Consider the following 57671-nt stretch of genomic DNA (forward strand, 5'->3'; position numbering starts at 1 on the left):
TGGTGACGAACTTGCCGCCGTTCTTGGGCGTCTTGCTGGGATTGGTAATCCTCTGGTTCTATACGGATTTGATGTATAGTAAGCTACATATGCATGAGTCTCAGAAACTCCGTATCTCCCAGCTGTTGCCGAATATCGATTTGGCTACGATCTTCTTTTTCTTGGGGATCTTGATGGCTGTGGGAGCATTGGAGACTTCCGGGCAGTTAGGGATCATGTCCGCTTTCTTGGATAAGCATGTACATGAGCCGTATCTGATCAGCTTCGTGATCGGCGCCTTATCCTCCTGCGTGGACAACGTAGCCTTGGTAGCCGCTACGATGGGTATGTACCCGATCGTGGAGCAGGTGGCCGACTTATCGCCTTACGCCCAGTTCTTCGTATCGGACGGTGGTTTCTGGACCTTCTTGGCTTATTGTGCCGTGACGGGGGGTAGCATCTTGATCATTGGTTCTGCTACGGGCGTTACGGTAATGGGATTAGAGAAGATCGATTTCATGTATTATACGAAACGGTTCTCTATCTTGGCGTTGATCGGCTATTGCTGCGGCGCCGGTGTATATATGCTTTTATTTGCTTAAAACTTTATTTATATGAAGAAGAGTTGGATTTTATTGACTGCTTGCGCCGCCCTGTTATCCGGGGTGGAGGCTATCGCCTGTACCGGTTTGTTGGTAGGCAAGAAGGCTTCGACAGACGGTTCGGTAATGATTAGTTATGCGGCAGATTCGCATTCCTTGTATGGGGAGATGTATCATTGGCCCGCCGCTACATGGCCGAAGGGCGCTATGCTGGAAGTGAAGGAATGGGATACGGGGAAACCACTGGGCAAGATCGCCCAAGTGGAGAAGACCTATTCCGTAGTGGGTAACATGAACGAGTATCAGGTGGCTATCACGGAGAGTACATTCGGCGGACGCCATGAATTGGTGGATACGACGGGTATCATGGATTACGGTAGCTTGATCTACATCGCTTTGCAACGTTCCAAGTCGGCCCGTGAGGCAATCAAGGTCATGACGGACTTAGTAAAGGAATATGGCTATTACAGCAGTGGCGAGACGTTCTCTATCGCCGATAAGAACGAGGCTTGGGTGATGGAGATGATCGGTAAGGGACCGGGCAACAAAGGTGCCGTTTGGGTAGCGATCCGCATCCCGGACGATTGTATCTCGGCGCATGCCAACCAGTCCCGTATCCAGCAGATCCCCTTCGACGACAAAGAGAATTGCATGTATTCGCCGGATGTGGTTTCCTTCGCTCGTGGGAAAGGATATTTCAAGGGAAAGGACGCTGACTTCAGTTTCGCCAAGGCTTATTGCCCGTATGATTTCAGCGCTTTGCGCGGATGCGAGGCTCGTGTATGGTCTTTCTTCCGCAAATATGATACCACGATGGATCAGTATACGGATTTCATCAAAGGTGATCCATCCAAGGAACCGATGCCTCTGTATGTGAAGCCGAATCGTAAGCTTTCCGTTCAAGATGTGCAGAATGGCATGCGCGACCATTACGAGGGAACGGATTTGGATATGACGAAAGATGCCGGTGCCGGTTCGTACAAGGTTCCTTACCGTTGGCGGCCGATGACATTCGAGGTAGATGGGCAGGAATATACGAACGAACGTGCCATAGCGACGCAACAAACGGGCTTCGTGATTGTTCCACAAATGCGTAACTGGTTGCCGGACGCTATCGGTGGTATCTTGTGGTTTGCCGTGGACGACGCTGATATGGCGGTCTTTACTCCGGTATATGGTTCGGTAACGGATGTTCCAGAGTGTTATCGGGTAGGAAACGGTGATTTACTGAACTTTTCTTGGACTTCCGCTTTCTGGATTCATAACTGGGTGGCTAATATGGCTTACCACAAATATAGCTTCATGATTCAGGATATCCGTAAGGTACAGCAGGAGTTGGAGAATGCTTATCAAGAGACTGTACCGGCTATCGATAAGGCGGCTCAGGAGTTGTATGCCAAGGATCCGGCGGAGGCTGTCAAGTTTTTAACGTGGTATAGTACGACTAATTCAGACTCCGCTACCGCCCGCTGGAAGCAATTGGGTGAGTATTTGCTGGTAAAATACATCGATGGAAACGTGAAGAAAGAGGTGAACGGACAGTTCAAGCGCAATCCGTACGGCCAGCCTGCCTCTCCCGATTTTCCCGGATATGACGAGGACTATTACCGCAGCATCGTGAAGAGTGCCGGCGATCGACTGAAAGTAAAATAAATACCAATAAAAATTTAATGTTGAACTAAACGAAAGAAAGCGTATGAAAAAGTTTGTAATGATGCTGATGTTAGCAGTCTTTAGTCTGGGAGCTTATGCGCAGACGCAGCAAGGACAATCTGCCGTGGGATTTAACATCGGTTATGGATTTGATTTGAAGAATGCCACGTTAGGAGTTGATTACCGCTATTGTATCACGGATGCGGTACGTTTGAGCCCGTCTCTTACTTATTTCGTAAAGAATGACAATCACAGCACTTGGGCGATCGACTTGAATGCTCATTATGTAGTGAAGTTAAGTGAGATGTTCGGTTTTTATCCATTAGCGGGGCTTAGTCTGTCCTTTTGGAATTGGGATGCGGGCCATGGCCTTTCTCATAACGAGACTCGTTTGGGAGCCAATATCGGTTTAGGCGGTGAGGTGTATGCTACCGACAATCTTTCGATAGGATTGGAGGTGAAGTATAATATCATCAAGAATTTCGATCAAGCCATGCTGGGTGTTCGTGCAGGATATAGTTTTTGATCCCAATATTGTCACAGCCCCACGGCAGTACTGCCGTGGGGCTACACCAGTACTGCTTCCGGCTCTCGCCGATACTGGTGTAGCCCATTGCCGGTACGGGCGTTTCCTTTATTCCTTCATTCCTTCACCGGCTCCTACACACACCCACACACACGCGTATTACTAATGTACGCATACATGTGTGTGGGTGTGTGTAAAAGGGAGGTGAAGGAATGAAGGAATGAAGGAAATAATCATTTCTTTTTTCTCGATTGCTTACCATCCCAAGTAATCTTCGAATGTGACTTTCTCGAAATTGGGGATTACCTCATATACTTTATCTTTTAAAGATTCCGCTGGATTGGTTGTACTTAATCCGATGACACGCATCCCTGCGTCGTTGCCGGACTGTATGCCGTTGAAAGAATCCTCGAATACGATACAATCCTCGGGAGATACGTCCAGGTCTTTTGCTGCCAATAGATAACACATCGGATCGGGCTTACCTCGCGTGATGCGGTCGGCGGTCACTAGGGTATCGAATAGATTGTCCAGATGCAGAAGCCCGAAAGCCCGTTTCACCTTTGCGTTGTCCGAGCTGGTAACCAAGCCTGTCCGTACGCCCTGCTCCTTCAGCATATGGATGAACTCAATGGAACCGGGCATGGGAGGCAAGGGCATCGTCTTCTCATACTCCGTAGATTCTTTGGTCACCATTTGGCGGAACTCCTCCGTATATCCGGAAAAATACTTCTCTAGAATATATGGTAGGGTCGTACCCTTTATAATATCAGCGAAATTATCAATACCTAAGCCATAACGTTTAGCTGCATCGTTCCAGAATAAATCGTAAATAGGTTCCGTATCTACTACTACGCCGTCAAAATCGAACAAGGCGGTCTTTAGTTGTTTCATATAAATAATCATTTAATATTTATATCGCGAAGATACGTCTATTTTTTATGAAATCAATTATCTTTGTGGACGCACACATTGCTTGATTATATACATTAAAAATAAATAAGACATGAAGACACTAGTAACTTGTACCGCCATGAGCGCCATGCTCTTTTGCGCTTGCGGTGGAAAAAACACAAAAAACTTGGAAGAAACAGCTAAGGTAGAGACAATGGCCGTAGCCACGTCGGCGATCAATCAATTAACCGACCAAGAGAAAGCCGAGGGCTGGGTGCTCCTTTTTGATGGTAAGACAACGAAAGGTTGGCGTGGAGCGCACAAAGACGCTTTCCCTGATCACGGATGGATGGTGAAAGACGGTGAATTAATCGTGCAGAAATCCGATGGTAGCGAGTCTACGAACGGAGGCGATATCGTTACGGAGGGTGAGTATTCCGCCTTTGAGTTCAGCGTGGATTTTAAAATCACCGAAGGGGCTAACAGCGGTATTAAATACTTCGTGACCGAACAAGAGAAGCAAAAAGGCTCCGCTTACGGCTTGGAATTCCAGCTATTGGACGACGCTAAGCATCCGGATGCCAAGCTTTACACGACTTTCCCCGGTAGCCGTACCCTTGGAAGCTTGTATGATCTGAAGAAAAGCGAGAACATCCATTTCAATGGCGTAGGAGAGTGGAATACGGCCGTGGTGAAGGTATTCCCGAACAACCATGTGGAGCATTGGCTGAATGGTGTGAAGGTATTGGAGTACGAGCGTGGCAGCAAGGAGTTCCGCGATTTGGTGAAGGGCAGTAAATACGCAGATCCGTCTTATAGCGCGGGTGGTGCTTTCGGCGAGGCTCTGAAAGGACACATCCTTTTGCAGGATCATGGGGATGAGGTAGCGTTCCGCAATATCAAGGTAAAGGAGTTGAAATGATCGCCTCGTGACTAATTTTTCGTAACAAAAGGGCACCGATTTAAAAAAAGTTGTTACTTTGCGGCGGATTTAGACTACTAACTTTAAAAGATAACAGACAAATACCATGATTTGGAACGAAACTATTGAATGTATGGATCGTGAGGAAATGCGGAAGCTACAGAGCCTACGGTTGAAAAGAGTTGTTGAACATGCTTACCATAACTCCCCGTTTTATCGCAAGAAAATGCAGGAGATGGGCATTACTCCCGACGATATACAGACAATAGATGATATAACGAAATTACCGTTCACGGTAAAACAAGACTTGCGTGATAACTATCCTTTCGGCTTGATGGCCGTGCCGATGTCTGAGATCGTCCGTCTGCATGCCTCTTCCGGTACGACGGGTAAGCCTATCGTAGTGGGATATACCCGTAAGGACTTGGGCATTTGGGCCGAGGTGGTGGCTCGTTGCCTGACCGCCTATGGCTTGACAAAGAACGATTCCGTGCAAGTATCCTACGGTTACGGAATGTTTACCGGAGGCTTGGGTGCCCATGCTGGAGTGGAGAATATCGGTGGTACGGTGATCCCGATGAGTAGCGGTAATACCCAGAAGCAAATCCAGTTGATGCATGACTTCGGGGCGAAGGGTTTGGCTTGTACGCCTTCTTACGCCTTGTATCTGGCGGAAACCATCCACCAGTCCGGTATTCCCTTGGAGGAATTCCAGCTACGTGTCGGAGCGTTCGGTGCCGAGCCTTGGACGGAGAATATGCGTAAGGAATTAGAGACAAAACTAAATATCAAGGCTTACGATATTTATGGCTTGACGGAGATCTGCGGGCCGGGCGTCGGTGGCGAGTGTGAGTGCCAGAACGGTACCCACCTGTGGGAAGACCATTTCTTCCCGGAGATCGTAGACCCGAATACCTTACAACCACTGGAACCGGGACAAGTAGGAGAGTTGGTCTTCACCACGCTTACGAAAGAGGGTATGCCGATGCTTCGTTACCGTACACGTGACTTGACTTCGCTGACTTACGAGAAGTGCGCTTGTGGACGTACGGCGGTTCGTATGGGACGTATTTTAGGTAGAAGTGACGATATGTTGATTATTCGTGGCGTAAATGTTTTCCCGTCTCAGGTAGAATCCGTAATTTTGGAGCTGCCGGAGTTCGAGGCGCATTACTTGATCGTGGTGGATCGTATGAACAATACCGATACCTTCCAGATACAGGTGGAGGTTCGCCAAGAATACTACTCGGACGAGATGAACAAGATGATCGCCTTGAAAAAGAAGATCGCTGCCCGCATGCAGAGCGTGATCGGTTTGCAACCGGATATCAAGATCGTGGAGCCGCGTAGTATCGAACGTAGTATGGGCAAGGCAAAACACGTGATCGATAAACGTAAGTTAGTATAACCTCTAAAAGATTAAGTACTATGTTAATAAAACAATTATCAATCTTTCTGGAAAACAAGAAAGGCCGTTTTACGGAAGTCGCCAAGATATTAGGGGAGGCAGGGGTCAATATGTCCGCTTTCACGGTGGCCGAGAATTCCGATTTCGGTATCCTTCGCCTGATTGTATCCGATACGGAGAAAGCGATCTCCGTGCTTCGTGAAAAGTTATACGCTGTGAGTGTGGCCGACGTGGTATGCTTGCATTGCCCCAACCAGCCGGGGGCTTTGGCAAAGGCGATGGATATCATCACCTCGGCCGGGATCTTCATTGAATATATGTACGCCTTTTCTCAAGGCGACGCCGCTAACGTGATCATTCGTCCTGACGATACCAATAAGTGTGCGGAGGTTTTGAAAGCGAATAAATTGGAATTGATCGCTGCCAGCGATTTATATAAGTTGTAAATATTAACGTTTTGGGTTTCATTTATTCGCCTAAAAGCACTAATTTTGCACGCTAAAAGTATGTGAATGAAAAAGGTTGTATTTTTACTGATGATGATGGCAGTACTATTATCCTCTTGTGGAGAGTATAATAAGATACTGAAGAGCACGGATTACGAATTGAAATATTCGTATGCGAAGAAATACTTCAATGCGAAGCAATACTCGAAATCCGCTACTCTGCTGGATGAACTGGTTACAATCTTTAAAGGAACAGCTTATGCCGAGGAGTCTTTGTACTTGTTGGCGCAAAGCTATTACGGTCAGAAAGATTATCAGACGGCTTCGCAATACTTCGAGACTTATTATACGACCTATCCGAAAGGGGAGTTTACGGAACTATCCCGTTTCTATTCCGGTTATGGCTTGTATCTGGACTCTCCGGATCCCCGGTTAGACCAGTCGCAGACGTATAAGGCGATCGAGCAGTTGCAACTTTATTTGGAGTATTATCCGCAAAGCGAACGGGCCGAGGAAGCGCAGAACATCATGTTCGAGCTTCAAGAGAAGTTGGCTTACAAGGAATTGATGGCCACCCGTTTGTATTTCAATCTGGGTACCTATATGGGTAATAACTTCCAGTCTTGCGTGATTACGGCGCAGAACGCCTTGAAAAATTACCCGTATTCCAAGTATCGTGAGGAATTCATGTTCCTTATCATCCGTGCGAAGTACGAGTTGGCGTTAGTATCCGTAGAGGAGAAGTTGCAGGGCCGTTACCGGGATGTGGTTGACGAGTATTACAACTACATGAACGAGTATCCGGAAGGTAACTACGTAAAGCAGGTAACGAAGTTCTACGACTATGCCAGCAAGCGAATTACAGATGCATATTAAGCGAATTTAATCAATAAAACGAAAATGGATTACAGAAAATCAAACGCTCCTACCAATACGGTGACCCGTGACATGATGAAGTTAAGTGAAGAAACGGGCAACGTATATGAGACAGTCGCTATCATTTCAAAACGGGCGAATCAGATTAGTGTTGAGATGAAACAAGATCTGGAAAAGAAACTTCAAGAGTTCGCTTCTTACAATGACAACTTGGAGGAAGTCTTTGAAAACCGTGAGCAGATCGAGATTTCACGCTACTATGAGAAACTTCCGAAATCGACGTTAATCGCCGCCCAAGAGTATGAGGATGGCAAGGTTTATTACAAGAATCCTGCTAAAGAGAAGAATAACTTCTAAGAAGAAATATTTTTGAACATCGGAAAGGCTGACCCTCAAATGAGTCGGCCTTTCCATTTAAAACGAACTAATTACCATGTTACAAAGAATACAAACTGTTTATCTGCTAATTATCGTGGCGCTTACGGTCGCTACCTTATTCTTGCCGTTGGCCGTATTGCAACAAGGAGACGCCCTCTTCTCGTTCGATGCTAGCGGATTGAGCACGATGATCGGTGAGCCGGAATTATTATATCCGGCGTGGGGCTTATTTGCCTTGACCGCTATCATCGCTATCATTGCTTTGGTGACGATTTTCTTATATAAGAAAAGAATCCTGCAAATCCGTCTTTGCGTGTTCAACGCATTGCTGATATTGGGTTTTTATGGTTTCTTCGCCTTCTTGATCTATTCCTTGAAGGGGGATATGGAAGGTGCCAGCGTAAGTGTTAAGATCGCTCTTTCTTTCCCGCTGGTCAATCTGATCTTGGATTATTTGGCGATCCGTAATATCGGGGCCGATGAGGCGCTGGTACGTTCTTTGGATCGTTTGCGTTAAGGCTTTTCAGATAAATCATTTGGTATATCCGTTGCTTATCATGAAGAAGACTCAGCTTATCCCCATCGCTTTATTGTCGGTATCGGCGGTAGCGAACGCCCAGAATGCCAGTCGTCCCCCGAATATCATCCTGTTCTTGGTGGATGATATGGGATGGGAGGATACCTCCTTGCCTTTCTGGACTCAAAAGACGCATTATAATGAAGTATATGAGACCCCGAATATGGAACGATTGGCGAATGGGGGCATGATGTTTACCCAAGCCTACGCTAGCAGTATCAGTTCGCCTACCCGTTGCAGTTTGATCACGGGGACGAACGCCGCCCGTCACCGGGTTACGAACTGGACACTTTTTAAGGATAAGACGACTGACCGGGAGAGTGGTGCGCTTACCTTGCCGGATTGGAATTATAACGGCGTGGCTCAAGTGGGCGGGACGAATAATACGTTTGTGGGTACTTCATTCGTGCAGATATTGAAGAATAACGGATATCATACGATTCATTGTGGCAAGGCGCACTTCGGGGCGATCGATACCCCAGGGGAGGACCCGCATCATTGGGGATTCGAGGTCAATATAGCCGGGCATGCCGCCGGAGGTCTTGCCAGTTACCTCGGTGAGAATAATTACGGGCATACCAAGGATGGTAAACCTTACGCCCCGAACGCTATCCCCGGATTGGAAAAGTATTGGGGAAGCGATACCTTCGCGACGGAGGCTCTGACGCAGGAGGCGATCAAGGCGTTGGACAAGGCTAAGAAATATAACCAGCCGTTTTACCTATATATGTCACATTATGCGATCCATATCCCGATTGATAAGGACATGCGTTTCTACCAGAAATATATCGATAAGGGGTTAACGGCTAAAGAGGCGGCTTACGCTACCTTGATTGAGGGTATGGATAAGAGCTTGGGCGATTTGATGGACTGGCTGGAGGAGAATGGCGAGGTGGATAACACGATCGTGATCTTCATGAGCGATAACGGTGGTCTTTCTAGTGATCCCGGATGGCGTGATGGCGAGATCCATACGCAAAACTATCCCTTGAATAGCGGTAAAGGCTCCGCCTATGAGGGAGGAATCCGTGAGCCGATGATCGTGCGTTGGCCGGGTGTGGTGAAGCCGGGAAGCAAATGTGATAAATACTTGATTATCGAGGATTTTTATCCAACTATCTTGGAGATGGCAGGCATAAAGGAGTATAAGACCGTACAGCCGATAGATGGCGTCAGTTTCATGCCTTTATTAAAAGGTACGGGAGATCCTTCCATGGGACGTAGCTTATTCTGGAACTGCCCGAATATATGGGGTAATGACGGGCCGGGAATCGGTCCGACTTGCTCGGTTCGTAATGGAGACTGGAAACTGATCTATTATTACGAGACGGGGAAGAAGGAATTGTTTGATATCCCGGAGGATATAGGGGAACGTAATAACGTGGCAAGGCAGCATCCCGATATCGTAAAGCGTCTATCCGGGGAGTTGGGTACGTATTTACGGAAAGTAGACGGGCAACGTCCGTCGTTTAAGGTGACAGGTAAACCGGTTCCTTGGCCGGATGAGATATAATAATTAAAAAAGAAAGAGCGTATGGAGTTTTACAAAGCGGAAGAGAATCGCTATGCGGATATGATATATCGGCGGTGCGGACGGAGCGGTATCTTATTGCCGGCTGTTTCCTTGGGATTGTGGCACAACTTTGGTAGTGTGGACGTGTTCAGTAATTTTATCCAGATCGCTCACGCCGCATTCGATCATGGCGTGACTCATTTCGACTTGGCGAATAATTATGGCCCGGCCTACGGATCGGCGGAGGAGAATTTCGGCCGGATATTGAAGAAGGGCTTGGGCGCTTATCGGGATGAGATGATTATCTCTACGAAGGCGGGCTACGATATGTGGCCGGGACCGTATGGGAACTGGGGAAGCCGTAAATATTTAATGGCTAGCTTGGATCAGAGCTTGAAACGGATGGGACTGGAATACGTGGATATCTTTTACTCCCATCGTCCGGACCCGGAGACTCCGGTCGAGGAGACGATGGGGGCTTTAGCTGATATCGTCCGACAAGGAAAGGCCTTGTATGTAGGTATCTCCAACTATGACGCGGACCAGACCCGTAAGGCCTTGGCCGTACTGAAAGAACATAAGGTGCCTTGCTTGATTCACCAAGCCCGCTATTCGATGTTCGATCGTTGGACGGAGCCGGATTTATTGCCTGTATTGAAGGAAGAGGGTGTGGGTATGATAGCGTTCTCGCCGTTGGCGCAAGGCTTGCTTACGGATAAGTATTTGCGTGGAATTCCGGAGAATTCCCGTGCGGCGAAATCGACCGGTCATTTGCAGACCTCTCAAGTTACCCCGGAGGTCGTGGAAAAGGCCCGTAAGCTAAACGAGGTAGCTGCCCGCCGCGGACAGACCTTGGCGGAGATGGCGCTCGCTTGGTTATTGAAGGACGAACGGGTAACTAGCGTATTAATTGGTGCTAGCTCAGTCGCTCAATTAATGGATAACCTGAAGGCGTTAGATAATGTCTCTTTCTCCGGGGAAGAATTGCAGGAGATAGAGAACATCTTAATATAACGTGAATCGTATCCGATTATAGATACGGGGCGTGCTCCGTCTCCGCAGCCTGTATAAATTTCAGAATAAATGAAACCGTTCTTATATCAAGTAGCGTCTCTTTTTTACGAGAAATGGGGGGCGGAGGTCAGTCGTCTGGCCTTTGTTTTTCCAAACCGGCGTACGGGGCTTTTCTTCCAGAAATATCTCTCGGAGGTAGCCGATACCCCCCTTTTCTCTCCGACAATCCTTACGATCAACGATCTCTTTATCCAGTTGAGCGGAAAACAATCCGCCGACCGGATCAGTATGCTTTTTACCCTGTACGACATCTACATCCGCCAAAGTGGTTCCACTGAGACTTTCGATGAATTCCTGTATTGGGGCGAGATGTTGCTCAACGACTTCGACGATATCGATAAGTACATGGCAAATGCCCGCATGCTATTCAGTAACGTGACGGACCTACGGGAGATAGAGAGTGATTTCGATTTCTTAAGTGATGAGCAGATCGCCGCTATCCGTAGTTTCTGGTCCAGTTTTTATCCCCGGGGCGATACGCCGAACCAGCAACAGTTCTTGGCGGTCTGGCAAGTGCTATACGATCTGTATGAGGAATTCCGTGCGACCTTGGCCGCCGAGGGAAAAGGTTACGAGGGCATGATCTTCCGGGAGGTCGTGGAAAGCATGGAACGGGGTGAGTCTCCGGATTTACCTTACGAGCGAATTGTCTTCGTCGGTTTGAACGCCTTGTCCGTATCGGAAGAACGTTTCTTAGCCCAGTTGCAGAAGCGGGAGATAGCGGATTTCTATTGGGATTATGTATCTGATAAGGTAACCGATCCGGATAATAAGGCTTCTTACTTCGTCTCCCGTAACCTGAAGAGCTTCCCTTCCTCGATGAAATTGCCCTCTGAGGAGAAGATAAAGACCGAGATCGAGGTGATCGGCATCCCTTCCGGTATCGGGCAGGCCAAGCACGTCTACACCCTGTTGAGCGATTGGTGCAAGGAAGTGGAGATGAGCTCGGAAGAAGCCCTGCGTACGGCGGTGATCTTGCCCGATGAACATCTGCTGATCCCGGTGCTGAACGCCATACCGGAGCAAATCCGGCGTATCAACGTCACGATGGGTTATCCCTTGGCGGGAACCCCGGTCGCCTCGTTGATCGAGTATATCTTGGCGTTGCAGAAGAACGTACGCTACATAGACCGGAATCCGCTGTTCTATTTCCGTGACGTGCTGCCGGTATTGAACCATCGTTACATCCTCTCCACCTCACCGGAGATTATTTCTTCCTTGGTGAAAGAGATCACGGAGAACAACAAGATCTATATCTCGCATACGGAGTTAGGGAAAACGCCTTTGCTAGAAATCCTGTTCACGCCGGTGACCGGGGTGGATGCCTTCTCTGATTATCTGATCAAGGTGTTGGAAGAGCTGAACAAGGTTATGTCCGCCCTTTCCGATGAGGAAGAGGAGGACGCACCCCAGCGGACGAACGATTTGGAGCAAGAGTTCATCTTCCATTATTTCACCACGGTAAACCGCATGAAAGAGGTAATGAAAGACGCTCGTATAGAGATGAAAATAGATACCTTCTTCCGCCTATTGAAGCGAGTAACCGATACGATCACGATCCCTTTCCACGGCGAGCCGCTTTCCGGCCTCCAGATTATGGGTGTGCTCGAGACCCGCGCCTTGGATTTCGACCGTCTGATTATCTTATCCATGAACGAGGGTATTTTCCCGCAACGGAAAGCGGCGAACTCCTTTATCCCTTATAACCTGCGCAGGGGTTTCGGGTTGCCTACCTACGAGCACCAAGATAGCGTATGGGCCTACCATTTCTATCGTTTGATAGAGCGTGCCAGCCACGTGAGCCTTTTATACGATACCCGCAGCAACGGATTGCAGACGGGAGAGGTAAGTCGCTTTGTCCACCAGCTGCATTATCATTATGAGGTGCCGATGCGAGATAAATTGGTGGTCTATAACGTATCTTCCTCCAAGACCCCGCCATTGGCCGTGCCGAAAAGGGAGGATGTCATGCGCCGTTTAGACGCTTACCGGAAAGGGGGGAGCAAGGCGATCTCGGCGAGCGCTATCAATACGTATCTGGATTGCCCGTTGAAATTCTATTTTTCCGTCGTGGAAGGCATTCGAGAGGAAGAGGAGGTGAGCGAGACGATCGAGAGCGATGTATTCGGAAGCATCTTACATAAAGTGATGGAGGAGCTTTACAAGCCGTTCCAAGGGAAGATGGTTACCGTGGATTTGCTGAAGGCGATCCGTAAGGATACGGCCTTGCTTACCGGAGCTATCGCCCGGGCTTTCGCCAGCGAGTTTTTCAAGACAGAGGTGGTTCGCTCCCTTACCGGACAAAATTACCTGATCGGCGAGATGATCCGCAAATACGTGGAGAAAATCTTGGAGCGTGACGGCAAGCTGACTCCTTTCGTTTACATCGAGTCCGAGCGTAAGATAAACGGCTTGATCAGCCTTTCCGACCATTCCGAGATCCGGTTGAAAGGCTTTATCGACCGTGTGGACGAGGTTTGCGACGCTATCCGTATCATCGATTACAAGAGCGGTAGCGGCACTACGACTTTCAGTAGTATCGAGAGCCTATTCAACAAGGAGGAGAAAGATCGTGCGAAAGCCGTGATGCAGGTATTCATGTATTGCTGGATGTACGCCCATCTCACCGAGAACAAGGGAAAGACGATACAACCGGGCATTTATTACGTCCGTTCCCTCTTCGCCGATCCGTTCGATCCATCTGTCTACCACCGTATCGAACGGGGGAAGTCGAAGAAGGTAGAGGATTTCTCCGGTTATGTCCAAGCGTTCGAGGAGGGGTTGCGGGGCTGCTTGGACGAGATCTTCAATCCGGAAATTCCCTTTACGCAAACCCCTACGGGGAAAGCTTGTCCTTATTGTCCATTTAAGGGTATTTGCGGTAAGTAGCATTTGTCTTGGTACTTCAGGGAGAGTACCGGAGTACTCCTTGCGAAGTACTGCGGTACCTCTTAGGCAGTACTACAGTACTTCTTGGGAAGTACTGAGGCGAGGCTTACTGATGAGGAAGCAATTCCACTATCTTTTCCAAAAAGATCTGATCGGTCTCATCGAAACTATCCGGTTGATCACTGTCTATATCAAGGACAGCGATTACCTTATCCTCCCATATCACGGGAACCACGATCTCAGAGCGTGACGCCGAGCTACAGGCGATATGTCCCGGGAAAGCGTCTACGTCCGGTACGATGATCGTACGGGTCTCCTTCCAGGCCGTGCCGCATACCCCTTTTCCGTATTTGATTCGTGTGCAGGCGATAGGGCCTTGAAAAGGCGCTAATACCAACTGATTGTCTATGACCCGGTAGAAACCTACCCAAAAGAAACCGAAAGTCTGCTTGAGTGCCGCGGCGACGTTCGCCATGTTAGCGATTAGGTCGGTCTCGTTACCTACCAATGAGGCGATTTGCGGGAGCAATGTCTCATACATCTCCTGTTTATCACCGTTTTTAATCCGTAGTTCCTCTGCCATATTTAAATTATTATAAGGTCACAAATATAAAGAATAAATCGAAATATCCGTATCTTCGCGGCATGGCAAAACAAAATTCTCCATTGGTATTAGGGACCGAGCCTATCGGTAAATTACTTACGCAATATGCGATTCCTGCGATTATCGCTATGACAGCTTCTTCTTTATATAATATGGCCGATAGTATTTTTATCGGTCATGGAGTGGGGGCGTTGGCGATTTCCGGCCTGGCCTTGACCTTTCCGTTGATGAACTTGGCGGCCGCCTTTGGTTCGTTGGTGGGAGTCGGCGCCTCTACGTTGGTTGCCGTGAAGCTGGGGCAGAAAGATTATGAGGGAGCGAATAAGGTGTTGGGGAATGTGTTGATCTTGAATGTGGTTCTGGGCGTCGCTTTCACGATCGCTTTCTTGTTCTTGCTTGATCCCGTGCTGTACTTTTTCGGCGCCAGTGAGAACACGATCTCATATGCCCGTGATTATATGCGGATTATTCTGTATGGCAATGTGGTTACGCATATGTATCTGGGATTAAATGCGGTCTTGCGCTCCTCGGGCTTTCCGAGGATGGCGATGTATGCTACGTTGGCGTCGGTCGTTATCAATTGCGCCTTGAATCCGTTGTTTATCTTTGGGTTTGGATGGGGTATAAAAGGGTCGGCTTGGGCGACGGTGATCTCGCAGGTGATCTCGCTTACCGGACAGTTGATCCATTTCTCGAGACCGAAACAACTCCTTCATTTCAAGAAAGGTATTTATAGGTTGCGCTTGGAGATCGTGAAAGGTATCTTGTCGATCGGTTTATCTCCGTTCTTGATGAACCTTTGTTCCTGCTTGATCGTGATCCTTATCAACCGGGGATTGAAAGAGCATGGGGGAGATATGGCGATTGGCGCTTATGGTATAGTGAACCGTATCGCTTTTCTTTTCGTGATGATTATCATGGGATTTAATCAGGGCATGCAACCGATAGCCGGTTATAATTATGGTGCCCGACTCTATTCCCGGGTGACGGACGTGACCCGGCTGACGATGCGCTGGGCGGTAGGAGTGGCTACGCTGGGGTTCTTGCTTTGCCAGTTGGTGCCGTCGTGGATCGTCCGTATGTTTACGAATGACGGGGAGTTGATCAGTGCCGCCTCTTATGGCCTGCATATCGTCTTCGCCGTATTCCCGATCGTGGGCTTCCAGATGGTGGCGACTAACTTCTTCCTTTCCATCGGCATGTCTAAGAAAGCGATCTTTCTCTCCTTGACCCGGCAGATGCTTTTCTTGATACCCTGTTTAATCCTTCTTCCCCCGTTATTGGGTACTCTCGGTGTCTGGATCAGTATGCCTATCGCCGATACGGTGGCGGCGATCGTGACAGCGATCGTGCTTGTGAAACAATTTAAACAATTCAAATATGGAACATAACGTGATATTACCTGCGGAATGGTACCCGCAAAGTGCCGTGCAGCTTACGTGGCCGCATGAGAATACGGATTGGGCCCCGATATTGGACGAGGTGATTCCTTGCTTCGCGGCTATCGCCAAGGAAGTGATCAAGCGAGAGAAGTTATTGATTGTCTGTCCGGACGAGACCGCCGTACGTGAACAATTGGGTGAGGTTGATTACGACCGTGTCATTTTCCGTGAGATGGATACGAACGATACGTGGGCACGGGATCACGGGGGAATTTCCGTCTTTGATGAGGGAACGCCCATGCTTTATGATTTCGTGTTCAATGGCTGGGGAATGAAGTTCGCCGCCCATCATGATAATTTGATTACCCGTAATCTTTGTCATATGAAAACTTTCTCCGATGAGGTGGTGCCCGCTAATATGCAACCTTTCGTGCTGGAAGGCGGTAGTATCGAATCGGATGGGAAAGGTACGTTGATGACTACCGTTGAGTGCCTGGCATCCGTAAACCGTAATGAGTATTTGCAACAGGAGGAATTGGAACGTTATTTGAAAGACGTATTTGGCTTGGATCGTATCCTTTGGATTGCCAGCGGTTATTTAGCCGGGGACGATACGGATAACCACGTGGATACGCTCGCCCGTTTCTGTAGCGAGGATACGCTCGCTTATGTCCGCTGCGAGGATGAGGAAGATGAGCATTATGAGGAATTGAAGGCGATGGAGGAGGAGATCAAGGAGTTTACTAGGGCGAATGGTGAGCCTTATCGTCTGATTCCACTTCCGATGGCCGATAAGGTGGAATGGGAAGGGGAGCGCTTGCCCGCTACCTACGCTAATTTCCTGATCATGAATGGGGCCGTATTGGTTCCGTTCTATGGCTCACCGAAGGATGAGATCGCTAAAGCGGCTTTGCGGGAGGCGTTCCCGGACCGTGAGATCGTGGGTATCAATTGCCTCCCGCTTATCAAGCAACACGGTTCTTTGCATTGCGTGACGATGCAATATCCGGAAGGCTTTATCGAATAACAGCTACAACCAATTAAATATGAAAGTAGGATTAATACAACAAAAGAATACCGCTGACAGAGCGGCGAATATAGAGAAGCTAAAGGTAAATATCCGTGAGGCTGCCCGGGAGGGAGCGGAATTGGTCGTCTTGCAAGAACTGCATAACGGCCTGTATTTCTGCCAGACGGAAGATACGAGCATGTTTGACTTGGCAGAGACGATCCCCGGCCCATCGACGGAAACCTTCGGTGCCTTGGCGAAAGAATTGGGTATCGTCTTGGTGCTTTCCCTTTTCGAGAAGCGTGCCCCGGGCCTGTACCATAACACGGCCGTCGTCTTGGAGAAAGACGGTACGATCGCCGGGAAATACCGCAAGATGCATATCCCGGATGACCCCGCTTACTACGAGAAGTTCTATTTTACCCCCGGTGATTTAGGCTTTGAGCCTATCAATACCTCTGTGGGGCGTCTTGGTGTGTTGGTTTGCTGGGATCAATGGTATCCGGAAGCAGCCCGTTTGATGGCTATGCGTGGCGCCGAGATGTTGATCTATCCGACCGCTATCGGCTGGGAAAGTAGCGATACGCAGGAAGAGAAGGACCGTCAGCTAGGGGCGTGGGTGACCGTACAGCGGGGACATGCCGTGGCGAACGGACTTCCGGTCATTTCCGTGAATCGTACCGGGCATGAGCCGGACCCTTCGGGACAAACGGGCGGTATCCGGTTTTGGGGAAACAGTTTCGCGGCCGGTCCCCAAGGTGAGCTATTAACCGTATTCCCGAATGACGAAGAGGAGGTACGTGTGATAGAGATCGACAAGACTCGCAGTGAGAACGTGCGTCGTTGGTGGCCTTTCTTCCGGGATCGCCGTATCGATGCGTTTGGTGGTTTGACAGAACGATTTTTAGTGTAATGACCGAATACACGCAAGAAGAGGCCGTCTTCCGCATGAACGAAATGGGGAAAGCGGGACGGCCTTTCCTTTTTATCATTGATTATAAACGAGAGCGGATCTACGTGGAGAGTCCGGAAGAGATCGTTCCCTCCGAGTTATTGTACGACTTGAACGGCTTTACGAATACAAATCACGAATGTAACTTGCGGGATTCCTCTCATCTTATATCCGGAGAACCTGTTGAATGGCAGCCCTCGTATGTTTCTTTCGAGGAGTATGCCCATTCATTCGAGACCGTTGCCCGGCATATCCATGCGGGTAATTCTTATTTGGTGAACTTGACATGCGCTACTCCGGTACATGCGAATCTCTCCTTAAAAGATATCTTCTACCAATCCAAGGCGATGTATAAGCTTTGGATGCGAGATCGTTTCGTGGTATTTTCGCCCGAGATATTCGTGCGGATGCGGGATGGTCTCATCTATTCGTATCCCATGAAAGGTACGATCGACGCTACGCTGCCCGATGCCCGGAGACGTATCCTCGATGATCCCAAGGAAGCGGCGGAGCATGCTACGATCGTAGATTTGATCCGGAATGACTTGAGTATCGTAGCCTCCGAGGTTTGTGTTCCCCGGTATCGTTATATCGATGAATTGCGTACGCATAACGGAAGTTTGTTGCAGGTTAGCTCTGAGATAAGAGGCCGGTTGCCGGAGGGATGGAACGGCCATGTCGGGGAGATTTTGTTCAGCCTCTTGCCTGCCGGCTCCATCACGGGCGCTCCCAAGAAAAAGACCTTGGAGATCATCGCCGAGGCGGAAACCTATGAGCGAGGCTTCTATACGGGAGTGATGGGGTATTTTGACGGCCAAGATTTAGACAGCGCCGTGATGATCCGTTTTATGGAACAAGTCTCTCCCCGTTCGTTTATTTTCAAGAGCGGTGGGGGAATCACCTCTAAAAGTGAGGTGAGATCGGAGTATAACGAGATGAAACAAAAAGTATATGTGCCCATCTATTGAGACCTTATCAGGGAGTCCGTTTGTGGAGACGATCCGTATCGAGAAGGGACAGGTATATAATCTTCCGTATCATAATGCCCGGATGAACCGTACCCGTAGGGAGCTATTCGGAGCGAGAGACGAAATTGATCTTGCGGGTTATATTCATTCGGGGGCTCATCAAGAACGTACCAAATGCCGGGTGGAATATACCCGCGAGGTCTTAAAGGTAGAATACGTTCCTTACCGTATGCGTCCGGTTCGTTCCTTGCGATTGGTTACATGCGATGAGATCGATTATTCCTATAAGAGTACGGATCGCCAATGCCTAAATGATTTATTCGCCCAACGAGCGGGACATGACGATATCCTGATCATCCGTGACGGTTTGCTGACCGATACTTCCATTTGCAATGTCGCCCTTTGGAATGGCACCTTTTGGATCACTCCCTCACGCCCTTTGTTATGCGGTACGATGCGTGCTTACTTATTGGATAAAGGCTTGGTACAGGCCGGGGATATCCCGGTAGAGGATCTGCCTAAGTACACCCGTATCCGTCTGTTTAACGCCTTGATCGGGTTCGGCGAAATCGATGAGATCACACGTATATACGTATGATCCTACGTATTAACATGTGTTCTTCTTATTTAGGTAGTTTCAGCACGAACCGGATCAAGGCCACGAACACCTTCCCATATCGGTCCAGCTTGATTTGCCCCACGCCCCGGATGTCGCTAAACTGATCCAAGGTGACAGGTTTCTTCTCCACCATGTCTTCCAAGGAATCGTCGGAGAAGATGATATAAGCCGGCGTATGTTCTCGCTCGGCGATTTGCTTGCGAAGTTGGCGGAGAGAGTCCAGCAAGGTCTCATCTATGGAGGCGGACCGGATCGGGCGGATCGGTTGGGCCTTGAAGGAGGATTTCCGCTCGTTCCTCCGGACGGGACGTGCCAACTCATCCGGTTCCCGGTAGACGACGAGCTGGGCCTTTTGCTCCCCGTACAGGACACGCCTGCCTAGCGGGGTCATCCGCAAGACACGCTCGGCTGCGTAGTCGATCTCCATGTATCCGAGTTGGATCATCTGGTAAATGTACTCCTTCCATTCTTTATAAGAGAGGTCTCGTCCGGCACCGTATGTTTTCAGCTTGTTGTATCCTTTCTCTAGGAGTTCCGCCCGACCGGAGGCACGTAATATGTCGATCAGCATTTGCATGCCTACATGCTCGCCGGTCCGTATAACGGCGCTCAGCGCTTTTTGTATCAAGACACTGCCGTCGAAGCGTTGTGGCGGGTTCTTGCACACGTCGCAGTTGCCGCAATCATGGTCCGCCTCCTCGCCGAAGTAACTGAGCAGGACACGGCGGCGGCACATATCGGACTCGCAATACCGTCTCATCCGGTTTAGCTTCTCCAAGTTCACCTCGCTTTGGCCACTCTCCTCGGCGAAACGACGAAGTACGATCAAGTCGCTCAAGGAATAGAACAGGAGGGTATCGCTTTTCATCCCGTCCCTTCCGGCACGGCCGATCTCTTGGTAGTAATTCTCGATACTCCCCGGCATGCTATAATGCACGACCCAGCGGACATTGCTCTTGTCGATACCCATCCCGAAAGCTACCGTGGCGCACACGACATCCACCCGGTCGTTGATGAAATCGTTCTGAGCCTGTTCCCGTTGGGCGGGCAGGAGGCCGGCGTGGTAGGCGATCGCCTTGATATTATACATTGCCAACTCATCGGCCAGCTCGGTCGTATCATTGCGGCGCATGCAATAGATGATACCGCTCTGCTCCCGGTGCCCCCGGATGAAATGGACGATGGCGGCGATCTTCTCTTTCTTGTTAAGCCCCCGGCGTACCGTGAGGGAGATGTTCGGGCGGTCGAATGACGATATGAACGTTTGGGGCGTGCGAAGCCGTAATTGCTCTATGATATCCTTCCGGGTGATTTTATCGGCGGTAGCGGTTAGGGCCACGACCGGGACTTTCGGGAAACGCTCCTTCAAGATCGCCAGTTGTGTGTATTCCGGACGGAAGTCATGTCCCCAATGCGATACGCAATGTGCCTCGTCGATAGCGATGAGCGAGATGTCCAGCCGAGGCAGGAACCAATCCGCTTCCACCTTGATCCGTTCCGGGGAGATATACAATAATTTGATCTTACCTTGCACGCAAAGTTGCTTCACCTGTTGTTGCTCCTCTTCCGGCATCATGCTGTTCAAGGCCGCCGCCGGGATGCCGTTGGCGATCAGTCCCTCTACTTGATCCTTCATCAAGGCGATTAAGGGAGATACTACCAAGGCCGTACCCGGCAGATAGATTGCCGGTAGCTGGAAACAGATCGACTTGCCTCCACCCGTGGGCATTAGTACCAACGAGTCCTCTTTCTGTAAAATACGCTGTATGATGTCCGCCTGTAAGGGACGGAAGGAGGTATATCCGAAGAACTTTTTCAGTAGTAGTAATAATTCTTTCATATTGTTTTTCCGAGCATAAAAAGCGCGAAGATAGTTTATATCATAAAGTTTTCCTATATTTGATACAGTCTGATGTTATTTATTTGACTGTAAGTAGATTAACAAGAATTCGCGTGAGGTGTTGGCAACGGATAAGAAATTAGTAAGCCTCTGTGGAACACCATGTTTCTCACGCTTTCAAATAACTCTCTTACTGGGTACAAAGGTAACATTTATTCCGGAAAAAGCAGTCTGTTTCAGTCGGAAATCCATCTAAAATCTTATCATTTCATGTTCTGTGGAGTAGAATGCAGCTACTCGTCATAGAGAGACCGTAGTTTCCATAGCCACAGGCAAAGGTAGTCCGTGTTCTTGTCGGACATTGCAAGGTCAAGCCCTTCGGGTTTCGGGGAAAATCATCCTCGCCCGGAGGGCTTGCGGTATTTTCCCTCGAAAACCTTGCATGTCCTGAACACGACCTTTTAAGCCTGCGACTATGGGAACTCCGGCCCCATAAGCCGGACTAACTAAAAAAAATAAGATTATGCAGACCGACAACATTGCAAAAAGAGGAAACATTCCCGACCTGCTATCCGGCATCTTAAGCGTACAAGTAAGAAACGAGGACAAGATTACGGAACATGACCGTATCTATTGTCAGAGCCAGCAGGATTTGCTCTACAAGACGCTCGACCAGATCGACCGATGGTATGCCCTCTTCAAAGAGGACGCAGAACAGTACAAAGAAAAATTCAAGTTCAAATACGAGGAGAACGGCAAAACCACGTACACTGACCTTGCGCTCTTCCCCGTGGCACGACCGGAAAGCCATGCCGATTCCGGAGCCGTCATCTTCATGCTGAAGGCCGCCTCGGAATACTTGCCTACATTCAACCTGCCCATAATCGGGCACTCTCCCTGCTCATCCGCTTCGCTCTTTTTCAGGTAGAACGAAACCCTTACATCTTCTTGATTCATAGCTCTATACTTTTAATTGCAAAATTAACTGGTATAGAGTTATCTGTCAGCATGAAAAATATGGCAGAACATAGAAACAGAACCCTGAAACAGAGAACAATAGACATATTTGGCCGATACACGGAAAATTATGCGTATCTTTGTTCTCGCAAACAAGTTTTTTTTGAGATGGCAGAGGCGAAATTAGGGTGGTTTCACGTTTCATTTTCGATGTCGTTCGACACTAAAAAAGGCAACGGATAGGTAGCAAAATTACCTCACAACTCCTCGACATCCCGCTTTTTTGGAGAAAGGAAGAATACAGTCATTCAACACCCAATTCCTTTAGTCTCCAACCACTTACTTTATTCCGCCAAAATCTGCCTGAATCTCACGAATTCTTACTATCTTTGCCCGCATTATTTACATAACGAGCCGTGATGGCTCACCCTATTTTAGAATGACATTTGAAAATTTAGATTTGATAGAGCCGATACGTAAGGCTCTCGTGCAAGAAGGTTACACGACTCCAACACCTATACAATCAGAAGCGATTCCCATCGTTTCACAAGGTTATGATTTATTGGGTTGCGCCCAGACAGGAACCGGTAAGACGGCGGCGTTCTCCATCCCGATTATCCAGCGGTTATATCTCCAGAAGAAGAAAGGTTACAAACGGGATATTAAGGCATTGATCCTTACGCCTACCCGTGAGCTTGCCATCCAGATCGGAGAGAGCTTTGCCGCTTACGGCCGTTTCGCCGGATTACGCCATACGGTGATATTCGGGGGAGTGGGGCAGAAACCCCAGACGGAAGCTTTGGAAAGAGGCATTGATATCCTGATCGCTACGCCAGGACGTCTGCTGGACTTGATCGGACAAGGCTTCATCCACTTGGATACCTTGGAGTATTTCGTTTTAGACGAGGCGGACCGTATGTTGGACATGGGCTTTATCCATGACATCAAACGTATTTTACCGCTCTTGCCCAAGAAACGCCAGTCCTTGTTCTTCTCCGCTACTATGCCTTCCGAGATCGAACGTCTGGCCGGTACGATCTTAAGCGAGCCTCGAAAGGTGGAAGTGACTCCGGCCTCATCGACCGTGGACGCGATTGACCAATCCGTTTATTTCGTCGAGAAAGCCGAGAAGATCAACTTGCTGAAAAGCCTGTTGGAGAACCCGGAACTGGAATCCGTATTGATCTTTACCCGTACGAAACACGGGGCGGATAAGGTGGCCCGTGTCTTGTCGAAAGCGGAGATAGGAGCGGAGGCGATACACGGCAACAAGAGCCAGACTGCTCGCCAACGTGCCTTGACGAATTTCAAGGATCATACGACCCGTGTGCTGATCGCTACGGATATCGCTGCCCGTGGAATCGACGTGAATCATCTGACGCACGTCATTAACTATGAGCTTCCCAACGTACCCGAGACCTATGTGCACCGGATCGGGCGTACGGGGCGTGCGGGCCGTGAAGGTGTGGCTTTCTCTTTCTGCGACGTCGAGGAAGTACCATTGTTGAAGGATATCCAGAAATTGATCGGCAAGGAAGTTCCCGTAGCGGGTGGTCATATGTATGAGACCAAGGAAGTGAAAGCCGCCGTTGCCGAGAGGAAGGAGGCGATCAAGCAAGAATCGAAACGCCGTAATATGTTCGGAAGCAAACGTGACGGCAACTACTGGCGTAACAAGAAACGTGCCGCCAATTCCTCTAAGTGATCTAAGTTGTTGTATTGTGCCGTCTGTTGCCATGCTTATGGCACGACTTTGCCACGCCGGTGGCATAACCGTGCCATAAGCGTGGCAAAGTTGTGCCACAAGAATGGCATCCCTTTAGAATATTTCATTATTTTTGCAATTGAATAGTGAGTGAAACTTAAGGGTTGACGTTTGTGCTGATTGTAAAAGAGGACATAATATCTCGAATCAATAATGGCGATGCCAAAGCATTTGAACAATTATATACGACATTCTACGTGTACTTGTGCGCCGTAGCGACTAAATATGTCTATAATCCGGAGGCGGCACGTGAGATCGTTAATGATGTTTTCATGAATGTATGGAATCATCATTCAGCGTTAATACATCCGGTAAACGCTTATTTAATTCGTTCGGTACGTAATTATTGCCTGAATTATTTAAGAGATAAATGCCAGCGAGAAGTCCCTTTATCAGATGTACAAGAAAGCTTATTGTCGATACAAGAGTTACAGATAGATGCGGACCCCCATCCGTTGGCTTATCTGGAGAATAAGGAATTCGAGGAGAAAATCTATCGTGCCGTGGATTCCTTGCCCGCTAAATGCCGGGATATCTTCGTGCAATATCTTTACCATAACAAGACATATGAGGAAATAGCGATAACAAATCATATCAGTTCCAGTACGGTACGAGTACAGATTAAGATCGGTTTGGCGAAGTTGCGTGAGCTTTTAGGTGACCTTTACCCTCTTTTCTTACTTATATTTAATTTTTTCGAAAAATAATTGGATTCTCCTTAAACGGAATCTCTAAAACATGTGTATATAATAGAAACCGGGTTAGAAACCGGCTCCTTTGTTAATATCATGGAAATAGAGAATAAGCACATAGAAGATTTAATTTATAGCTACCTCATGGGAGATATATCCGAGGAGGGGCGAAATGAATTACTACAATGGTTGGAAACGGATGACGCTCATAAACAGTGCCTTTCCGAGATGGCGGATTGTTGGGCGACGGCGCATGTACCTTTGTTTGCCTCTGATATGAAAGCCGATTTCCAAAAACATTTCGGGACACTTATCGATCCCGCTATTCCTTCTGAAAAGAATCATTGGCTAAATTTTCGGTTTCTAGGTAAAGTTGCCGCCTCGGTCTTGATCGTGGTATCGGTGGGGACTGCCTCTTATTATATAGGTACGAGACATAATCAGCCGAAACCTGCCGCCTTGGCTTATTTTGAGACGACAACTCCTATGGGAGCCCAAACGAAAGTCGTTTTGCCGGATCAATCCGTGGTTTGGGTCAACGCAGGTTCCACGTTGAGATATGGCAGTGATTTCAATACGAACGGACGTAGCGTGCAATTGGATGGTGAGGCTTACTTCGAGATTACCCGGGATTCCCTTAAGCCTTTTATCGTAAAATCAAAGAAGTTGGATATCAAGGTTCTAGGAACTAGCTTTAACGTAAAGGCTTACGGAATGGATGAAACGACCGATGTCACTCTGGTATCGGGAAAAGTAAACGTGAGCTTGCGGGATGAGGTTGTCCACGCAGGCGATGTAACCTTGACTCCAAACCGGAAACTAAGCTTTAATAAGGAGACCAATAAGGTAAAAGTCAGCGAGGTGGATGCCAAGGATGCGCTCTCTTGGATGGACGGTAGCCTGAAATTCTCCGAGCAACCTTTCATGAGTATCGCCAAGGATTTGGAACGTAAGTTCAACGTACGTATTCGCGTCGAGAGCGATCCTTTAAGAAAGGAAATCTTCTCCGGTAGCTTTACGAAAGATTATTCGTTGGATAAGATCCTCCGTGAGGTGGACGTGGATCACAAATATATGTGGACTCGTTCGGGAGATGAGATTATTATCAAAGATAAATAAAAATGCAAACCTTAATTCTAAGGTATAAGTGTGGAAATATAATATAAACGAGAAAATTATTTATTAAATCTAACTTTAATGGAAATGAACTATTTCAAGAAGACCGGTAAGATGATGGTAGCCGCATGTATGCTTGCGGGACTGCCGTTTATTCCCGGTACGGTTTCAGCGTCCGAACTTCAGACACAAATGATGTCTGTTCAAATGGAAAGTACGACATTAAAAGAACTTTTCGATTTGATTGAGGAAAAATTCAATTACACGTTCCTTATCCGTAACAATGACATCAATCTGAATGAGCGTATCTCAATCGACATGTCGAACCGCTCGGTCGAGGAGATTTTGATGACAGCACTGAAAAATCAGCATGCTGATTTTGTTGTAAACAACAATAGGATTGTCGTTTACAAGTCATCTTCTAATTCAAATGAATTGAGAAATGCGGAGAGAATGGTGGCGCAGCAGACAATTACGATTTCAGGTACCATTGTTGACGCTGTGACTGGTGAGCCGGTAATCGGTGCGAACGTGCTCGTGAAAGGCACTACGAACGGTACCAGTACCGATTTCGATGGAAAGTTCAGTTTGGAAGCTCCGGCAGGAGCTACTTTAGTCGTTTCTTACATCGGTTATGTGAACCATGAGGTTAAGGCGACTAGCGCTCCGATGACTATCCGTATCAAGGAAGACACTCAGAACCTTGAGGAGGTTGTTGTTGTTGGTTACGGTGTGCAAAAGAAGGAAAGCTTGACGGGTGCGATGCAAGTGGTGAGCAGTGATAAGTTGCTGGATGCCACAAGCCCTACGGTTGAGAATTTGTTGTCTGGTAAGGCTCCTGGCGTGCAGGTAACGTCCGGTGGTGGACAGCCGGGTGCGGCAGGTAAGGTCGTGATCCGTGGTAAGTCTACGGTAAATGGTAGCACGGACCCTCTTTGGATCGTGGATGGCGTAATTGTTGGTACGGATGCGGGTAGCTTGAACCCGGCTGATATCGAGTCCATGTCTATTTTGAAGGATGCCGCTTCGACCGCTATCTATGGTTCTCAAGGCGCTAATGGTGTTATCGTGGTGACTACAAAGAAAGGCAAGATCGGAAAAGCTACGATCAACGCTTCCGTGAAGATGGGTGTGAACCAGTTGCATCGCGGTAATATGGATATGATGAATGGAGCCGAGTTGTATGATTATTATAAATCATTCGCTAATCAAGATGCGATCCCAAGTTATTTCACGGAAGATTTGCGCAATCGTAACTTCGATTGGTGGAAAGAAGGTACGCATCTAGGCTTCGCCCAAGATTATAATGTATCCGTTTCCGGTGGTTCTGAGAAAATCAAGACTTATACATCTGTAGGATACTATAATGAGGATGGTGCCGTGAAGGGATATGATTATACCCGCTATAACTTACGTTTCAATGTGGAATATCAAGCGACAGATTGGTTGACCATCAAGCCGAAAGTATGGGCTACTCGTAGTGACGTGATGGATCAACAGCAAAGCTTGGGAGCTATTATGTTCTCCCATTTCCCTTGGGATTCCCCGTATGATGAGAATGGAGAGCTGATCCAGCAATACAGACCTACCAATTGGATCAATAGCGATGCTACCAACTATTTATATGATTTACAGTGGAACTATGATAAGAAGACTTCCTATGAGTTCATGGGTAACTTTGACTTTGATATCAAGTTCACGGATTGGTTGACTTTCTCATCTGTAAATAACTATAAATACAATAACTCTCTTTTCAAGAGCTATCAAGATCCTCGTTCTCAGTCGGGAATGGCTGACAATGGCTTGTTGCAGGACAAAACGACCTCTTCTTATCGAGTGTACAGCAACCAATTGCTTCGTTTTAACAAGGTATTTGATAAACATTCTATCAATGCGATCTTGGCGTATGAATGGAATACTTACACGCGTGAGATCAAGGATCAGACCGCAGCTAGCTTCGCTCCAGGCTTCTCTGTAGCAGATGTGGCGACTACTCCTAAGAAGGTGAAAGGATCACAGGTGGAATGGGCTGTACAATCTTATTTGTTTAACGCAAACTATGCGTACGACAACCGTTATTTGTTGTCTTTCTCTTTCCGCCGAGATGGTGCCTCTAATTTCGGAGAAGATGCCAAGTATGGTAATTTCTTCTCTATCAGTGGTGGTTGGAATATCCACCAAGAGGAATTCTTCAAGGCTAAGGATTGGGTACAACAGTTGAAATTACGTGCTAGCTATGGTTCTGTGGGAAACCGTCCTACTGAATTATATTCACAATATACTTTGTACTCTTTGTCTGCGGGATATGATGGAAATCCAGGTGCGGTAATCAGCCAGAAGGAAAACAGGAACTTGACTTGGGAGAAGACGTACACGGCCGGTGTGGGTATCGATGCCATCTTGTTCGACCGTTTGACAATCAATTTGGATTATTATAACAAGAAGACGACGGATTTGCTTTATAGGGTGCCGCTGCCAGGTGTGACGGGTATCACGGGTATCTATCGTAACGTGGGTTCTGTTAAGAATAATGGTTTTGAGGTAGCTATGAATGTGGATATCTTGAAAGGTGGTGATTGGAACTGGAGTGTTGCGGCCAACTTGGGCTTGAACCGTAATAAGGTTACGGAACTGTACGGAGGCAAGAGTGAGATCATCACTTCCAACGCAGGCTCAAGCTATTATATTTATATGGATAAGATCTTGACACCGGGTCAAGATGTGGATACTTGGTACGGAACGGAATGGGCCGGTGTAGATCCGGAGACAGGTTCTCCTTTATGGTATACCACGAACGAGAATGGCGAGCGTGTAAAAACCTCCAGCTATAGCGATGCTTCCAAGCATCAGACCATTTTAGGCAAGGCAAGCCCTGATTTTTATGGAGGTTTCTCTACGAACTTATCATGGAAGAACATCGATCTTTCTGCGGTATTTGGTTACTCTGTAGGTGGTAAGATTTATAACTACGACCGTTCAATGTATGATAGTGATGGAGCTTATGTGAATTATAATCAGATGAATCTGAAAGATGATTGGAACCGTTGGGAAAAACCGGGCGATATCGCTACGCACCCCAAGGCCGAATATGGAAATAAGAGCCAATCTAGTAAGGGATCTTCCCGTTATCTGGAGGACGCTAGCTACTTGCGTTTACGTACTTTGACGTTAGGTTATACGTTGCCTTGGAAGATTCAATACGTGGATAATGTACGTCTGTCTTTCTCGGGTGAGAACCTCTTTGTCCTCTCTGGTTTCTCAGGTGTGGACCCGGAACTTCCTGCGGAGGTTGGAAGTGCATATAAGGCTGGATCAGTTGGCGTTGCTATCTCCCCGTATCCACAAGCACGTAAGTTCATGTTTGGTTTAAATGTAACATTTTAATTAAAGAAATCATAATGAAAAAATTATCTATAGTGGCTTTGGCTGCGGCGGCCACGTTTATAACAAGCTGCGATATCGAGCGTATGCCTTATGATAAGTATACGGAAGACAAGATCATGGGTGATAAAGATGCGGCGGTTGATGTTTTATTGAATGGTTGTTATGCTAAACTGAAAACGGCATCTGAACATTTGCACTATTGCGGAGAATTTCCCAGTGACAACGTATGTAAGGATAAGCCGACTACCAATCCGTTCGGTACTTATTTCACTTATCAGCATACCGTTAACAACAGTGGTCTTTCCACGGTTTGGAACAGTGCTTATAATATTATCTCACAGACTAGTTCCTTGATGACAATGATCAAAGAGGGCGAGACTGCTGAACTGAACCAGAAATTGGGAGAGGCTTATTATATGCGCGGTATGATGTACTTCTATCTGTGTCGTGTATTTGGTCGTCCTTATTATCAAGAGCCGGAAAAGAATCTAGGTGTGCCTATTGTTAATGGTATGCCGGAAGATATGGAAAATTTGGAACTTCCGGATCGCTCTTCCGTGAAAGCCACGTATGAGCAGGCTGTGTCCGACTTGAAGAAGGCGGAGGAGTTGATGTCCGGTTTTAAATCTTCGGCTTATGCATCTAAATATGCGGCTCAAGCATTGTTGGCCAAGGTTTATATGTATATGAGTGGTACGTTCGAGAATCCGAGCAAAGAACATGCTCAGTTGTCGTATAATTATGCGAATGCGGTGATCGAGAGCGGACAGTTCTCTTTGCTGGATCGTAGTAATTTTATGCGTTACAATGAGTTGGCACCGGATGACCCATCCCAATCAGAGACTATTTTTGCCGTGAAGTTTGTCGCTTCGGATTGGAGCGATTGGGGTAGTCCTTTAGGAAGTATGTATGCGGAGATCGATGGCCAAGGCTGGGGCGAGGTGTATGCCAGCGCTAAATATATGGACTTGTTGCACGAGACAGGAAAAGGAACCGATGCACGTGAGGCATTTATTCATCCACAATATAAGGAAGATGCGAATGGGAATCAGATCCCCGCTTTCCGTTTTGTTGCTAATTTGTATACGGACGGTAAGGTATCCGGTTATGTGTATCGCCAGGGCGAGACGAAAGAAGTTGGCGGTAAGTTGATCGCTACGGTGGAAGATGAGGAATATACGTTGACACCGGTGGATGTAGATAATAAACGTTATTCAATTGTTTATAAGGGTCAGACTTATGTTGGAGATTATGATTATTATATGCTGGAAAGTCAGGGTAATCCCAAATTCTATAGTTATAAATGCTCTAAGCAAGAAGGTTATCCCCACCTTTATTCACCGGTTATCTCTCGCTTAGGTGAGCTCTACCTGATTCGTGCCGAGGCTAGCGCTAAATTAGGAAACTATCCGAAAGCATTAGCCGATTTGAATACCGTTCGTACCCGTTCCTTACCTAACGCCGAATATAAGTCTTTGGACGCTACCAATGCTCATGAGCTGATCATGAAAGAGCGTCAGCTGGAATTAGCTTATGAGGCAGACCGTGGTTTTGACGTGTATCGTGTTGGCGATACGATGAAACGCCATTATCCGGGATTCCATGACGGTGTACCTGAGTACCCTGCTACTAGCCCGTTGGCTATACAGTATATTCCGCAGTCCGAGATTAACGCTTATCCGGGTGCATTAACCCAGAATCCGTAATAAGTGGTGAAAATAGTATCGTATATCCAAACTTTCTTTATGGATATACGATACATTCTCTATTATTTTTTATTTTTGTATCCTTTAAAAACACAAGTTAATTATAAAATATATGGAAAACACTCGTCGTTCATTCCTTAAGAAAGTATCTGCCGCCGGTATTGGCGCCGCAGGTTTGGCAATGGCTGGAAACGCCGGAGCTACAACAACCGCCGCTGAACCCCAAAAGAAAAAAACAGCCGGTAAAGATGATGGTAAATTACGTTTCGGTTTCATCGGAACGGGTTCTAGATGTCATGAGCATATTAATAATGTATTGGCGATCCCCGGCAATAAAATCGTAGCGATTTGCGATATCCAACAGGGTCCGATCGATAGTACGTTGAAACATATCGCTAAATTTAATGTGCCTGCTCCGAAAGTTTATAAGGGAGGTGATCGTGAATTTGAGAAGATGTTGAACAACGAGGAGTTTGATTGCGTGATCATCGCGAGCCCTTGGGAATGGCACGTTCCGATGTCTGTCGCCGCTATGAAAGCTGGTGTTCCTTATGTTGGTGTGGAGGTTTCCGCCGCTAATACGATCGAGGAATGCTGGGATTTGGTAAACGTATCGGAGGCTACCGGTAGCCAGCTGAACATTATGGAGAACGTATGTTATCGTCGTGACTGTATGGCTGCGTTGAACATGGTTCGCCAAGGCTTGTTCGGTGAGATCTTGCATGGTACTTGTGGTTATGAGCATGACTTGCGTGACGTGAAGTTCAACGATGGACAACATTATACCTATCAACCCGGTAGTGGTGATTTGCGTATGGGGCCGACGGCTTTCGCTGAGGCTCAATGGCGTACGAATCACTCCGTACATCGTAACGGTGATATTTACCCGACTCATGGTATCGGACCGGTTGCGAATTGCTTGGATATAAACCGTGGTAACCGCTTCCTTTCTTTATCCGCTATGGCTACTCAATCTCGCGGATTGCATAAGTTTATCGTGGATAATGGTGGCGAGAACCATCCGTACGCTAAGATTCAATTTAATTTGGGTGATATTGTTACGTCTATGATTAAGTGCGCGAACGGGCAAACGATCATCGTGACACACGATACAAACTCTCCTCGTCCGTATTCGTTGGGATTCCGTATCCAAGGAACTGAGGGATTGTGGATGAACGATGGCAATGGTGTACATATCCAAGGTAAATCAAAGCCTCACCGTTGGGATCCGGCGGATGACTGGTTTAAGAAGTACGACCACAAGCTGTGGTCTTCACTGGAGGCCCAGGCCGCTGAGGCCGGACACGGTGGTATGGATTTTATCATGATGTATGACTTGATCGACGCTATCCGTAATAAGAAACCGGCTCCAATGGACTGCTATGACGCTGCCGCTTGGAGCGCAATCTCGGGTTTGTCAGAGATGTCAATCGCTCGTGGCGGTGCTTTGGTAGACTTCCCGGATTTCACCCGCGGACAATGGATTCACCGTAAGCCGCAGTTTGCTTTGTAATAGATTTTCATAAAATATTAGGGAAGGATGTCTTTATTAAAGGCATCCTTTTCTTTTTTATATACATTCTTCTTGTCTCTTCAAGTATTATGATTATTTTTGTCACTCAAGTTAATCTATTCTATCTAAATTTTAAATTCGTACTATGAAGACAAACAGAAGAGACTTCCTGAAGACTCTTGGAGGAATCGCGGCATTTACGATTGTACCGCGCCACGTGTTGGGTAATGGATTCATCGCTCCAAGTGATCAATTGACAAAAGGAATTATCGGTACAGGTGGTATGGGCCGTGGACATGTGGACTATGCCGGGACTCGTCTTGTCGCCGTGTGTGACGTTGATAAGAATCATCTGGAGTTAGGAAAACAGTTGGTAAAGGATAAGATTGCCGCATACCATGATTTCCGTGATTTGATTCTGGATCCCAATGTAGATATCGTTCATATAGCTACGCCTCCTCACTGGCATGGTATCATGTCTGTCGAGGCCGCTAAAGCTGGAAAAGATATTTGGTGCGAGAAGCCTATGACCCGTACGATCGGAGAGGGTAAACGGGTAATGGAAGCCGTGAAGCAATACGGGCGTATGTTTCGCTTGAACACTTGGTTCCGTTTCGCTGACCCGTTCTATGGATTGGGCACTCCCGTGAAACCTTTGAAGAAACTGGTTCAAAGTGGTATGTTGGGTTGGCCTCTAAAGGTAACGATCAGCAAACATACTGGTTTCGACTGGAAGTTCTATTGGGTTGGTAAAGAATATCTGGAACCACAATCGGTGCCTAGTGAGCTGGATTATGATTTCTGGTTGGGCCCGGCTCCTTACAAACCTTATAACCCGCATCGTGTGCATCAGACATTCCGTGGATACTGGGATTATGACGGCGGTGGTTTAGGGGATATGGGACAGCATTATATTGACCCTGTACAATATTTTCTAGGAAAAGATAATACCAGCCCGGTTAAGGTAGAGGTGGATGCTCCGCAACAGCATCCGGACGCTGTGGGTACTTGGCGTTCCATTACGTACACCTATGAGGATGGTTGCCAGATCGTACTTTGGGGAGGTGATTACGGGGATCCGAACACACCTTATATTTCCGGACCGAACGGTAATGTCTATAAGAATTTCGTATGTGATATCCCGGATTGGGAGAAAAAGTTATCCGATTATCCCGAACCTGAGCCACAGGTTACCGACTTTATCGAGTGCGTAAAGACTCGTCAGCCTTTTGCCTTGAATGAGCGTAATGGCTTCCGTTCCGCTACGATCGTGAATATGGGTGCCGTAGCCCTTCGTTTGAATCGTACGCTTCACTTTGATCCCGTAAAACTGGAATTTATTAATGATGAGGCAGCTAATCGTTTGTTGGATCAGCCGATGAGAGCGCCTTGGAACATTTAAACACATACACATATGAAAAAAGTATATATATCAATTGCCAGCTTATTGTTGTGCGGTAGTATGTTAATGGCTCAAAGCCCGGCTAATCGTACATCGAAGACGATCGTCGCCGATGTACTGGCACAGATGCCGGCGGAGCAACAAGCTGAATATAACAAATTAATTAATGACCTAAGCTCCACTGGCGAGGAAGGGGTCTTGATGTTGATTAACAAGATTAACGCTCCGGGAAAAGGCAGTAACTCGAACGTGGACTATGCGTTGAGCGGACTGACTCATTACGTAATGGCGAAAGGCGAGGAGAATGCCCGTTTAACAACAGCCAACGCATATTTGAAAGCTTTGGATAAGGTGAGCGACCGGGAGACAAAAGCGTTTATTATCCGGCAACTTCAACTGTTAGGGAAAGATGAGTGCGTGGAAGCACTGGCTAGCTATTTGAACGATGAGAGTCTAAGCGGTCCCGCTGCCCGTGCGTTATCCGCTATCCGTACCGATAACGCTAAGAAGATTTTGGTGGCTTCCTTGATGCGTCGCTCCGGTACTCCGAAGACGCAAAAGGATATTATCCGTGCGATCGCTGACGTGCAAATCGCTGATGCGGAAAATGTATTGAAAGCGATGCTTGGCTCCAGCGATGAGAATATGCAGAAGGAGGTTCTTTATGCGTTGAGCCGTGTAGGTTCTAAAGCTTCTCTGAGTGATTTAGCCGCCGTTGCCGAGAAAGCCGGTTATAAAATGGAAAAGACCGGGGCGAATGAGGCATATATCGCTTTGATAAAACGTGTCCTTGAACAAGGCGATACCAAAGATGCGGAGAAAGCAGCGAATGATTTATTGAAGAAGTCTGCGAAAGCAGGCATAACACAGACCCGTGAGGCCGCTCTTCAGATCCTACTGGCCGCTAAGCCGGAAGCTGCTACGAAGAATTTATTATCGGCTTTGAAAGATACGGATAAGGGATACCGTAATGCGGCTTTGAACTTCGCTTCGGGTTTCGCTGATCAAAATGTTTATATCGAGGTCATGAAACACATGTTAAAGGCGAAGCCGGAAGTCAAGGTGGATATCTTGAACTGGATAGGCCGTGAAAGCAAATGCCCGTCTAAACATGACGTGATCAAGAATCTGGAACTTCGTTTTGATCTACCAGCGAGACAAGTTCTGTTGGATCAATTGAAAGATAAGGATTTCGATGTGCGACAGGCCGCTGTTTGGGCCTTGGTTAAAATCGGTGATAAGAGTGTCATTCCTGTGCTGGCTGATTTGTTGAAGAGCAATGACAAGCAAGTGATTTTATTGGGCCAAGATGCTTTGGTGGCATTTAACGGCGATATTGACCAAGCAGTCGCTAAAGTGATCCCGTCCGCTTCCGATGCCGGAAAAATCGCTGGTTTGGAGCTGTTGGCGATACGTATGGCCGACGCGAATCTAAATACGGTACTGGATCAGATTAAGTCCGGCTCTACGGAGGTGAAGAAAGCCGCTTATACCGCATTGAAAGATGTAGTGTCTGAGAAAGATTTCACTTTATTGTGCGGAATGTTGGAGACTGCGGAGGCTTCCGCTATCGCTCCGCTTCAAGATGCGATCATTGCCGCTATCTCTAAACAACCGGCGGCAACTCAAGTATCTAGCGTGAATCGTCGTATGATACAAGCGGGAGACGGCAAGAGATATCTTTATTATAAGGTCTTATCAGCGACTGGCGAGAAAGAGGCTTTGGCTACGATCGTGGAAGGATTGAATAAAGGGAATGGAGCGGCCAAGGATGCGGCTCTTGACGCTTTGTTGGCGTGGAAGGGTATTGAGGCTGCCGATGAACTATTTACGGTTTGCCAATCCGCCGCTTCCGATCAAGTATTCGATAGGGCGTTAAAGCGTTATGTGCAATTGGTATCTAATCCGGCATTTACGGGAGAGAATCGTTTGTTGAGCTTGCGGAAAGTCATGGAGATCGCCCGGACGAGCGAGCAAAAGGCTCTTATTTTACGTCAGATCCAACGGGCGGATACCTTCTTGGCATTGATGTATGCGTCGGAATTCTTGGATTCAAGCGATGCGGCTGTTCGTTCTGCGGCTGTTTATGCGGTTTGGAATATCGCTCGTAACCATCCGGAATATAAGGGTGACAATGTGAAGGCAATCTTGAAACGTGTTTTGACCATGTTCGACGGGGAAGACGCTCGTTATGATATCGATGCCTTGAAGCAACATTTGGATGCGATGCCGGACGAGGTCGGATTTGTCTCTATCTTTAATGGTAAGGATTTAACGGGCTGGAAAGGTCTGGTCGAGAATCCGATCGCCCGCGCCAAAATGAAACCGGCTCAATTGGCGAAAGCGCAGGAGAAGGCAGATGAGAATATGCGTCGTGACTGGAAAGTAGAGAACGGCCTGTTAGTATTTGACGGTACTGGGTACGATAACCTATGTACGGAAAAGCAATATGGTGATTTCGAGATGTATGTGGATTGGATGTTGGATCCGAAAGGCCCTGAGGCTGATGCCGGTATTTATCTGCGTGGTACTCCTCAAGTCCAGATCTGGGATACTTCTCGGGTAAATGTCGGTGCGCAAGTAGGTTCCGGAGGCTTGTATAACAATCAGGTAAACGAGAGCAAGCCTTCGAAAGTGGCCGATAATAAACTAGGTGAATGGAATTCCTTCTATATTAAGATGGTTGGTGACCGTGTGACGGTTGTCTTGAACGGAGAAAAAGTGGTAGATAACGTGATTTTGGAAAACTATTGGGATCGCAAGCTTCCGATTTTCCCGGTAGAGCAAATCGAGATGCAAGCGCATGGCAGCAAGGTTTATTACCGTAATATCTACGTGAAGGAGTTGGAGAAACAAGAACCGTTCCGATTGTCTCCTGAAGAGGAAAAAGAGGGTTTCAAGGTTTTGTTTGACGGAACGAATATGCATGAATGGACGGGAAATACGGTTGATTATATCTTGGAGGATGGCTGTATCTCTATGGTTCCAAGCAGTAGCTTCGGAGGTAATCTGTACACCAAGAAGGAATACGGAAACTTTATCTATCGTTTTGACTTCCAGTTAACACCGGGAGCTAATAACGGTGTCGGTATCCGTACTCCGATGGAAGGAGACGCAGCATATGTAGGTATGGAAGTGCAGGTCTTGGATTGTGAACATCCTATTTACCAAGGAAACATCACTCCGCTGCAACATCACGGTTCCGTATACGGTATCATTCCCGCCCGTGAGGATCATCCGAAAGCGTTCAAGCCGGTTGGAGAATGGAATACGGAAGAGATCGTGGCGGATGGCGATCATATCCGCGTGACGGTGAATGGAGTCGTAATCTTGGATGGAAATATTCGGGATGCCGTGAAGAACGGTACGCCGGATGGAAAAGAGCATCCGGGCTTGTTCAACAAGAAAGGCCATATCGGTTTCTTAGGGCATGGTTCTCCTGTCAAATTCTGTAATATCCGTATCAAGGAGTTGAAATAAGCGGGGCGCTTGTTGAGATAAAAAGAGATCACTTCCTGTCCAAGGGAGGTGATCTTTTTTTATACGTTTTATTCTTGCCATATAAAAACATCTCATCATAAGCATATAAACTTTGATCTTTCTATATGTAAAGTCCGTTATGTCCTTGTATATCCTTCGTTCGCCGTCACTGAACGATCATTCGCTGTCGCTGAACATATATTCGCCGTCGCCGAATGACCGTTCAGTGACGGCGAACGAAGGATAGAGTTGTATCCAACAGAGAATAAATGCGTTTCTAATTACTCTTTCTCGCCGAACGCTAAATCTCCGGCATCGCCTAATCCGGGGACGATATAAGAATGATCGTCGAGGTCGTTGTCTAATGCGGCGATCCAGATTGTAGTCTTGTCATCCGGCATATTTTTCTGCAAGTATTCCAAGGCTTGTTTGCTTGAGATGATAGAGGCTACGTGTACATGGTCGGGTACTCCTTTGGTCAGCAGTGCCTCATACGCCAATTCCATAGAGCTCCCGGTAGCCAACATCGGGTCGGAAATGATCAAGGTTTTACCTGTTAAGCGGGGAGAGGCGATATATTCGATATGGATCTCGAAATTCAAACGGTCTTTATATTTGCGGTAAGCGGATACGAAAGCGTTCTCCGCATTATCCAGATACCGAAGGAAACCTTGGTGGAATGGAAGCCCAGCACGCAAGATCGTACTGATCACGATTGGATCGTCCGGCGTATTCATCGGGGCTATACCTAGCGGGGACTGGACGTCTTTCGTACTGTAATGAAATTCCTTACTGATCTCGTAAGCCATGATTTCTCCGATACGCTCAATGTTGCGACGGAAGCGAAGACTGTCTTTTTGTATGTCTACATCTCTAAGCTCGGCTACGAACTTGTTTAATATGGAATTGGTGTCTCCAAGATTAACGATTCTCATGAGTCTTTTTTGAGCCCAAAAGTAATCATTTCCGGACACTAAAAATCATAAGTACGAAATTTTCCATTCATACTTATTATAATGAAAGATTTCATACTTATGATTTTTTATCCCCTTGCCGGGGATATTTTTGCTACGTCTTCAGTGACTTTGTTATTTCAAGTGGGCATTTATCGCCTCTAGGAGGAATTTACCCGGTTTGAATTTTACGGTCGTACGAGCGGGGATCATTACCGGAGTGCCTGTTTTTGGATTTCTGGCAAGACGTTCTGTTTGCGGTCTTGGGATCAGTGTTCCAAATCCGACAAGTACGATTTCTTCATTCTCAGACATACGCTCTGTTACGATCTCAATGTAAGCATCCAATACTTTCTTTGCTTCTTGCTTTTGTAACCCGGTCTTGTCTGCTAAAGCCTCTATAAGTTCTGCTTTGTTCATAAATGCAAATTTTTTAAATTGTTAAACACTACAAATGTACACTTTGATACTGGTTTTCTAGTTACGTTTTGCAAAGATACATTTGCATATGAGTTTCTTATTAAACAAGGCCTGCGGGTGTTTGTTACATTTTTAAGAACAAAAAATGTTAATAATGTGTCAGTTTGCGAATTTCGGAACATTTATTGAATCTTGATATACCCGATTCGTGTGTACTTAATAGTACGGGATTCTATATGTTTTAAGACCTTAGCGGAAGTCAAAGTCAATTTTTCCCCTACTTCGAAAGCATGAGCGCCCGGTGGCAATGTCTGCGTGGTGAGACTACGATCTTTCGCTTTTATCCTCAATAAAAAGTAATTCCCGGCGATGTCCACGGCCGTGAGTAATTGGTCTACATAGAAATATTCGGTACCACGGATAATCTGAGTCTTGTAAGGATCGTCTTCTATGCGGACTTTAGTGATTGTTAACTTCAAATCGCTCAATTTTTCTCCAGGAGTTCCTACAAAGCGGCTTACAGGCATTTTATATTTTTTACAGGTCTGTAAGTCGAGGTAGATTTTACTGTAGGTCACGGCTAACTCTTTAAAACGCATCTCGCTTTTTACGTGAGGCTCGTATTTATCGGCTATCCAAACGACATATCGGGGATCGATCGTATAGATGTCATGCAAATGGTATCCTCTGTATTTGCCGAAAGAAATAATATCGTCTCCATTATCGGGAGAGCCTTTAATATCCGTTGTTATGTATAAAGGTAGAAAGGAGTTGTTTACCATCTTAATTGCCTTGTTCACCGAGCTGATGGCATTCAAATCGAGGTTCGCCAAGTAGACTGTCGGATGATAAGTGGCCAAAGGCGTAAAGAACCAAAGCGTATAATATAAGGTCTTTGAGGTAGGCAAAAGAATGTAATACCGCCCTTTGTCTGACGTTTTTCCTCGATTGAACGTGCTTAACTTGTCGAGGATCATCTTCTGTATTTCACCGGATATGCCGGACGTGTTCTCATCCATATGATCAACTTATTATACAAATCTACTGAAAAAATCCGGAACTACATAATTTGCGGATGAGTTATTTATGACTACTTTTGCCCTAAAAATAAAATAGACGATGAGAATAGAGCAGAATTATTCGTTGGAGAAACACAATACGTTCCATCTCCCGGTAAAGACACGTTGGTTCATGGAGTATGAGACGGAGGAGGAGTTGCAACGAATCTTACATGATGAATACTTTCAGGAATGTTTATCCTTGCATATAGGAGGCGGGAGCAATCTATTGTTCATCAACGATTATAATGGTATTATCATCCATTCCCGAATCAAGGGGATTTCTATCTCGGCGGAAACGGACGAGTATGTATCGCTTCGTGTCGGGGCTGCGGAGATCTGGGATGATGTCGTGGCGTACGCCGTATCGAAAGGTTGGGGAGGTATAGAGAATCTTTCTTTGATACCCGGCGAGGCGGGTGCTGCCGCCATCCAGAACATCGGGGCTTATGGCATGGAGATCAAGGATGTGGTGGAGAGCGTGGAGGCTTATAACCAATTGACATTCGAGAAACGGACTTTTACGAATACGGATTGTGAATATGGGTATCGTAATAGCTATTTCAAGAATGAGCATCATGACCCGCACATCATAACTTATATCACGCTCCGACTATCCAAGAACCCTAGCTTTTCGGTTGATTATGGGAACTTAAAGGAGGAGTTGACGAAATATCCGGAAGTTACTTTGGAAACGATCCGGGAGGCCGTCATAACGATTCGCAGGCAGAAGCTTCCCGATCCGGAAGTATTAGGCAATGCGGGCAGTTTCTTTATGAACCCGATAATTACGGCAGAGCATTTTGAGAAATTGAAAAAGCAATTTCCGGAAATTCCGTCTTATCCCGCTTCGGAAGGAAAGATCAAGGTCCCGGCAGGTTGGTTGATCGAGCAATGTGGGTTTAGGGGTAAAAACCATGGGCCGGTAGGTGTTTACGAGAAACAAGCCTTGGTATTAGTGAATTTAGGAGATGCCCGGGGGCATGAGATCGCGTTGGTCGCGGAGAGTATCCGTACCGCCGTAAAAGATCGTTTCGGTATAGAGCTTATGCCTGAGGTTAAATATGTCGGATAATGAAAATCGTTTTTTTAGGAACAGGAACGTCTACGGGCAATCCTGAGATAGGTTGCCAATGTGAGGTGTGTACAAGTAAAGATCCCCGTGATTGGCGTCTACGGGCCTCGATCTTGGTAGAGACGGAAGGGAAACGGATATTGGTCGATTGTGGTCCGGACTTCCGTTGGCAGATGATAACCAATAAGATTTACTATTTTGACGCCGTTTTAGTGACCCATGAGCACTACGATCATGTAGGTGGTTTAGATGATCTACGTCCTTTTGGCCGGTATAAGGATGTGGATATTTATGCGGAAGACAATGTCGTGGAGGCGATAAAGACTCGTATTCCTTATGTGTTCCGGGAGCATAAATATCCGGGAGTGCCTAATTTGGTCTTGCATACGATTGGGACGAAACCGTTTGAGGCCGCCGGTGTCATGATCACTCCCATCCGTGTAATGCACGCTAAGCTGCCGATCTTAGGTTTCCGTATCGGTAATATGGCTTATTTGACCGACCTTAAATATCTTCCTGAAGAAGAGTACGCTAAGTTGGAAAACCTTGATGTTTTGGTTATTGACGCTCTTCGAAAGGGAGAGCATCAATCGCATGAGAGTCTGGAGGAAGCCTTGGCGAATATATCCCGTATCCAGCCCAAGGAGGCCTATTTAACCCATATGAGTCATCGTATAGGGTTGCATGCGATCGTTGAAAAAGAGTTACCTCCACATGTACATTACTCATATGATGGATTAACGGTGACTTTTTAAGCCATATATAAAAAAGATTCTTTATCTTTGCCAGCTGAAAATCTAGAGAATAGCTGCTTTTTTAAGTTAGTCGCTTATAGCAGGGGTGGTATATAATAAAAACAATAATAGACTGTATGAATTTATCGTTTAAGAACGTACTATGCGTATGTTGCTTATTGCTGTCGGGATCTGTGTATGCGCAGGTTCCGCAAGACTTAATTGACAAGGCCAAAGCCGCTGGAATGTCGGAGACACAGATCCAGCAGGAATTAGCCAAGCGTATGAAACAAGAAGAGGGAGCAGCGGCCAGATCTCAAGCTACCGCTACTGATGCGAAGGTTAGCGACCGGGTAATGCCGGTAATCGATGAAGGACAATCCTTAGAAGCCCAACGTAGAAATAATCTTCCTGCTTCGGCTTTGGAGAATACCGTATTCGGGCATGAAATCTTCTCGAATAAGAACTTGTCTTTTGCCCCGGATTTAAACATCCCTACACCTAAGGATTATGTGCTTTCCGCCGGTGACGAGTTGTTGATTAATGTATGGGGAGATTCCGAGTTAAACTTGAAATTAAAGATTTCTCCGGACGGTACGATCCTTGTTCCTAACTTAGGTCCGGTGTCGGTCAGTGGATTGACGATCGCTGGCGCTGAGACTCGTCTGCGTCAGGAGTTGAGCCAGATTATGTCTACACTGTCTGGTTCGGGAGAGGGGAATACCTTTGTTTCCGTCAGCTTGAGCCAGATTCGTAGCATGAAGGTGAATATTGTCGGCGAGGTAGTCGCTCCCGGTACGTATACATTGCCTTCATTCGCCACACTATTTAATGCGTTGTATGCCGCCGGTGGTGTGAATAAGATCGGTTCTTTGCGTAGCATCAAGGTATATCGCAATAGCAAGGAAATCGCTAATCTTGACGTATATGATTATTTATTGAACGGAAAGTATACGACGAATGTCCGCTTGGAGGAGAACGATATGATTATGGTAGGCCCTTACGACCAGTTAGCGGTGGTTCGAGGTAAGGTGAAACGTAATCGCATTTTTGAGTTGCGCAAGGGCGAGACCTTGAAGCAATTGCTGGATATGGCCGGCGGATTTACCGGCGACGCTTATACGAAGGACGTACAAGTGAAACGTAAATCGGATAGTCGTTATCAGATCTCTACGGTTTCGGAGGATAAGTTCGCTTCTTTCGTGATGCAGGATGGTGATTCTTTGCAGGTAGATTCTGTTATTCCTTTTTATGAGAATCGTTTGATCGTGACGGGAGCTGTATGGCGTCCGGGAGAATATGAGTTAAGTACGTCGGTTCATACGGTAAAGCAATTGGTAAAACAGGCGGCGGGTCTTAAGGGAGACGAGTTCGCCGGTCGTGCCTTGATTACCCGTTTGAATCCGGATTTCACGACTACGATGATCGCCGTGGATATTCGTGGTATCTTGAACGGTACTGCTCCGGATGTAGAGTTGCAAGCGGAAGACCAATTAAGCATTCCTTCCTTATTTGATTTGCGTGAACCTTATACGATCAAGGTTGGCGGAGCCGTGAATTATCCGGATACGGTGCTTCCGTATCGTCATAATTTGACAATAGAGGACGCTATCATGATGGCCGGGGGGTTAAGAGAGTCCGCTTCTTCTATTAATGTTGAGGTGGCCCGTCGTGTAAAAGATCCTAGTTCTGATCAAAATGTCAACCGGATCGCCGATGTATATGAGTTCTCGTTGAGTGAGGACTTCAAGTTGAATGCCGGAGATACGATCTTCACATTGGAGCCGTTCGATGAGGTTTATGTTCGTTTCTCCCCGGGGTATCATGAACAACAGGTCGTGAAGGTGAACGGCGAGATCACTTTTGCTGGTAGCTATGTATTGGCTACGAAGAACGCTCGCTTGAGTGATATTATCGCGAAAGCGGGAGGCGTTACCCCAGAGTCTTATGTAAAAGGTGCTAGCTTGAAACGTCAGTTGACAGAAGATGAATTGAAACGCATGGAAACCCTTCTGGCTTTAAGTGAGGCGAATAAGCAAAGCCGGGATTCCATCGGTGTAGCGTTGATGAATGTGAAGGACTATTCCGTAGGTATTGATTTAGAGAAAGCGTTGGCAAACCCGGGTAGTATCGATGACGTTGTGCTTCGTGACGGCGATGAGCTTTATATCCCGCAGATGCAAAGTACGGTGAAGATGAGCGGAGCCGTGACTTATCCAAACAGCGTGACCTACACGAAAGGTATGTCGGTTACGGATTGCTTGTCTCAAGCCGGTGGTTATAATGATATCGCACGTAGGTATCCGATCGTAATCTATATGAATGGTAAGGTCGCTACAACGAAACGTACCGCTATCTTTTTCAAGCGTTATCCGAAAGTGGAGCCAGGCTGTGAGATCGTAGTTCCGACGAAGACGCAACGTGAGCGCCGAAGCTTGGCTGAGATCATGAGTATCAGTAGCTCCGCTACTTCTATGGCTGCTATGATTACCTCTATTGTTAACATGATTAAAAACTAATCAGGCATGGATACGATAAACGAGATAAAAAGACAAGAGTTACCCGAGGAGCAGGAGATCGATTTAATCGAACTGGCGCAAAAACTGTGGAAAGAACGTAAGTTCTTATTGAAAGGTTGTGGTATTGCGGTGGTAGTGGGTTTGATTGTAGCTTTCAGTATTCCAAAGGAATATACGACTACAGTGAAGTTGGCGCCTGAGACGCAGGATGCCACGAAAAAGTCCAGTCTTGGCGGTTTGGCTGCCATGGCTGGGATTAATCTGAATGCTGCTGTCGGTTCGGACGCTATCTCTCCGGATTTGTATCCGGATGTGGTGCAAAGCACACCGTTCTTATTGGATTTGTTTCCGGTTCAGGTTACGGATGAGGATGGGGAATTGAGTACTACTTTGTTTAATTATATGAACGAGCACCAACGCAAAGCTTGGTGGGGATATATCATCTCCGCTCCATTCAAGGCGTTGGGTGCGGTAATAAGTTTAATCTCCGGTGACGAGGAAGATTCTGAGGGCTTGAATCCTTACCATTTGACAAAGGATCAAGAAGAGGTGGTAAAAGCCTTGCAGGAGCGGGTATCTGTTTCCGTAGACAAGAAGACTTTGGTTATCACGGCTTCCGTACAGATGCAAGACCCTGTTATTTCCGCTCAGATGACAAAGGTCGTTTTGGAAAACCTTCAGAATTATATTACGAATTATCGTACGCAGAAAGTAAAGCAAGATTTGGAATTTACTCAGAAGGTATTTGGTGAGTCACGTGACGCTTATTATAAAGCGCAACGTGCGTACGCTGCTTTCGAGGATGCCAACCGTAATATTATCTCTTCCAGCTACCGTACGGAGCAGGAACGTTTGAAGAATGAGATGACTCTTACGTTTAATGTTTACAATACGTTGGCGCAGAAGTTGGAGCAAGATAAACTGCGTGTACAGGAAGAAACCCCGGTATATACAGTAATTGAGCCGGCTACCGTACCTTTGAAAGCGTCTTCTCCGAAGAAGGCACTTATCTTGGTCGGTTTTGTTTTCCTCGCTTTATTCGGATGCATCGGATATTTATTCGTAAAAGATATGTTTGTGGCAGCTTTCAAGAAAGAAGAGACTGAAGCTTAATTCCCGCAAACCGTAAAATATGCCACGGCCTCGTCATGACTGACTTGTGCCGTGGTTTTTATTTGTGGGAATAGCCGATTGATCCGATTGGTTATCGTGTCGCATAAGTTAGGGTAAAAGTTTTCCAAGGCTTTCTCATAGGGTTGCTCATTGAAGCAGCAAATATTTCCTTCATTATGGAACAAATCGATTGCCAACCATTGATTTTTCATTTTCCACTCCGTTGAGTCATTCATTTGAACCTGTAAATTTAAAGAGGCGCTTTGGATGAAGAGATTCATTGCGCCACTCTTGCTTTTTTTACTCATGAGATCTGCTAATTCCGGAATGATCTGTGTGGGGTACGTCTGTTGCTTTTCCGCAGTCTCTACCAATAATTTTCGGTTGTAGGACGCCACGAATATACCCTCGTGGTAGTAACAACCTAGAAAATGCTTATCAACATCCGGATAATACCTAGTAGGAACGGAGGTTTCCTCTCGTTGCTGGGCCGGAAAAGTGAAAGAGGCGTCCAGTTGCTTGAAAATACGCTCTGCCGTATGACTATCCATAGGGGCATATAAGACATTCCCTTGTGGATAATAAGCGATCAAGAAAGACGATAATTCCGGATTTTGCTGTATTAAAGAGAGGAAAATAGCGGGCGTATGATCCGAGAACACCTTATGTATATTCTTCATGGGTAGTATCATCTTCTCGAATACAGGAGGACGATTGATGGAAAAAATAGCCGTAGGGGTCGGGACGACCAAGCTATAGGGATCTACACTGGCAACAAATTGCTCGTCGCTCATATTCTTGTAAAAGTACCTCACGCATACGATCGTAGTCAGAAACAAGACAATAAAAGCCGTTATGTCTTTCTTGTCGATCCTCATGTTCGTTTTAAGAAGTATTTACACCAAGGCTTTAATCCGCATCCTTCACATTTTGGTTTCCGTGCGAGGCAAACATATCTTCCATGCAATATCAACCAGTGATGGGCGATGGGGATCAATTCTTCCGGAATGTTCTTCACCAACTCCTTCTCTGTTTCCAAAGGCGTCTTGCTATTATTGGTAAGGCCGATCCGGTTGGAGACACGGAATACGTGCGTATCCACCGCCATGGCCGGCTTGTCATATACTACGGATGCGATTACGTTTGCCGTTTTTCTTCCTACGCCCGGCAGTTTCTGTAACTCATCAATATCGGAGGGAACCACGCCTTTGAAATTCTCTATCAGCATTTTTGCCATACCTACCAGATGTTTAGCCTTATTGTTCGGATAGGATACGCTACGTATGTATTCAAAGACTACTTCCGGTGTGCTAGCCGCCATTACCTCGGGAGTAGGGAAAGCCTCGAACAGGGCAGGAGTAATCATATTCACTCGTTTATCCGTGCATTGTGCGGATAGGATTACCGCTATCAACAATTGATACGGATCGCCATAATGTAGTTCAGTCTCGGCTACCGGTACGTTTTCCTTGAACCAGTTTAATACGCCTTTATATCTTTCTTCTTTTCGCATTATTTTTTCGGTTTCTATTTTTCGCATCCTAAAGGTATAACTTTTAATAGGAATATACAAGCGGAGATGTGCCAAAAATAAAACGAGGTGATCCGAGAAAATGGGTACGTAGATGCGGATCGAGGTGCCGTGTTTTTTATTTATTTACTTGATCGTAATGATATTCTTCCCGAGTATGATCCCTAGGAAGGCTGCAATCAAGCCAAGGATATTGCTGGCAAGTACATTGAGTAGTGCCATCTTGTACTCTCCGGTGCGCATAAGTACCATCGTATCGAGAGCGAAAGAAGAGAAAGTCGTGAAACCACCGAAGAGACCGGTGAATAGGAAAGCTCTTGTATTGGTTGAAAAATTATAGGCTTCCGCTATACTCCAGCAGAAGCCGATTAAAAAGGAGCCGATCACATTGACCGACAAGATACCAATGGGAAAGGAGTAAAGCATCGATCGCTGCATCCACGTGGAAACTTCGAACCGTAGCGCAGATCCGATAGCTCCTCCTATTATTAAAAGAAAAACCTTTATCATATCAACCTAGTGTGTTTTCCCCGGGTTAGGTTAAGACCCGGGGAGATGGTAAATGATTTAGGTTTTCAATTTAATTGGCCGACTCAAACTGTCTCAAGAAACGAACATCGTTTTCCGAGAACATGCGTAAGTCTTTTACTTGGTATTTCAAATTGGTAATACGCTCGATACCCATTCCCAATGCGTAGCCTGAATAAACCTTGCTATCGATACCGCAGTTCTCAAGCACGTTCGGGTCTACCATACCGCAACCGAGGATCTCTACCCAACCGGTTCCTTTACAGAAGGGGCAACCTTTACCTCCACAAATGTTGCAGGAGATGTCCATCTCGGCGGATGGCTCCGTGAACGGGAAGTAGGAAGGACGCAAGCGAATTTTTGTGTCCGGACTGAACATTTCCTTGGCGAAGAACAACAAGGCTTGTTTCAAGTCGGCGAATGAGACATTCTTATCTACATATAACGCTTCTACCTGATGGAAGAAACAGTGAGCACGATAGGAGATAGCCTCATTACGATATACACGTCCCGGGCAGATGATACGGATAGGCGGTTCTTGCTTTTCCATTACTCGGGTCTGTACGGAAGAAGTATGTGTACGAAGCAATACATCCGGGTTATGCTGGATAAAGAACGTATCTTGCATATCGCGGGCAGGATGGTCCTCGGCGAAATTCAAGGAAGAGAAGACATGCCAGTCGTCCTCGATTTCCGGTCCCTCGGCGATGCTGAATCCTAACCGTCCGAATATATCGCAAATTTCTTTCTTTACAAGTGATAGAGGATGACGAGTGCCTAGTTCGATCGGGTAAGCCGTACGAGTCAAATCGATATCATCGTTTGCGGTCTGTACGTTCTCAAAGCTTTCTTTTAATTCGTTGATCTTGCTCTGGGTTGTTTCTTTCAGTTCGTTCAAGTATTTGCCAACCTCACGTTTTTGATCAGCCGCTACATTACGGAAATCATTCATCAACGCCGATATCTCGCCTTTTTTGCTAAGATACTTTATACGTAAAGCTTCTAGTTCCTCGGCATTTGCCGCTTTCATATTCTCTACTTCTTGAAGCAGAGCCTTAATTTTATCGAGCATTTCTAATCACACTTTGTATTTGTCATGCAAAAGTACGCCTTTCTTTTGAAACCGCAAGGGATTCGTAAGGTTTTTTAGTTAAATGTAAGCGCAGACACTTAGGTGTCTTGTTTTATATATTAAAGTATTTATATATCTTCGCAGCATAATCAAACTATAAATTAATTAATGGAAATTGTCATTATTATTGGCCTTATCTTACTTAATGGAATTCTGGCGATGTCGGAAATCGCCTTGGTATCAGCCCGGAAGGCTAGGTTGGAAACAGAAGCGAAACGTGGTAATAAATCTGCAGGCACTGCTTTGAAGCTGGCAAATGAGCCAGATAAGTTTCTATCAACTATCCAGATCGGAATTACTTTGATCGGTATCTTGACCGGTTTGTACTCGGGCGAGGCGTTAGCTTATAATTTCTCTGTTATAATAGCGCAAATACCTGCCTTAGAGCCGTATGCGTTAGGAATCGCTAAAACGACGATCGTTATTATCGTAACATACCTTACACTTATATTCGGCGAGTTGGTACCAAAACGGATCGGCATGGGTTGTGCCGAGAAGGTTTCTATGTTAGTTGCCAAGCCCATGAATTTTCTTTCTTTGATATCTTCTCCTTTTGTTTGGTTGCTTTCAAAGAGCACAGCATTGGCGGTGAAGATGACGGGTGTGGATACGAAAGAGGAAAATAGGGTGACAGAGGAAGAAATCAAGGCGATCGTGAAAGAGGGCTTCGACGGTGGCGAGGTGCAAGAGGTAGAGCAGGACATCGTAGAGCGGGTCTTTAATCTGGGAGACCGTAACGTGGGTTCTATCATGACGCATCGTAGCGAGCTGGTTTGGCTGGATGTGACGGATAGTACGGAGAAGATTCGGGAGAAAGTGGAGGAGAACTTATTTAATATATATCCCGTGGCCTCGGAGAAGTTCGATAATATAGTAGGGGTCGTTTATCTGAAAGATTTGTTCGGAAGGATCGATCAACCGGATTTCTCGATCAACCAAGTACTTCGCCCGGCACAGTTCGTTCCCGAGAACCAGAGCGTATATAACGCCTTGGAATCTTTCAAGCAGACACACGTGAAATATGGACTCGTTACGGATGAGTTCGGAGGTATCCAAGGTATCGTAACCTTGAAGGATATTATGGAAGGCTTAATCGGACAAGTACCGGAAGTCGGAGAGGAGTCCGAGATCATACAACGTGAGGATGGTACTTGGTTGGTGGACGGCCAATATTCTTTCTATGATTTCTTGGAATATTTCGACATGGAGGATTTGTATGCCGAGCATGATTATAATACCTTGAGCGGCTTGATCCTGGAGATATTGGAACGTGTACCGAAAACGGGCGAGAAATTGAAATGGCTGGACTTTGAGTTCGAGATCGTAGATATGGATGGCGCCCGGATCGATAAGGTCTTGGTAACGTACCTGAAAAATGGGTAAAATATCCTTTTAGAAGAGTAAGCCGAGCGACATACTCATTACGTTCGTTCGCTTGTCAATATTGATATCATAATTAATCTCGGGAACTGGATTGTTGACTTTCTCGAAATCGGATTCCACTTGATTCAGTCCGAACTCATAGACAAAGTCGAAGAATAGACGCCCGATGTTAACCCCTACACCCGTAGCGATATTGACTCCGAACGGAGTGTTATCATTCACGTATTCTACATGCGTGGTAGGAGACTCTACCGTATAGGCGACCTTATAGTTGTATTTTAATTTGGGGCCGACCATGAGGCTAAGTCCGTAAGGCCCTTTCTTCACTAGATTATAGCCTACCATTATGGGAACCTCTAAGGAGCTGGTCTTCATCATCAAGAGGTCGGTAGTTGCCGGTGTATTGGACATCATATTATTTTCCGGCAAACTTTGAGGTATGGAAAAACGGATATTTCCCTCAGAGCGATGCCATGAGAAACTAGGCTGGAGGAAGAACCGTTCGATATTGATCCGGCAAAAGGCCGCTGCCAGATAACCTACCTTATATTCGATGTCTATATTCTCCGCTTCCTTCCCGTTGATGGAAAGGGAGTTTATGACAGGGAAAGTGGCGTTGAATCCTACTTTGGCTCCAAAGTTGAATGCCTTGTCCTCGAAACGCATGAAGCTCTGGGCTTCTGCTAACAGACCGAAAGATAGTAACGCTCCTATAAGGTAGACTTTTTTCATACCGTTATTTTTTCTTTTTCACGGACCAGCCGAATTTACCGACAAATTCACCTAATCCGTAATACTTACCATGTGAGTAAGCTAAAAGATCCGCTTTCCGCATATCAAAAGCCCCTGTCTCGGGATCTAGATATCGGTCGTCGGCCTGTACGTTTACGACATCAGCGATAAACATATCATGACTTCCGAGAGCGATCACCTCTTTTACCCGGCATTCGATACAAAGCGGGGACTCATCTATCGTAGGGGCGTTAACGACAGTCGCCTTTCCGGGAGTGAGCTTCATCTCCTCGAATTTATGATGGTCTTTCCCTGAGTTTACCCCGCACCAATCCGTGGCGTAGGCCAGCTCACGGTTCGTCAAGTTAATGACGAATTCCATATTCTTTTTCAAGATCGGATAAGAGAATCGTTCCGGACGTACGGATATATAACACATCGCCGGATTCGTACAAATCGTACCGACCCATGCGACTGTTATTATATTGTACTCGGAAGGTTCATTCCCGCAACTCACCATTACAGCGGGCAATGGATAAATCATGGTTCCCGGTTTCCAATCGTGCTTCATAATAAAAACTGCGTTTTTATAATTGAAAGTTGAGAATTGAGAATTAAAGATTCCGTAAAGCTAATTCTCAATTCTCAATTCTCAATTCTCAATTACCTAATGATTATGTCTTCTTTATTAATCTTACGTTCGCAATAATGACATTTAATGGTTCCCTTCTCCTTGTCGATCACGTGGAAGCGGGAAAGCATCGGCTCATTATTGGTGATACATTTCGGATTGTTGCATTTAACCAAGCCAATCAGCTCGTCGGGTAAAGTAACCGTCTTCTTCTCTACAACCTCATAATCACGGATAATGTTCAATATAATATTCGGGGCGATCATGGCGATACGGTTGATCTCGTCCTCCTCGAAAAACTTGTCGGCGATCTTGATCATACCCTTGCATCCCATCTTGTTGCTATGGAAATTATTGCCGATCGTGATCGTATTGTTCATTTTCTCCAGTCCCAGTAAAGAGGCTACCTTGAATAATTGGCTGGGAGGAATATGGTCTATGGCGGTACCGTTCTCTAAAGCGGCTACCTGCAATTCTTTTTTCTTTTCTGCTGACATAAAACTTCGTTTTTATTCATCGATAGATATACCTAAAACTTCGCAAATGATAGCTTGGCGTGCGAACAGCCCGTTGCGTGCCTGCTGGATGTAATAAGCCTTTGGATTGTCATCTACATCGTAAGCGATCTCGTTCACACGGGGTAGCGGATGTAAGATACGCAGGTTCTCACGGCTGTTTCTCAGCATGTCGTTACGCAGGATATACACGTTCTTTACCCGCTCGTACTCTTCCAAGTCTGTGAAACGCTCACGTTGTACACGGGTCATATAAAGGATATCCGTCTGGTTGATGATATCTTCCGTGAAATCGGTATGCTCCTCGTATTTGAGTCCGTGCTTGTCGCAGAAGTTCTTTTGCTCGTCCGGCATGCGCAGCTCGTTCGGCGCGACGAAGTGGAAGGTCGGATGGAAGTGAGACATTCCCACGATCAAGGAGTGAACCGTACGGCCATACTTCAAATCGCCGACCATCGTGATGGTGAGGTTATCCAGCTTGCCTTGTGTCTTGCGGATGGAATACAGGTCCAGCATGGTTTGCGAGGGATGTTGGTTCGCCCCGTCACCAGCGTTGATGATAGGGACATCCGTCACCTCGGAAGCATAGCGGGCAGCTCCTTCCAGATGATGTCTCATAATGATCAAGTCCACGTAATTGCTTACCATCAAGATCGTATCTTTCAAGGTCTCGCCCTTGGAGGAACTAGTCGTGGAAGCGTCCGAGAAACCGATCACCCGTCCACCTAAACGGTTTACGGCTGTCTCGAAACTCAGTCTCGTACGTGTAGAGGGCTCGAAGAACAGGGTGGCGGCGACTTTGCCTTCCAGTAATTTCCGGTTCGGATTCTCCTCAAACTTCCTTGCGTTATCCAGAATACGAAGAATGTCCTCTTTGGAACATTGATCGATAGAAACTAAACTTTTACTTTTCATAGGTTGTGTATATTCTGTCTTATGTACGCGAATGTATAAAAAAAGCGGAGACCGAAGGGCCTCCGCTTTATATTTTATTTTAAGAAATCAACTAGACTTGCCGGAAGATAGAACGTGTTATTTTTATCGACATAAACGACGACAGAGTTTAGCCGTATCTCGTCTTGACCTTTCTTCCCGGACTTCACGATATTGGAGAACGGGGTGATCGTTAGCTGTTTTTTCTTATCTTTCTTGTTCTTAACGATCAAGGTTGGAGAACCTTTCTCGTCGGCGGCGGGGACGATCTCGCAAGTGTAATCCTCGAATACGTCCGTGTGGCGTGCGAAGTTCTTGCTTGTAAGATCTTCCAAGTTATCGTGTGTCAATCCGAACAAATTGCATAAGTACTCATTCAGCTCGATGTTCGTATGCATACCTAGGGGTAAGGTGCCTTGCGGATGGTAAGCGGCAAGGAATACTTCCTCGCCCGTATGGCCGCCGGTCGTGAAACCGAAGCAAGTGCGGGAAGTGATGATATGCGCCATCAATCCGGTCAGTGAGCCGCTGTACATGGAGGAGTTGTCTTCCTTACCGCGCTGGTCTTCCGGTATCGGGCTGTTCTTGTAGTCCTTGCAATTGTTCAATGCGTTCATCTCTTCCGGGGTCAGCTCGAAGCCGGCGTAAGTGCGGAATACGTTTTGCACTTCTGAGTTAGGAACACTGTTTACCTTGTTGGCGAAACCCTCGGCGGTCAATTTATACAGGGAGAATTGGTGGAACAATTGGTCTTTCGTCAATTTATCGTAACCTTTACAATCTCTTCTACCTAAGCTGATACCGCTGTTTCCGTGGTCGGGTACGATGACAACGGCAGTCTCGCCGTTATTGCGTGCGAACTCCAATGCGGCACCGCAGGCACGATCGAATGCCAAGAAATCGGTAGCCATACCTACCGGGTCATTTCCATGAGCGGCCCAGTCTACCTTACTGCCTTCTACCATCAAGAAGAAGCCATTCGGGTTCTTGGACAATTTGTCGATCGCCTTACGAGTCATTTCCTCGATAGAAGGTTGCTCTTCCGGATTGCGGTCGATATCGTAAGCCATTTCCTTGTTGCCATATAAAGCCCACATCTTCTGATTATTATCGGCACGCATACCTTTCAGGTCGTTTCTATATACGCCGTATCCGTTCGCCAATAGATAATCTTCCATATCCTTCGTAAGGATAGACACTCCGCCACCGATAACGACGTTGATATCATTATGAACCATCTGCGGAGCGATCCAGTCGTATTTACCACGGTTGTAGCTATGAGCGGAGCAGTCCGCCGGGGTAGCGTGCGGGAATTCGCAAGTGAAAACCAATCCCGTGGCTTTGCCCTGCAACATCTTTCCAGCCTCCAATACGGTGGTAAGCGGTTGGAAGGCACGGGCCGGGTCGGTCGGGTAGATATCGTTATCACCGTCGTTCTCCGGGTAAGTGGATACATAACCCGTACGGCTCGGCTGTCCGGTCATGTAGCATGATGTAGTAGGAGCGGAGTCGCCGATAGGGGCGTTAGAAGAATGCGTACGCACCGTTCCGCACAAATACGGGTCGATGTTCAATTTCGGTTTGCTGGGATCTTGGTACCATTGCAACCAACGGGCGATAGAGATAGTCGCCAATGAGGTTCCGTCCGGGATTAAGAGAATCACGTTCTTGACAGGCTTCACGTTCTCCTTTTCCACGGCATTGGCCGGCATAATGATAATAGCCAGCAAAAGTAGAAAAGCTACTGTTTTTTTCATGTGCTTTAATTTAATAATGTATAACAAAATCTTCTATTAAATCTTAATTTCCAAGTGGGATGATCTCCTCGTTGAACCGTGTCAACTTCTCCACGCCCGTCTCCGTTACAAGGAAACTGTTCTCGATACCCACGGCACCGACACCCGGGATCACGAATTTGGGCTCCAAGGCGAATACCATATTCGGCAAAAGCTCCTCTTTCGAGCGAGGGGTAAGCACGGGTAGCTCATTGATCTGTATACCGATGCCATGTCCCACGAATTTAGCCTGTTGCTCGGTTCCCATAAAGTTAGCCGAAAGACCTTCTTTCTTAGCGATATTCGCCGCTATATTATATAAATCCGAACAAGCGGTTCCCGGGCGGGTAGCGTTTTCTACCTCCTGCTGTATCGTAAGGGCCACTTGATGCGCCCGATAAGCTTCCTCCGTCAGGCGCCCTACGGAGAAGACACGGGTCATGTCCGTCATATAAGCCGTATAATTGCCGGCCATATCCACCATGATAGCGGTACCTTCTTTTAATAAAGTACCGTTAGCGCCTAGTGGACAAGAAGCGTCTATGCCGCCTCCACCCAAAGCGAAATCAAAAGGGGATGGGGTCTCGGCGTTTTCCCCGGCGAGAATACTACCCATATAGATATCCATATTGGCTCCGAAAGCACGGAAAAGACCGATCGAGCCGTTCTTGCGCATACGTTTCTCGATCTCGTACTGGAACTCCAAGTCTGTCATACCGGGACGGAAGCATTCCGGGATCTCGCTATAAGTAGCCTCGTGCTTGCGGGCGGCGATACGGAATTGCCCGATCTCCCAAGGGGTTTTTACCCGGCGAAGGTTTCGCATGAAAGCGGTGGCGTTACCGGCCTCCTCCGGTTGGAATACCTTATCTAAACGGATGTATTCATTATAAGTTAACTCATCTGCCTCTAACAAGAGTTTTTTCGGCATCTTGATCCCTCGTTCCGCGAATAGGGGCGGGATGTCTTCCGGCTTGCGGATGTATTCCACTTGATGTCCTGAAAGCCCGTTCGGGCGTTTGATCAGGAACCATGGCTCACCGTCTATCGGCAAATAAAAATAACCACTATAGATTTGTCCTGTCGTATAATAAAGATTTACATCTACGGTAAGCAAACAGGCATCCATCCCCATCTTCGCCATACCATCTCTCATCCGATCCCATTTTATCTTTAGGTCGTTTTTCAATTCTTCTGAAATCATCTTCCTTTGTATTACTTTTATTTTGTACCGGGCATCAAAGGTAACAAGAATTTACGAGATTGAAGTGGATTTGAGGTGAATAAAGAAGTCGTATCTGTATCTATTCTTTGATTCTCGTCGTGAATCCTACAAACCACGTCGTGGTCTTTATAAACCATGCCGTGATCTGTAAAGACCACGACGTGGTTTGTAAAATAGAAGTAGATCCGATATAGAATATATAAGTGCTCAGCTGATTATTCTTACGGAACAGATAGGGTATCCAATACTATTGAACCGGAATCTTGATAACCACTTTCCTGATATTCCCTTGGCCGATACCCGGGGCATGCCCGTCTTCCGGGAAATAAATGGCGAATTGCCCGGGATAGATTTTCGTATAGGCGGTAGGTTTGTCGATATAAAAGGCGATATCTTGCTCCTCGTTGTATGGAACGGACTCCTCTAGCAATTGATCTCCCGGTTTCCATCCGATTTTCTCTACGCCCAATAAGGGGAATTGAATATCGATGAATTTCTTATGGGTCTCGATGGCCGCTTCTGATTTCTCCTTTCCGGAGAGACTGGCGATGCTAACCGTGAAACCTGCGTCCGCTATCTCGTATTTACCATCTTCCATTTTTGAAAAATCAGTAGACTTAACATAGTCAAAAGCCTGCTTGAACAGCGGGTGGATACATTCGGTTCGCTTAGAGTTCTCAAATGAGTCTAGAATCATATTGTTATTAAGTTTTAGTGATTGGTTTGAAAATCGTTACAAATGTCGGGTATTTCCCTGTTAAATAATAGTCATATTTCTCAAATAAATCTATTGAGTTCCTCAGTTTCTTTAACGTACGTAAATACTGTTTCGCTAAGTTTGCAATCTGATTGCAATCATATTTATCGTATCTTTGTTTTCATTTATATATAACTAAACAGGTGATGAAAGATTTGGAGACAATTATATTACCGGTTCTCGAGATGAGTTGCGCCGTATGTGCCAATAACGTAGAGAATACGGTGAAGGGGCTTCCCGGCGTGGAAGAGGCATCGGTGAATTTCTCGGCGAATACGCTTTCCGTCAAATACCATCCATCCTTGATTACCCCTCAGAAAATGAGAGAGGCCGTGCAGGCGGCCGGATACGATTTGGTCGTGGAGGTAGAGGACCCGACGGCGGTACAGGAGGAGATGGCACGGGAGCATTACCGGAAGCTACGCCGGAATACGATCGGGGCGTGGGTCTTTTCCATTCCGCTGGCCTTGCTGGGAATGGTGTTTATGCATACGCCCGGCGGTAACTGGATCATGATGGCGCTGGCTTTGGTGATTATGATCGGGTTCGGGCGGTCGTTCTACGTGAATGGCGTGCGCCATGCGTTGCACGGTAGCGCCAATATGGATACGCTGGTAGCGTTAAGTACCTCGATTGCTTTCCTGTTCAGTTTCTTTAATACCGTATATCCGCGGTTTTGGTGGGAGAGAGGATTGGAGCCGCATGTCTATTATGAGGCGTCCGGCGTGATCATAGCGTTCGTTCTGTTGGGTAAACTTCTGGAGGAACGGGCGAAGAACAGTACTTCTTCCGCTATCAAGAGCTTGATGGGATTGCAGCCTAAAACCGCACGTCGTGTGCAAGATGGTCAGGAGGAAGAGGTCTCTATCTCGTTATTGCGGGTGGGAGATCTTGTCAGTGTCCGTCCCGGAGAGAAGATCCCGGTGGACGGTATGGTGTCTCAAGGTTCCTCTTCCGTGGATGAGAGTATGTTGAGTGGCGAGCCGATCCCTGTCGTGAAATCACAAGGCGACCGGGTCTTGGCCGGGACGATCAACCAAAAGGGCGCTTTCTTGATGGAGGCGACCGGGGTGGGGAGCGCTACCGTATTATCGCAAATCGTACAGATGGTACAAGCCGCTCAAGGAAGTAAGGCACCCGTGCAGCGTATCGTTGATAAAATAAGTGGTATATTTGTACCGATCGTTGTCGGATTGGCGATACTCACTTTTATCGTCTGGCTGGTAGTAGGAGGAAGCGGGTACTTCTCGTACGCTCTCTTATCGGCGGTATCGGTATTGGTGATCGCTTGCCCTTGCGCGTTGGGACTTGCTACGCCAACCGCCTTGATGGTCGGGATGGGTAAAGGCGCCGAGCATCATATATTGATCAAAGACGCTTTTGCCTTGGAAAACCTTTGTAAGGTGGATACCGTCGTGCTGGATAAGACCGGGACCTTGACCGAGGGCGTGCCCGAGGTGACAGACTCTTTCTGGATATCGGAGGCGAGCCGGGATATGCTGGATATCCTTTATACCGCCGAGATGAAGTC

The 57671-nt window shown here is 46.8% G+C and carries 48 protein-coding genes and 2 pseudogenes (2 of these 50 cut by a window edge); 32 read left to right on the plus strand and 18 right to left on the minus strand.

What is annotated here, in order from left to right; all coding sequences use genetic code 11:
- The 3 genes in view from nhaD to E5342_RS04480 are tightly spaced (at most 43 nt apart) and all read left to right on the plus strand, a layout consistent with a single transcriptional unit that may run on beyond the window.
- A protein-coding gene (nhaD, locus tag E5342_RS04470; RefSeq protein ID WP_121734632.1) for a sodium:proton antiporter NhaD crosses the window boundary here: on the plus strand, positions 1-581 show its final stretch. Its footprint begins 829 nt before the window's first position; 581 of the gene's 1410 nt are visible here — the last part of the coding sequence; the start codon falls outside the window, past its left edge; the stop codon is at positions 579-581.
- 12 nt (positions 582-593) lie between these two features.
- Positions 594-2234, plus strand: coding sequence for a dipeptidase (locus E5342_RS04475; RefSeq protein ID WP_121734631.1), 1641 nt, complete (start codon positions 594-596; stop codon positions 2232-2234).
- Positions 2235-2277: 43 nt separating this feature from the next.
- Positions 2278-2760 carry a porin family protein gene (locus tag E5342_RS04480; RefSeq protein ID WP_121734630.1) on the plus strand — a complete coding sequence of 161 codons (483 nt, stop codon included), beginning with the start codon at positions 2278-2280 and terminating at the stop codon, positions 2758-2760.
- Positions 2761-3015: 255 nt separating this feature from the next.
- Here E5342_RS04480 and E5342_RS04485 read toward each other — a convergent pair whose 3' ends face one another.
- Positions 3016-3654: an HAD family hydrolase gene (locus E5342_RS04485; protein WP_246867059.1), complete on the minus strand. Its 639-nt coding sequence runs from the start codon at positions 3652-3654 to the stop codon at positions 3016-3018.
- A gap of 112 nt (positions 3655-3766) precedes the next feature.
- Here E5342_RS04485 and E5342_RS04490 point away from each other — a divergent pair, with 112 nt between their 5' ends.
- The 9 genes from E5342_RS04490 (at position 3767) to E5342_RS04530 (ending at position 13737) form a co-directional block, all read left to right on the plus strand.
- Positions 3767-4576, plus strand: coding sequence for a 3-keto-disaccharide hydrolase (locus tag E5342_RS04490; protein WP_121734628.1), 810 nt, complete (start codon positions 3767-3769; stop codon positions 4574-4576).
- Positions 4577-4682: 106 nt separating this feature from the next.
- Entirely contained in the window at positions 4683-5984 is a 1302-nt protein-coding gene (locus tag E5342_RS04495; RefSeq protein ID WP_121734627.1) for a phenylacetate--CoA ligase family protein, read from the plus strand.
- 20 nt (positions 5985-6004) lie between these two features.
- A complete protein-coding gene (locus E5342_RS04500) occupies positions 6005-6430 on the plus strand; it encodes an amino acid-binding protein (protein WP_121734626.1) in 426 nt (141 codons plus the stop codon).
- Positions 6431-6496: 66 nt separating this feature from the next.
- A complete protein-coding gene (locus E5342_RS04505) occupies positions 6497-7306 on the plus strand; it encodes an outer membrane protein assembly factor BamD (RefSeq protein ID WP_121734625.1) in 810 nt (269 codons plus the stop codon).
- 24 nt (positions 7307-7330) lie between these two features.
- The gene (locus tag E5342_RS04510) at positions 7331-7663 is read left to right on the plus strand and encodes a DNA-directed RNA polymerase subunit omega (protein ID WP_005856752.1); all 333 of its coding nucleotides are present in this window, start codon (positions 7331-7333) and stop codon (positions 7661-7663) included.
- 76 nt (positions 7664-7739) lie between these two features.
- Positions 7740-8201 (plus strand): DUF4293 domain-containing protein, encoded by a 462-nt coding sequence (locus tag E5342_RS04515; protein ID WP_005862150.1) that lies wholly within the window; start codon positions 7740-7742, stop codon positions 8199-8201.
- A gap of 40 nt (positions 8202-8241) precedes the next feature.
- Positions 8242-9774, plus strand: a complete 1533-nt coding sequence (locus E5342_RS04520) for a sulfatase (protein WP_135958901.1) — start codon at positions 8242-8244, stop codon at positions 9772-9774.
- Positions 9775-9795: 21 nt separating this feature from the next.
- Positions 9796-10788 carry an L-glyceraldehyde 3-phosphate reductase gene (gene mgrA / locus E5342_RS04525; protein ID WP_121734624.1) on the plus strand — a complete coding sequence of 331 codons (993 nt, stop codon included), beginning with the start codon at positions 9796-9798 and terminating at the stop codon, positions 10786-10788.
- 69 nt (positions 10789-10857) lie between these two features.
- Positions 10858-13737 (plus strand): PD-(D/E)XK nuclease family protein, encoded by a 2880-nt coding sequence (locus E5342_RS04530; RefSeq protein WP_135958902.1) that lies wholly within the window; start codon positions 10858-10860, stop codon positions 13735-13737.
- Between the two features lie 106 nt (positions 13738-13843).
- Here E5342_RS04530 and E5342_RS04535 read toward each other — a convergent pair whose 3' ends face one another.
- Complete coding sequence (locus E5342_RS04535) at positions 13844-14320, minus strand: GAF domain-containing protein (RefSeq protein WP_008780557.1); 477 nt, start codon at positions 14318-14320, stop codon at positions 13844-13846.
- A gap of 62 nt (positions 14321-14382) precedes the next feature.
- Here E5342_RS04535 and E5342_RS04540 point away from each other — a divergent pair, with 62 nt between their 5' ends.
- Genes E5342_RS04540 through E5342_RS04560 form a run of 5 tightly spaced genes read left to right on the plus strand, consistent with a single transcriptional unit; the run spans position 14383 to position 19250 of the window.
- The gene (locus E5342_RS04540) at positions 14383-15732 is read left to right on the plus strand and encodes an MATE family efflux transporter (protein ID WP_121734616.1); all 1350 of its coding nucleotides are present in this window, start codon (positions 14383-14385) and stop codon (positions 15730-15732) included.
- A complete protein-coding gene (locus E5342_RS04545; protein ID WP_135958903.1) occupies positions 15722-16750 on the plus strand; it encodes an agmatine deiminase family protein in 1029 nt (342 codons plus the stop codon). Before E5342_RS04540 ends, E5342_RS04545 begins: the two co-directional genes overlap by 11 nt.
- Positions 16751-16769: 19 nt before the next feature.
- The gene (locus E5342_RS04550; RefSeq protein WP_121734614.1) at positions 16770-17645 is read left to right on the plus strand and encodes a carbon-nitrogen hydrolase; all 876 of its coding nucleotides are present in this window, start codon (positions 16770-16772) and stop codon (positions 17643-17645) included.
- Complete coding sequence (locus E5342_RS04555; protein ID WP_135958904.1) at positions 17645-18652, plus strand: aminodeoxychorismate synthase component I; 1008 nt, start codon at positions 17645-17647, stop codon at positions 18650-18652. The genes E5342_RS04550 and E5342_RS04555 overlap by 1 nt, the downstream gene beginning before the upstream one ends.
- Positions 18636-19250, plus strand: coding sequence for an aminotransferase class IV family protein (locus tag E5342_RS04560; RefSeq protein WP_121734612.1), 615 nt, complete (start codon positions 18636-18638; stop codon positions 19248-19250). The genes E5342_RS04555 and E5342_RS04560 overlap by 17 nt, the downstream gene beginning before the upstream one ends.
- Before the next feature lie 25 nt (positions 19251-19275).
- On the opposite strand, the gene recQ is transcribed toward E5342_RS04560, so the two are convergent.
- Positions 19276-21111 (minus strand): DNA helicase RecQ, encoded by a 1836-nt coding sequence (gene recQ / locus E5342_RS04565; RefSeq protein ID WP_121734611.1) that lies wholly within the window; start codon positions 21109-21111, stop codon positions 19276-19278.
- A 523-nt stretch (positions 21112-21634) separates the two neighbouring features.
- Between recQ and E5342_RS04570 the strand changes: the two are divergent.
- Positions 21635-21886, plus strand: a pseudogene (locus E5342_RS04570) (hypothetical protein); the annotation flags it as partial.
- Between the two features lies 1 nt (position 21887).
- Here the strand turns inward: E5342_RS04570 and E5342_RS19595 are convergent.
- Positions 21888-22068: pseudogene (locus E5342_RS19595) on the minus strand (site-specific integrase); the annotation flags it as partial.
- Between the two features lie 439 nt (positions 22069-22507).
- On the opposite strand from E5342_RS19595, the gene E5342_RS04580 reads away from it, so the two are divergent.
- The 8 genes from E5342_RS04580 (at position 22508) to E5342_RS04615 (ending at position 37126) form a co-directional block, all read left to right on the plus strand.
- The gene (locus E5342_RS04580) at positions 22508-23773 is read left to right on the plus strand and encodes a DEAD/DEAH box helicase (RefSeq protein WP_135958905.1); all 1266 of its coding nucleotides are present in this window, start codon (positions 22508-22510) and stop codon (positions 23771-23773) included.
- A gap of 164 nt (positions 23774-23937) precedes the next feature.
- The gene (locus tag E5342_RS04585) at positions 23938-24540 is read left to right on the plus strand and encodes an RNA polymerase sigma-70 factor (protein WP_135958906.1); all 603 of its coding nucleotides are present in this window, start codon (positions 23938-23940) and stop codon (positions 24538-24540) included.
- 81 nt (positions 24541-24621) lie between these two features.
- Positions 24622-25644, plus strand: coding sequence for a FecR family protein (locus tag E5342_RS04590; RefSeq protein ID WP_121734790.1), 1023 nt, complete (start codon positions 24622-24624; stop codon positions 25642-25644).
- 78 nt (positions 25645-25722) lie between these two features.
- On the plus strand, positions 25723-29025 hold the full coding sequence (locus tag E5342_RS04595; protein ID WP_135958907.1) for a SusC/RagA family TonB-linked outer membrane protein: 3303 nt from the start codon (positions 25723-25725) through the stop codon (positions 29023-29025).
- A gap of 14 nt (positions 29026-29039) precedes the next feature.
- Complete coding sequence (locus tag E5342_RS04600) at positions 29040-30731, plus strand: RagB/SusD family nutrient uptake outer membrane protein (protein ID WP_121734605.1); 1692 nt, start codon at positions 29040-29042, stop codon at positions 30729-30731.
- Positions 30732-30843: 112 nt separating this feature from the next.
- A complete protein-coding gene (locus E5342_RS04605) occupies positions 30844-32244 on the plus strand; it encodes a Gfo/Idh/MocA family protein (RefSeq protein ID WP_135958908.1) in 1401 nt (466 codons plus the stop codon).
- Positions 32245-32389: 145 nt separating this feature from the next.
- Positions 32390-33646: a Gfo/Idh/MocA family oxidoreductase gene (locus tag E5342_RS04610; protein WP_005862206.1), complete on the plus strand. Its 1257-nt coding sequence runs from the start codon at positions 32390-32392 to the stop codon at positions 33644-33646.
- Between the two features lie 12 nt (positions 33647-33658).
- On the plus strand, positions 33659-37126 hold the full coding sequence (locus E5342_RS04615) for a DUF1080 domain-containing protein (RefSeq protein ID WP_135958909.1): 3468 nt from the start codon (positions 33659-33661) through the stop codon (positions 37124-37126).
- 281 nt (positions 37127-37407) lie between these two features.
- Here the strand turns inward: E5342_RS04615 and upp are convergent, their stop codons facing one another.
- From upp to E5342_RS04630, 3 genes are all read right to left on the minus strand, one after another.
- Entirely contained in the window at positions 37408-38061 is a 654-nt protein-coding gene (upp, locus tag E5342_RS04620; RefSeq protein WP_121734601.1) for a uracil phosphoribosyltransferase, read from the minus strand.
- Between the two features lie 153 nt (positions 38062-38214).
- The gene (locus E5342_RS04625; RefSeq protein WP_135958910.1) at positions 38215-38499 is read right to left on the minus strand and encodes an HU family DNA-binding protein; all 285 of its coding nucleotides are present in this window, start codon (positions 38497-38499) and stop codon (positions 38215-38217) included.
- A 182-nt stretch (positions 38500-38681) separates the two neighbouring features.
- Positions 38682-39518 (minus strand): hypothetical protein, encoded by an 837-nt coding sequence (locus tag E5342_RS04630; protein ID WP_121734599.1) that lies wholly within the window; start codon positions 39516-39518, stop codon positions 38682-38684.
- Positions 39519-39618: 100 nt separating this feature from the next.
- On the opposite strand from E5342_RS04630, the gene murB reads away from it, so the two are divergent.
- From murB to E5342_RS04650, 4 genes are all read left to right on the plus strand, one after another.
- Positions 39619-40632 carry a UDP-N-acetylmuramate dehydrogenase gene (gene murB / locus E5342_RS04635; RefSeq protein WP_121734598.1) on the plus strand — a complete coding sequence of 338 codons (1014 nt, stop codon included), beginning with the start codon at positions 39619-39621 and terminating at the stop codon, positions 40630-40632.
- On the plus strand, positions 40632-41387 hold the full coding sequence (locus E5342_RS04640) for an MBL fold metallo-hydrolase (RefSeq protein WP_121734597.1): 756 nt from the start codon (positions 40632-40634) through the stop codon (positions 41385-41387). Before murB ends, E5342_RS04640 begins: the two co-directional genes overlap by 1 nt.
- A gap of 116 nt (positions 41388-41503) precedes the next feature.
- Positions 41504-43885 (plus strand): SLBB domain-containing protein, encoded by a 2382-nt coding sequence (locus tag E5342_RS04645; protein ID WP_121734596.1) that lies wholly within the window; start codon positions 41504-41506, stop codon positions 43883-43885.
- Positions 43886-43891: 6 nt separating this feature from the next.
- Positions 43892-44998 carry a Wzz/FepE/Etk N-terminal domain-containing protein gene (locus tag E5342_RS04650; RefSeq protein WP_121734595.1) on the plus strand — a complete coding sequence of 369 codons (1107 nt, stop codon included), beginning with the start codon at positions 43892-43894 and terminating at the stop codon, positions 44996-44998.
- Here E5342_RS04650 and E5342_RS19295 read toward each other — a convergent pair.
- The 4 genes from E5342_RS19295 to pheS all read right to left on the minus strand — a co-directional run bounded on the left by E5342_RS19295 (position 44995) and on the right by pheS (position 48129).
- Positions 44995-45876: a hypothetical protein gene (locus E5342_RS19295; protein ID WP_168354449.1), complete on the minus strand. Its 882-nt coding sequence runs from the start codon at positions 45874-45876 to the stop codon at positions 44995-44997. The genes E5342_RS04650 and E5342_RS19295 overlap by 4 nt on opposite strands.
- Entirely contained in the window at positions 45873-46511 is a 639-nt protein-coding gene (gene nth, locus E5342_RS04665; RefSeq protein ID WP_135958912.1) for an endonuclease III, read from the minus strand. The genes E5342_RS19295 and nth overlap by 4 nt, the downstream gene beginning before the upstream one ends.
- Before the next feature lie 144 nt (positions 46512-46655).
- The gene (gene crcB / locus E5342_RS04670; RefSeq protein ID WP_121734591.1) at positions 46656-47039 is read right to left on the minus strand and encodes a fluoride efflux transporter CrcB; all 384 of its coding nucleotides are present in this window, start codon (positions 47037-47039) and stop codon (positions 46656-46658) included.
- A 70-nt stretch (positions 47040-47109) separates the two neighbouring features.
- Positions 47110-48129, minus strand: coding sequence for a phenylalanine--tRNA ligase subunit alpha (pheS, locus tag E5342_RS04675; protein WP_005857329.1), 1020 nt, complete (start codon positions 48127-48129; stop codon positions 47110-47112).
- A gap of 168 nt (positions 48130-48297) precedes the next feature.
- On the opposite strand from pheS, the gene E5342_RS04680 reads away from it, so the two are divergent.
- On the plus strand, positions 48298-49572 hold the full coding sequence (locus E5342_RS04680) for a hemolysin family protein (RefSeq protein WP_121734590.1): 1275 nt from the start codon (positions 48298-48300) through the stop codon (positions 49570-49572).
- Positions 49573-49581: 9 nt separating this feature from the next.
- Here E5342_RS04680 and E5342_RS04685 read toward each other — a convergent pair whose 3' ends face one another.
- The 7 genes from E5342_RS04685 to E5342_RS04715 all read right to left on the minus strand — a co-directional run bounded on the left by E5342_RS04685 (position 49582) and on the right by E5342_RS04715 (position 56080).
- The gene (locus tag E5342_RS04685) at positions 49582-50304 is read right to left on the minus strand and encodes a porin family protein (protein WP_135958913.1); all 723 of its coding nucleotides are present in this window, start codon (positions 50302-50304) and stop codon (positions 49582-49584) included.
- A 4-nt stretch (positions 50305-50308) separates the two neighbouring features.
- Positions 50309-50875: a flavin reductase family protein gene (locus tag E5342_RS04690; protein WP_135958914.1), complete on the minus strand. Its 567-nt coding sequence runs from the start codon at positions 50873-50875 to the stop codon at positions 50309-50311.
- A gap of 92 nt (positions 50876-50967) precedes the next feature.
- Positions 50968-51432 carry an aspartate carbamoyltransferase regulatory subunit gene (pyrI, locus tag E5342_RS04695; protein WP_005862713.1) on the minus strand — a complete coding sequence of 155 codons (465 nt, stop codon included), beginning with the start codon at positions 51430-51432 and terminating at the stop codon, positions 50968-50970.
- 12 nt (positions 51433-51444) lie between these two features.
- A complete protein-coding gene (gene pyrB, locus E5342_RS04700) occupies positions 51445-52365 on the minus strand; it encodes an aspartate carbamoyltransferase (protein ID WP_005857322.1) in 921 nt (306 codons plus the stop codon).
- 74 nt (positions 52366-52439) lie between these two features.
- Positions 52440-54140, minus strand: coding sequence for an alkaline phosphatase (locus tag E5342_RS04705; protein ID WP_135958915.1), 1701 nt, complete (start codon positions 54138-54140; stop codon positions 52440-52442).
- Between the two features lie 43 nt (positions 54141-54183).
- Positions 54184-55362, minus strand: coding sequence for a M24 family metallopeptidase (locus tag E5342_RS04710; protein WP_135958916.1), 1179 nt, complete (start codon positions 55360-55362; stop codon positions 54184-54186).
- A 268-nt stretch (positions 55363-55630) separates the two neighbouring features.
- Entirely contained in the window at positions 55631-56080 is a 450-nt protein-coding gene (locus E5342_RS04715; protein ID WP_121734583.1) for a YhcH/YjgK/YiaL family protein, read from the minus strand.
- 206 nt (positions 56081-56286) lie between these two features.
- Here E5342_RS04715 and E5342_RS04720 point away from each other — a divergent pair, with 206 nt between their 5' ends.
- On the plus strand, positions 56287-57671 hold the 5' portion of the coding sequence (locus E5342_RS04720; protein ID WP_135958917.1) for a heavy metal translocating P-type ATPase. The gene runs 829 nt beyond the window's last position; the window shows 1385 of its 2214 coding nt (coding positions 1-1385); the start codon lies at positions 56287-56289; its stop codon lies beyond the right edge, outside the window.

Source organism: Parabacteroides distasonis (assembly GCF_004793765.1).
Lineage (GTDB): Bacteria > Bacteroidota > Bacteroidia > Bacteroidales > Tannerellaceae > Parabacteroides > Parabacteroides distasonis_A.

Bases quoted from the DNA above. Each gene is read 5' to 3' on its own strand.
- E5342_RS04615 (WP_135958909.1), top strand. From the start codon at position 33,659: ATGAAAAAAGTATATATATCAATTGCCAGCTTATTGTTGTGCGGTAGT.
- E5342_RS04705 (WP_135958915.1), bottom strand. From the start codon at position 54,140: ATGAAAAAAACAGTAGCTTTTCTACTTTTGCTGGCTATTATCATTATG.
- pyrB (WP_005857322.1), bottom strand. From the start codon at position 52,365: ATGAAAAGTAAAAGTTTAGTTTCTATCGATCAATGTTCCAAAGAGGAC.
- mgrA (WP_121734624.1), top strand. From the start codon at position 9,796: ATGGAGTTTTACAAAGCGGAAGAGAATCGCTATGCGGATATGATATAT.
- E5342_RS04600 (WP_121734605.1), top strand. From the start codon at position 29,040: ATGAAAAAATTATCTATAGTGGCTTTGGCTGCGGCGGCCACGTTTATA.
- crcB (WP_121734591.1), bottom strand. From the start codon at position 47,039: ATGATAAAGGTTTTTCTTTTAATAATAGGAGGAGCTATCGGATCTGCG.
- pyrI (WP_005862713.1), bottom strand. From the start codon at position 51,432: ATGTCAGCAGAAAAGAAAAAAGAATTGCAGGTAGCCGCTTTAGAGAAC.
- E5342_RS04650 (WP_121734595.1), top strand. From the start codon at position 43,892: ATGGATACGATAAACGAGATAAAAAGACAAGAGTTACCCGAGGAGCAG.
- E5342_RS04555 (WP_135958904.1), top strand. From the start codon at position 17,645: ATGACCGAATACACGCAAGAAGAGGCCGTCTTCCGCATGAACGAAATG.
- E5342_RS19295 (WP_168354449.1), bottom strand. From the start codon at position 45,876: ATGAGGATCGACAAGAAAGACATAACGGCTTTTATTGTCTTGTTTCTG.
- E5342_RS04530 (WP_135958902.1), top strand. From the start codon at position 10,858: ATGAAACCGTTCTTATATCAAGTAGCGTCTCTTTTTTACGAGAAATGG.
- E5342_RS04580 (WP_135958905.1), top strand. From the start codon at position 22,508: ATGACATTTGAAAATTTAGATTTGATAGAGCCGATACGTAAGGCTCTC.
- nth (WP_135958912.1), bottom strand. From the start codon at position 46,511: ATGCGAAAAGAAGAAAGATATAAAGGCGTATTAAACTGGTTCAAGGAA.
- E5342_RS04540 (WP_121734616.1), top strand. From the start codon at position 14,383: ATGGCAAAACAAAATTCTCCATTGGTATTAGGGACCGAGCCTATCGGT.
- E5342_RS04595 (WP_135958907.1), top strand. From the start codon at position 25,723: ATGGAAATGAACTATTTCAAGAAGACCGGTAAGATGATGGTAGCCGCA.
- E5342_RS04710 (WP_135958916.1), bottom strand. From the start codon at position 55,362: ATGATTTCAGAAGAATTGAAAAACGACCTAAAGATAAAATGGGATCGG.
- E5342_RS04505 (WP_121734625.1), top strand. From the start codon at position 6,497: ATGAAAAAGGTTGTATTTTTACTGATGATGATGGCAGTACTATTATCC.
- E5342_RS04630 (WP_121734599.1), bottom strand. From the start codon at position 39,518: ATGGATGAGAACACGTCCGGCATATCCGGTGAAATACAGAAGATGATC.
- E5342_RS04475 (WP_121734631.1), top strand. From the start codon at position 594: ATGAAGAAGAGTTGGATTTTATTGACTGCTTGCGCCGCCCTGTTATCC.
- E5342_RS04625 (WP_135958910.1), bottom strand. From the start codon at position 38,499: ATGAACAAAGCAGAACTTATAGAGGCTTTAGCAGACAAGACCGGGTTA.
- E5342_RS04685 (WP_135958913.1), bottom strand. From the start codon at position 50,304: ATGAAAAAAGTCTACCTTATAGGAGCGTTACTATCTTTCGGTCTGTTA.
- E5342_RS04645 (WP_121734596.1), top strand. From the start codon at position 41,504: ATGAATTTATCGTTTAAGAACGTACTATGCGTATGTTGCTTATTGCTG.
- E5342_RS04545 (WP_135958903.1), top strand. From the start codon at position 15,722: ATGGAACATAACGTGATATTACCTGCGGAATGGTACCCGCAAAGTGCC.
- E5342_RS04480 (WP_121734630.1), top strand. From the start codon at position 2,278: ATGAAAAAGTTTGTAATGATGCTGATGTTAGCAGTCTTTAGTCTGGGA.
- E5342_RS04500 (WP_121734626.1), top strand. From the start codon at position 6,005: ATGTTAATAAAACAATTATCAATCTTTCTGGAAAACAAGAAAGGCCGT.
- E5342_RS04610 (WP_005862206.1), top strand. From the start codon at position 32,390: ATGAAGACAAACAGAAGAGACTTCCTGAAGACTCTTGGAGGAATCGCG.
- E5342_RS04515 (WP_005862150.1), top strand. From the start codon at position 7,740: ATGTTACAAAGAATACAAACTGTTTATCTGCTAATTATCGTGGCGCTT.
- upp (WP_121734601.1), bottom strand. From the start codon at position 38,061: ATGAGAATCGTTAATCTTGGAGACACCAATTCCATATTAAACAAGTTC.
- E5342_RS04550 (WP_121734614.1), top strand. From the start codon at position 16,770: ATGAAAGTAGGATTAATACAACAAAAGAATACCGCTGACAGAGCGGCG.
- E5342_RS04495 (WP_121734627.1), top strand. From the start codon at position 4,683: ATGATTTGGAACGAAACTATTGAATGTATGGATCGTGAGGAAATGCGG.
- E5342_RS04485 (WP_246867059.1), bottom strand. From the start codon at position 3,654: ATGAAACAACTAAAGACCGCCTTGTTCGATTTTGACGGCGTAGTAGTA.
- E5342_RS04605 (WP_135958908.1), top strand. From the start codon at position 30,844: ATGGAAAACACTCGTCGTTCATTCCTTAAGAAAGTATCTGCCGCCGGT.
- E5342_RS04490 (WP_121734628.1), top strand. From the start codon at position 3,767: ATGAAGACACTAGTAACTTGTACCGCCATGAGCGCCATGCTCTTTTGC.
- recQ (WP_121734611.1), bottom strand. From the start codon at position 21,111: ATGAAAGAATTATTACTACTACTGAAAAAGTTCTTCGGATATACCTCC.
- E5342_RS04560 (WP_121734612.1), top strand. From the start codon at position 18,636: ATGTGCCCATCTATTGAGACCTTATCAGGGAGTCCGTTTGTGGAGACG.
- E5342_RS04640 (WP_121734597.1), top strand. From the start codon at position 40,632: ATGAAAATCGTTTTTTTAGGAACAGGAACGTCTACGGGCAATCCTGAG.
- E5342_RS04535 (WP_008780557.1), bottom strand. From the start codon at position 14,320: ATGGCAGAGGAACTACGGATTAAAAACGGTGATAAACAGGAGATGTAT.
- E5342_RS04510 (WP_005856752.1), top strand. From the start codon at position 7,331: ATGGATTACAGAAAATCAAACGCTCCTACCAATACGGTGACCCGTGAC.
- E5342_RS04715 (WP_121734583.1), bottom strand. From the start codon at position 56,080: ATGATTCTAGACTCATTTGAGAACTCTAAGCGAACCGAATGTATCCAC.
- pheS (WP_005857329.1), bottom strand. From the start codon at position 48,129: ATGCTCGATAAAATTAAGGCTCTGCTTCAAGAAGTAGAGAATATGAAA.
- E5342_RS04590 (WP_121734790.1), top strand. From the start codon at position 24,622: ATGGAAATAGAGAATAAGCACATAGAAGATTTAATTTATAGCTACCTC.
- E5342_RS04520 (WP_135958901.1), top strand. From the start codon at position 8,242: ATGAAGAAGACTCAGCTTATCCCCATCGCTTTATTGTCGGTATCGGCG.
- E5342_RS04680 (WP_121734590.1), top strand. From the start codon at position 48,298: ATGGAAATTGTCATTATTATTGGCCTTATCTTACTTAATGGAATTCTG.
- E5342_RS04690 (WP_135958914.1), bottom strand. From the start codon at position 50,875: ATGAAGCACGATTGGAAACCGGGAACCATGATTTATCCATTGCCCGCT.
- murB (WP_121734598.1), top strand. From the start codon at position 39,619: ATGAGAATAGAGCAGAATTATTCGTTGGAGAAACACAATACGTTCCAT.